The 56,654-nt window shown below is 72.1% G+C and carries 47 protein-coding genes, 2 pseudogenes and 1 riboswitch (1 of these 50 cut by a window edge); of the genes and pseudogenes, 26 read left to right on the top strand and 23 right to left on the bottom strand.

Features of this window, described 5'->3' with window-relative positions:
* From asnB to AB0L75_RS19390, 3 genes are all read left to right on the top strand, one after another.
* Window positions 1–1,787, top strand: partial view of an asparagine synthase (glutamine-hydrolyzing) gene (gene asnB / locus AB0L75_RS19400; RefSeq protein WP_365182293.1) — the 3' portion only. It extends 40 nt beyond the left edge of the window; the window shows 1,787 of its 1,827 coding nt (coding positions 41–1,827); its start codon lies off the left edge, out of view; its stop codon occupies window positions 1,785–1,787.
* 11 nt (window positions 1,788–1,798) lie between these two features.
* On the top strand, window positions 1,799–3,052 hold the full coding sequence (locus AB0L75_RS19395) for a cytochrome P450 (RefSeq protein WP_365182291.1): 1,254 nt from the start codon (window positions 1,799–1,801) through the stop codon (window positions 3,050–3,052).
* Window positions 3,053–3,120: 68 nt separating this feature from the next.
* Window positions 3,121–4,053 carry an isocyanide synthase family protein gene (locus AB0L75_RS19390; protein ID WP_365182289.1) on the top strand — a complete coding sequence of 311 codons (933 nt, stop codon included), beginning with the start codon at window positions 3,121–3,123 and terminating at the stop codon, window positions 4,051–4,053.
* An 8-nt stretch (window positions 4,054–4,061) separates the two neighbouring features.
* Here the strand turns inward: AB0L75_RS19390 and AB0L75_RS19385 are convergent, their stop codons facing one another.
* A complete protein-coding gene (locus AB0L75_RS19385) occupies window positions 4,062–5,012 on the bottom strand; it encodes a TIGR01777 family oxidoreductase (protein WP_365182287.1) in 951 nt (316 codons plus the stop codon).
* Window positions 5,013–5,090: 78 nt separating this feature from the next.
* Between AB0L75_RS19385 and AB0L75_RS19380 the strand changes: the two genes are divergently transcribed.
* Window positions 5,091–5,948: a class I SAM-dependent methyltransferase gene (locus AB0L75_RS19380; RefSeq protein ID WP_365182285.1), complete on the top strand. Its 858-nt coding sequence runs from the start codon at window positions 5,091–5,093 to the stop codon at window positions 5,946–5,948.
* Here AB0L75_RS19380 and AB0L75_RS19375 read toward each other — a convergent pair.
* On the bottom strand, window positions 5,905–8,439 hold the full coding sequence (locus tag AB0L75_RS19375; protein ID WP_365182284.1) for a beta-L-arabinofuranosidase domain-containing protein: 2,535 nt from the start codon (window positions 8,437–8,439) through the stop codon (window positions 5,905–5,907). The two genes, AB0L75_RS19380 and AB0L75_RS19375, sit on opposite strands and share 44 nt — an antisense overlap.
* Before the next feature lie 207 nt (window positions 8,440–8,646).
* Between AB0L75_RS19375 and AB0L75_RS19370 the strand changes: the two genes are divergently transcribed.
* The gene (locus tag AB0L75_RS19370) at window positions 8,647–9,390 is read left to right on the top strand and encodes a class I SAM-dependent methyltransferase (protein WP_365182282.1); all 744 of its coding nucleotides are present in this window, start codon (window positions 8,647–8,649) and stop codon (window positions 9,388–9,390) included.
* A 23-nt stretch (window positions 9,391–9,413) separates the two neighbouring features.
* Here AB0L75_RS19370 and AB0L75_RS19365 read toward each other — a convergent pair whose 3' ends face one another.
* Window positions 9,414–10,580, bottom strand: coding sequence for a helix-turn-helix domain-containing protein (locus AB0L75_RS19365; RefSeq protein ID WP_365182280.1), 1,167 nt, complete (start codon window positions 10,578–10,580; stop codon window positions 9,414–9,416).
* A gap of 159 nt (window positions 10,581–10,739) precedes the next feature.
* On the opposite strand from AB0L75_RS19365, the gene AB0L75_RS19360 reads away from it, so the two are divergent.
* Window positions 10,740–12,233: a long-chain fatty acid--CoA ligase gene (locus tag AB0L75_RS19360; RefSeq protein WP_365182278.1), complete on the top strand. Its 1,494-nt coding sequence runs from the start codon at window positions 10,740–10,742 to the stop codon at window positions 12,231–12,233.
* Window positions 12,234–12,303: 70 nt separating this feature from the next.
* A complete protein-coding gene (locus AB0L75_RS19355) occupies window positions 12,304–12,780 on the top strand; it encodes a DNA-binding protein (protein WP_365182276.1) in 477 nt (158 codons plus the stop codon).
* An 18-nt stretch (window positions 12,781–12,798) separates the two neighbouring features.
* Here AB0L75_RS19355 and AB0L75_RS19350 read toward each other — a convergent pair whose 3' ends face one another.
* Both AB0L75_RS19350 and AB0L75_RS19345 read right to left on the bottom strand, forming a co-directional pair.
* Window positions 12,799–15,996 carry an amidohydrolase family protein gene (locus AB0L75_RS19350; protein ID WP_365182274.1) on the bottom strand — a complete coding sequence of 1,066 codons (3,198 nt, stop codon included), beginning with the start codon at window positions 15,994–15,996 and terminating at the stop codon, window positions 12,799–12,801.
* 189 nt (window positions 15,997–16,185) lie between these two features.
* A complete protein-coding gene (locus tag AB0L75_RS19345) occupies window positions 16,186–17,520 on the bottom strand; it encodes a hypothetical protein (RefSeq protein ID WP_365182273.1) in 1,335 nt (444 codons plus the stop codon).
* 113 nt (window positions 17,521–17,633) lie between these two features.
* Between AB0L75_RS19345 and AB0L75_RS19340 the strand changes: the two genes are divergently transcribed.
* Window positions 17,634–18,866, top strand: a complete 1,233-nt coding sequence (locus AB0L75_RS19340; protein WP_365182271.1) for a molybdopterin-dependent oxidoreductase — start codon at window positions 17,634–17,636, stop codon at window positions 18,864–18,866.
* A 313-nt stretch (window positions 18,867–19,179) separates the two neighbouring features.
* On the opposite strand, the gene AB0L75_RS19335 is transcribed toward AB0L75_RS19340, so the two are convergent.
* The 3 genes from AB0L75_RS19335 to AB0L75_RS19325 are packed head-to-tail and all read right to left on the bottom strand — an operon-like array spanning window position 19,180 to window position 21,235.
* Complete coding sequence (locus AB0L75_RS19335; RefSeq protein ID WP_365182269.1) at window positions 19,180–19,932, bottom strand: class I SAM-dependent methyltransferase; 753 nt, start codon at window positions 19,930–19,932, stop codon at window positions 19,180–19,182.
* On the bottom strand, window positions 19,932–20,546 hold the full coding sequence (locus tag AB0L75_RS19330) for a DUF2064 domain-containing protein (protein ID WP_365182267.1): 615 nt from the start codon (window positions 20,544–20,546) through the stop codon (window positions 19,932–19,934). Before AB0L75_RS19330 ends, AB0L75_RS19335 begins: the two co-directional genes overlap by 1 nt.
* Window positions 20,543–21,235, bottom strand: coding sequence for a glycosyltransferase family 2 protein (locus tag AB0L75_RS19325; protein ID WP_365182266.1), 693 nt, complete (start codon window positions 21,233–21,235; stop codon window positions 20,543–20,545). The genes AB0L75_RS19330 and AB0L75_RS19325 overlap by 4 nt, the downstream gene beginning before the upstream one ends.
* Window positions 21,236–21,346: 111 nt before the next feature.
* Between AB0L75_RS19325 and AB0L75_RS19320 the strand changes: the two genes are divergently transcribed.
* Window positions 21,347–22,078 (top strand): response regulator transcription factor, encoded by a 732-nt coding sequence (locus AB0L75_RS19320; protein WP_365182265.1) that lies wholly within the window; start codon window positions 21,347–21,349, stop codon window positions 22,076–22,078.
* A 2-nt stretch (window positions 22,079–22,080) separates the two neighbouring features.
* Entirely contained in the window at window positions 22,081–23,193 is a 1,113-nt protein-coding gene (locus AB0L75_RS19315; RefSeq protein WP_365182263.1) for a HAMP domain-containing sensor histidine kinase, read from the top strand.
* A 76-nt stretch (window positions 23,194–23,269) separates the two neighbouring features.
* Here AB0L75_RS19315 and AB0L75_RS19310 read toward each other — a convergent pair whose 3' ends face one another.
* Window positions 23,270–24,271 (bottom strand): NAD-dependent epimerase/dehydratase family protein, encoded by a 1,002-nt coding sequence (locus AB0L75_RS19310; protein ID WP_365182261.1) that lies wholly within the window; start codon window positions 24,269–24,271, stop codon window positions 23,270–23,272.
* Window positions 24,272–24,616: 345 nt separating this feature from the next.
* On the opposite strand from AB0L75_RS19310, the gene AB0L75_RS19305 reads away from it, so the two are divergent.
* The gene (locus AB0L75_RS19305; RefSeq protein ID WP_365182260.1) at window positions 24,617–25,489 is read left to right on the top strand and encodes an SGNH/GDSL hydrolase family protein; all 873 of its coding nucleotides are present in this window, start codon (window positions 24,617–24,619) and stop codon (window positions 25,487–25,489) included.
* A gap of 21 nt (window positions 25,490–25,510) precedes the next feature.
* On the opposite strand, the gene AB0L75_RS19300 is transcribed toward AB0L75_RS19305, so the two are convergent.
* On the bottom strand, window positions 25,511–26,311 hold the full coding sequence (locus tag AB0L75_RS19300) for a glucose 1-dehydrogenase (RefSeq protein ID WP_365182258.1): 801 nt from the start codon (window positions 26,309–26,311) through the stop codon (window positions 25,511–25,513).
* A gap of 87 nt (window positions 26,312–26,398) precedes the next feature.
* Here AB0L75_RS19300 and AB0L75_RS19295 point away from each other — a divergent pair, with 87 nt between their 5' ends.
* On the top strand, window positions 26,399–27,265 hold the full coding sequence (locus AB0L75_RS19295; RefSeq protein ID WP_365182256.1) for a helix-turn-helix transcriptional regulator: 867 nt from the start codon (window positions 26,399–26,401) through the stop codon (window positions 27,263–27,265).
* Between the two features lie 22 nt (window positions 27,266–27,287).
* Here AB0L75_RS19295 and AB0L75_RS19290 read toward each other — a convergent pair whose 3' ends face one another.
* From AB0L75_RS19290 to AB0L75_RS19280, 3 genes and pseudogenes are all read right to left on the bottom strand, one after another.
* Entirely contained in the window at window positions 27,288–28,436 is a 1,149-nt protein-coding gene (locus AB0L75_RS19290) for a glycoside hydrolase family 19 protein (protein WP_365182255.1), read from the bottom strand.
* A pseudogene (locus tag AB0L75_RS19285) lies at window positions 28,391–28,786 on the bottom strand (septal ring lytic transglycosylase RlpA family protein); the annotation flags it as partial. The pseudogene AB0L75_RS19285 and the gene AB0L75_RS19290, both read right to left, overlap by 46 nt.
* A 69-nt stretch (window positions 28,787–28,855) precedes the next feature.
* A pseudogene (locus AB0L75_RS19280) lies at window positions 28,856–29,317 on the bottom strand (RICIN domain-containing protein); the annotation flags it as partial.
* Between the two features lie 178 nt (window positions 29,318–29,495).
* On the opposite strand from AB0L75_RS19280, the gene AB0L75_RS19275 reads away from it, so the two are divergent.
* The 4 genes from AB0L75_RS19275 (at window position 29,496) to AB0L75_RS19260 (ending at window position 33,585) form a co-directional block, all read left to right on the top strand.
* Entirely contained in the window at window positions 29,496–29,861 is a 366-nt protein-coding gene (locus AB0L75_RS19275; RefSeq protein ID WP_365182253.1) for a 5-carboxymethyl-2-hydroxymuconate delta isomerase, read from the top strand.
* 93 nt (window positions 29,862–29,954) lie between these two features.
* The gene (locus AB0L75_RS19270) at window positions 29,955–30,608 is read left to right on the top strand and encodes a maleylpyruvate isomerase N-terminal domain-containing protein (protein ID WP_365182251.1); all 654 of its coding nucleotides are present in this window, start codon (window positions 29,955–29,957) and stop codon (window positions 30,606–30,608) included.
* A 170-nt stretch (window positions 30,609–30,778) separates the two neighbouring features.
* The gene (locus AB0L75_RS19265; RefSeq protein WP_365182249.1) at window positions 30,779–32,944 is read left to right on the top strand and encodes an MMPL family transporter; all 2,166 of its coding nucleotides are present in this window, start codon (window positions 30,779–30,781) and stop codon (window positions 32,942–32,944) included.
* 182 nt (window positions 32,945–33,126) lie between these two features.
* Window positions 33,127–33,585: a PPOX class F420-dependent oxidoreductase gene (locus tag AB0L75_RS19260; RefSeq protein WP_365182248.1), complete on the top strand. Its 459-nt coding sequence runs from the start codon at window positions 33,127–33,129 to the stop codon at window positions 33,583–33,585.
* Window positions 33,586–33,623: 38 nt separating this feature from the next.
* On the opposite strand, the gene AB0L75_RS19255 is transcribed toward AB0L75_RS19260, so the two are convergent.
* A complete protein-coding gene (locus AB0L75_RS19255; RefSeq protein WP_365182246.1) occupies window positions 33,624–34,325 on the bottom strand; it encodes a LysE family translocator in 702 nt (233 codons plus the stop codon).
* A gap of 44 nt (window positions 34,326–34,369) precedes the next feature.
* Between AB0L75_RS19255 and AB0L75_RS19250 the strand changes: the two genes are divergently transcribed.
* Complete coding sequence (locus tag AB0L75_RS19250) at window positions 34,370–35,317, top strand: LysR family transcriptional regulator (protein ID WP_365182244.1); 948 nt, start codon at window positions 34,370–34,372, stop codon at window positions 35,315–35,317.
* 11 nt (window positions 35,318–35,328) lie between these two features.
* Here the strand turns inward: AB0L75_RS19250 and AB0L75_RS19245 are convergent, their stop codons facing one another.
* From AB0L75_RS19245 to AB0L75_RS19215, 7 genes are all read right to left on the bottom strand, one after another.
* The gene (locus AB0L75_RS19245) at window positions 35,329–36,516 is read right to left on the bottom strand and encodes a mannosyltransferase family protein (protein WP_365182242.1); all 1,188 of its coding nucleotides are present in this window, start codon (window positions 36,514–36,516) and stop codon (window positions 35,329–35,331) included.
* Between the two features lie 70 nt (window positions 36,517–36,586).
* Window positions 36,587–38,212, bottom strand: a complete 1,626-nt coding sequence (locus tag AB0L75_RS19240; RefSeq protein ID WP_365182240.1) for an amidohydrolase — start codon at window positions 38,210–38,212, stop codon at window positions 36,587–36,589.
* A gap of 374 nt (window positions 38,213–38,586) precedes the next feature.
* A complete protein-coding gene (locus AB0L75_RS19235; RefSeq protein ID WP_365182238.1) occupies window positions 38,587–39,315 on the bottom strand; it encodes an MBL fold metallo-hydrolase in 729 nt (242 codons plus the stop codon).
* 3 nt (window positions 39,316–39,318) lie between these two features.
* Window positions 39,319–39,837, bottom strand: a complete 519-nt coding sequence (locus tag AB0L75_RS19230; protein WP_365182236.1) for a 3-isopropylmalate dehydratase — start codon at window positions 39,835–39,837, stop codon at window positions 39,319–39,321.
* The gene (locus AB0L75_RS19225) at window positions 39,837–41,090 is read right to left on the bottom strand and encodes an aconitase/3-isopropylmalate dehydratase large subunit family protein (RefSeq protein ID WP_365182234.1); all 1,254 of its coding nucleotides are present in this window, start codon (window positions 41,088–41,090) and stop codon (window positions 39,837–39,839) included. Before AB0L75_RS19225 ends, AB0L75_RS19230 begins: the two co-directional genes overlap by 1 nt.
* Window positions 41,090–41,995, bottom strand: a complete 906-nt coding sequence (locus tag AB0L75_RS19220; protein ID WP_365182233.1) for an isocitrate lyase/PEP mutase family protein — start codon at window positions 41,993–41,995, stop codon at window positions 41,090–41,092. Before AB0L75_RS19220 ends, AB0L75_RS19225 begins: the two co-directional genes overlap by 1 nt.
* Before the next feature lie 40 nt (window positions 41,996–42,035).
* The gene (locus AB0L75_RS19215) at window positions 42,036–43,481 is read right to left on the bottom strand and encodes an MmgE/PrpD family protein (RefSeq protein WP_365182231.1); all 1,446 of its coding nucleotides are present in this window, start codon (window positions 43,479–43,481) and stop codon (window positions 42,036–42,038) included.
* A 113-nt stretch (window positions 43,482–43,594) separates the two neighbouring features.
* Between AB0L75_RS19215 and AB0L75_RS19210 the strand changes: the two genes are divergently transcribed.
* The gene (locus AB0L75_RS19210) at window positions 43,595–44,287 is read left to right on the top strand and encodes a GntR family transcriptional regulator (RefSeq protein WP_365182230.1); all 693 of its coding nucleotides are present in this window, start codon (window positions 43,595–43,597) and stop codon (window positions 44,285–44,287) included.
* A 75-nt stretch (window positions 44,288–44,362) separates the two neighbouring features.
* Here AB0L75_RS19210 and metE read toward each other — a convergent pair whose 3' ends face one another.
* On the bottom strand, window positions 44,363–46,672 hold the full coding sequence (metE, locus tag AB0L75_RS19205) for a 5-methyltetrahydropteroyltriglutamate--homocysteine S-methyltransferase (protein ID WP_365182228.1): 2,310 nt from the start codon (window positions 46,670–46,672) through the stop codon (window positions 44,363–44,365).
* A 154-nt stretch (window positions 46,673–46,826) separates the two neighbouring features.
* Window positions 46,827–47,054: riboswitch (cobalamin riboswitch) on the bottom strand.
* 258 nt (window positions 47,055–47,312) lie between these two features.
* Between metE and AB0L75_RS19200 the strand changes: the two genes are divergently transcribed.
* Together AB0L75_RS19200 and AB0L75_RS19195 are read left to right on the top strand one after the other, a co-directional pair.
* Entirely contained in the window at window positions 47,313–48,503 is a 1,191-nt protein-coding gene (locus tag AB0L75_RS19200; protein ID WP_365182226.1) for an acyl-CoA dehydrogenase family protein, read from the top strand.
* 231 nt (window positions 48,504–48,734) lie between these two features.
* Window positions 48,735–49,622 (top strand): ferredoxin, encoded by an 888-nt coding sequence (locus AB0L75_RS19195; RefSeq protein ID WP_365182224.1) that lies wholly within the window; start codon window positions 48,735–48,737, stop codon window positions 49,620–49,622.
* Between the two features lie 112 nt (window positions 49,623–49,734).
* Here AB0L75_RS19195 and AB0L75_RS19190 read toward each other — a convergent pair whose 3' ends face one another.
* Entirely contained in the window at window positions 49,735–50,742 is a 1,008-nt protein-coding gene (locus AB0L75_RS19190; RefSeq protein ID WP_365182222.1) for a helix-turn-helix domain-containing protein, read from the bottom strand.
* 102 nt (window positions 50,743–50,844) lie between these two features.
* On the opposite strand from AB0L75_RS19190, the gene AB0L75_RS19185 reads away from it, so the two are divergent.
* From AB0L75_RS19185 to AB0L75_RS19160, 6 genes are all read left to right on the top strand, one after another.
* Window positions 50,845–51,789: an NADP-dependent oxidoreductase gene (locus tag AB0L75_RS19185; protein WP_365182221.1), complete on the top strand. Its 945-nt coding sequence runs from the start codon at window positions 50,845–50,847 to the stop codon at window positions 51,787–51,789.
* Window positions 51,790–52,091: 302 nt separating this feature from the next.
* Window positions 52,092–53,480 (top strand): MFS transporter, encoded by a 1,389-nt coding sequence (locus tag AB0L75_RS19180; RefSeq protein ID WP_365182219.1) that lies wholly within the window; start codon window positions 52,092–52,094, stop codon window positions 53,478–53,480.
* Window positions 53,481–53,587: 107 nt separating this feature from the next.
* Window positions 53,588–54,337: a DUF4097 family beta strand repeat-containing protein gene (locus AB0L75_RS19175; protein WP_365182218.1), complete on the top strand. Its 750-nt coding sequence runs from the start codon at window positions 53,588–53,590 to the stop codon at window positions 54,335–54,337.
* Between the two features lie 131 nt (window positions 54,338–54,468).
* Window positions 54,469–54,744, top strand: coding sequence for a hypothetical protein (locus tag AB0L75_RS19170; RefSeq protein WP_365182216.1), 276 nt, complete (start codon window positions 54,469–54,471; stop codon window positions 54,742–54,744).
* A gap of 44 nt (window positions 54,745–54,788) precedes the next feature.
* Window positions 54,789–55,091 carry a putative quinol monooxygenase gene (locus AB0L75_RS19165; protein WP_365182215.1) on the top strand — a complete coding sequence of 101 codons (303 nt, stop codon included), beginning with the start codon at window positions 54,789–54,791 and terminating at the stop codon, window positions 55,089–55,091.
* A 384-nt stretch (window positions 55,092–55,475) separates the two neighbouring features.
* A partial coding sequence (locus tag AB0L75_RS19160; protein WP_365182214.1) for a hypothetical protein occupies window positions 55,476–56,654 on the top strand: 1,179 nt, incomplete at its 3' end.

The raw sequence follows: 56,654 nt of genomic DNA, 5'->3' as shown, positions 1-56,654 counted from the left end.
CCCGCGTCCAGGCCCCGGTCATCGAGGCCATGACCGCCACCCTCGCCCCCCGCGGTCCCGACGCCGGCGGCATCTGGCTCGGTGAGCGGGCCGCCATCGGGCACCGCCGGCTGGCCGTCATCGACCTCGAAGGAGGCACCCAGCCCATGCCGGACCGACCCGACGCACCGGCGCTCGTCCTGAGCCACAGCGGCGAGATCTACAACCACCACGAGCTGCGGACCGAACTGCGCGCCCGCGGGCACCACTTCCGCACCCGCAGCGACACCGAGGTGGTGCTGCGCGCCTACGCCGAATGGGGTGAAGCCGCCGCCGAGCACCTGGACGGCATGTTCGCCTTCGCCGTCTGGGACGAGCGTGCCCAGAAGCTGGTGCTGGCGCGGGACCGGCTGGGCGTCAAACCCCTCTTCTGGGCAAGGGTGGACGGCGGCCTCGCCTTCGCCTCGGAGCCCAAGGCCCTCTTCGCCCACCCGGAGATACGGCCGCGGGTGGACGCCGACGGGCTCCGGGAGGCGTACAGCCTGCTGTTCACCACCGGGCCGACGCTGTGGGCCGGGGTCCGGGAGGTGCAGCCCGGCGGACTCCTGGTCCTGGACCGCGACGGCATCCGCGAGCGCCGCTACTGGACCCTGCGGGCCGCACCCCACACCGACGACCTGGACACCACCGTCGAACGGGTCGGCGCCCTGGTCGGCGGCGCGGCCCGCGGTCAGCTGGAGGCGGACGTCCCGCTGTGCAGCCTGCTGTCCGGCGGGATCGACTCCACCGTGCTGACCGCGCTCCTCGCCGACGAACACCGCCTGCGCGAAGGCCCGGACGCGCGGATCCGCTCCTACGCCGTCGACTACAGCGACCAGGCCGAGCAGTTCACCGGCGACGTCCTGCGCACCGGCCACGACACGCCGTACGCCACCGAGGCCGGCGCCTTCATCGGCACCGACCACAGCACCGTCGTCCTCGATCCGCGCGCCCTGCTCGACCCCGAGCACCGCACGGCTGTCGTCGTGGCGCGGGACTCGCCCATCGGTGTGGGCGACATGGACACCTCGCTGTATCTGCTGTTCGGCGAGATCCGCCGGCACTCCACGGTGGCCCTGTCCGGCGAGGCGGCGGACGAGGTGTTCGGCGGCTACCCCTGGTTCCACCGGCCCGAGGCCCTCGCCGCCGACACCTTCCCCTGGCTGCTGGTGACCGGCGACGAGGCCGCCATGCCCCTCAACCCCGAACTCGACCTGCGGATCGGCGAGTTCCGCGCCGACACCTACCGCGACGCCCTCGCCGCCGTACCGCACCTCGACGACGAGACCCCCGCCGAGCACCGGCAGCGCGACATGCAGCATCTGTCCCTGACCCGCTGGCTGCGTCAACTCCTGCACCGCAAGGACAGGTTGAGCATGGCGCGCGGGCTGGAGGTACGGGTGCCGTACTGCGACCACCGGCTGGTCGAGTACGCCTTCAACGCGCCCTGGTCGCTGAAGAGCCACGACGGCCGGGAGAAGAGCCTGCTGCGCGCCATGGGCACCGGTCTCGCCCCCGCCTCGGTCCTGCACCGGCCCAAGAACCACTACCCGGCCACCCACCACCCCGACTACAACCGCGGCCTGCAGCAGCTGGCCCGGGACGTCCTGGCCGACCCGCAGGTACGCGCCCTGGCCGACGAGACCCGCATCAAACCCTGCCTCGACACCCCGCCCGACCGGCTCCCCTGGGGCCACCGGCTGCGCCTCGAACGCGTCGTCGACCTCGCCCTGTGGCTGGACCACCACCGACCCGAACTCGCCCTCTGAGGAGCCCGCACATGACGCGCCACGATCCAACCACCGCCACGGACGTCCAGGAACCCGTCCCCCTGATGGGCTGTCCCTACAAGGCCGACCCCTACCCCCTCTACGAGCGGATGCGCGAGGCCGGGCCGGTCCACCCCGTCCTCTTCCCGAGCGGCGTACAGGCCTGGCTCGTCACCGGATACGACGCCGCCCACGCCGCCCTGGGCGACGACCGCCTGGGCAAGAACCACGAGCGGGGCAACGCCCGCTGGCGTGCCCGCGCCTCGATCATGCCGGAGCCGCAGCATGCGCAGCTCCAGGTCCATCTGCTGCATCAGGACCCGCCGAAGCACACACGGATGCGGCGCCTCGTCACCGACGCCTTCACCCCGCGCAGGGTCGAGCAACTCCGCCCCATGATGGAGGAATCGGCCCACCGGCTCGTCGACGCCCTACCCGCCACCGGTCCCGCCGACCTCGTCGACGGCTTCGCGGCGCACTTCCCCTTCCAGGTGCTGGCCGAGGCGATCGGCCTGCCGCGGGAACTGGCCGTCCGCTTCGACCGCGACTGGGGCAAGGTGGTCCAGCCGGTCGGCCCGACCGACCCGGGCCGTCCACTCTACGAGGCCCGTCTGCACGGCCTGCAGAGCTACATCGCCGAGGTCGTCGCATACCGGCGCGCACACGGGGACGACGGCCTCCTCAGCCGCCTCGTCGCGGCCCGCGACCGGGGTGAACTGTCGCAGGAGGAGCTGGACTCGATGATCTTCCAGCTCCTGGTCGCCGGCCAGGAACCGGTCACCAACCAGATCACCACCGCCCTGATCGCCCTGTTCCGCAACCCGGCCCAGCTCAGCAGGCTCCGCGACGACCCCTCCCTGCTGCCCCGCGCCGTCGAGGAACTCCTTCGTCACGACAGCGCCTTCGAACTCACCACCTGGCGGTTCTTCGACAAGGACAGTGACCTGCACGGCACCCGGATCCCGGCCGGCGACTCCGTGATCGTCTCCCTGTGCGCCGCCAACCGCGACCCGCGCCGCTTCCCCGACCCCGACACCCTCGACCTCGACCGCACCCCCAACCCGCATCTCGCCTTCGGCCACGGCATCCACTTCTGCCCCGGCGCGGCCGTCGCCCGCGCCGAACTCCAGACCGCCCTCGGCATCCTCCTCGCCCGACTGCCGGGCCTGCACCTGGCCATCGCGGACGAGGAGATCGAGTGGATCCCGGCGGTCCTCGGCCGTGGCACCCACCACCTGCCGGTCGGCTACGACCGCCGCCTGTGACCCGGCCCCCGGCCGCCCCGCCCGCACACCGGCACGCCCCTTCCACCCTTCCCTCCCCGGAGACCCGTATGCCCTTGGCGACCGCGCCGGACACCCGCGTCACCAGCGTCAGCACCGCCGTCCTGAGCCTGCTCCTGCCCCACCACCGCACCACCGACCCGGCCCCCGCGCCCCCGGCGGCATTCCCGCACCAGCTGCGCCGCATCGCCGACTTCGTACGCCGCGACGCCCCGGTCGTGTTCACCCTCCCCGGCTTCCCCTGCAAGTCCCCCAACCCGGCCAAGGTGCTGGGCCACCTGCCCGACCAGGGTGAACGTCTCTCCCTCAGCTTCCTGGACCGGCTCTGCACGGACATCGGGCGGATCCATCCGCCGGGGGCCCGCATCGTCATCTGCTCCGACGGACATGTCTTCGGCGACGTCATCCACGTCCCCGACCCCCGCATCGACGCCTACGCCGACGAACTGCGCGGCCTCATAGCGGGCCTGGGCCTCACCGGACTGTCCGTGTTCGACCTGCGCGACGTGCTGGGCGACCTGCCGTACGACAGCAAACGCGCCCACATCCACCGGCACCACGCGCCCGGCGTCGACGCCCTGCGAGCCGAGGTGCACGCCGACGCCCACACCCGCGCCCTGTACCGGGGCGTCACACGTTTCCTCGTCGAGGACACCGCCGACTTCCCGGGCACCCGCTCCGCCCTCCAGCGCGCGTGCAGGCAGCGGGCGTACGGCGTCCTGCAGCGCAGCCGCGCCTGGGGCGCCCTGATCGCCGAACACCATCCGGCCGCCGTACGGCTGTCCATCCACCCCCAGCCGGTCGGCGCCGCGAAGTTCGGCATCCGCCTCCTGGACGCACCGGACGCCTGGACCACCCCCTGGCACTCGGCCGCCCTGCACCGAGCGGACGGGACCTGGACCCTGATGCCGCGTGCCCGGGCCGCCCGGCTCGGGCACCTGGTGATGTCCGACGGCAGACCGAGCCACTTCCGGCAGGGGTGAGCCGGTGATCAGGCCGCGCGGGCGGACCTGACGCGTCGTACCAGGTCCATGACGGCCGGCTGCCAGGCGCGATACCGGAAGTCGAAGCCGGCCTCGCGCAGCCGGCCCGGAACCACCCGGCGGCTCTTGAGCAGCAGCTCCGTGTCCGAGCGCAGCGCGAACGCGCCCAGTTCCGCCATCCACCGCGTCGCCGGCAGCCCCACGGGGATGCCCCGGGCCGTGCGCAGCGCGCGCATGAAGTCCCGCTGGGGGAGCGGGCCGGGGGAGGCGAGGTTCACCGGGCCGTCGATGTCGTCCCGGTCGATCAGGAACTCCATCGCGCGTACGAAGTCCTCCTCGTGGATCCAGGACACGTACTGCGCACCCCCGGCGACCGGCCCGCCCAGCCCCAGCCGGGCCAGGCCCAGCAGGACGTCGAAGACCCCGCCCCGGTCCGGGCTCATCACCATCGCCGCGCGCAGCGCCACCTTCCGCGTCGCCGGGGTCGCCGCCTCGGCCTGCGCCCGCTCCCAGTTCCTCGCGATGCCGACGCTGTAGGCCCAGTAGTCCGGAACCCCGGTCTCCGAGCCGCCGATCACCCCCGTCGCCTCGTCGTTGGCGGCGTCGAAGCGGTGGGCGTAGATCGTCGCCGTGCTCATCTGCAGCCACACCCGCGGTGGCCGCGCGGCGGCCGCGATCGCCTCCCCGACCACCCGTGCGGAGTCCACCCGCGAATCCATCATGGCCCGCAGGTTCTCGGCGGTGTAGCGGCAGGAGACGCTGCGACCGGCCAGGTTGATCACGACATCGCTGCCGTCGATCGTCTCGGCCCAGCGGCCGAGCGTGGCCCCGTCCCAGCCGACCTGCCGCGCTCGCACCGGATGCCGGGTCAGCACGGTGACCTCGTGACCGGCTGCCGTCAGCGCACGATCGAGAACAGTGCCGACCTGACCGGTTCCCCCGGGCAGTACTACCTTCATCGATCCCCCTCGGTTCGGTGGGCACAGCGTAGCCGGAGATTTGAACGCGTTCAAAATGCGAAAGGGCATGGATCCGCGATGAGCGACTGGGAAGGGGACGACAGCCTCTTCGAAGGCGCGGCCCCCTACTACGAGCAGGGCCGACTGCCCTATGCGCCGGGGCTGGTGGCGCTGCTGGCCGAGGTGCTGGCCGCCGACGGGCGCGGACGGCTGCTCGACGTGGGCTGCGGGCCGGGGACCGTCGCCATCCCGCTGGCGCCCCTGTTCCGTGAGGTGGTCGGCGTCGACCCGGACGTCGGCATGATCGCCGAAGCCGTGCGCCGGGCCACCGCCGCGGTGCCGGCCGGAAGGACGCGCTGGGTGCGGATGCGCGCCGAGGAACTCCCGGCCGGTCTGGGGCGGTTCGACGCGGCGGTGTTCGCCCAGTCCTTCCACTGGACGGACCGCGAGCGGGTGGCGCGGACCGTGCGCGGCATGCTGCGACCCGGCGGGGCACTGGTGCACCTGTCGGACCTCAAGGGCGAGCCACGCACGGTCGAAGGACTGCCGTACCCGGCCGTGCCCTACCGGGACGTCGAGGACCTGGTCAAGCGATACCTGGGGCCGGTCCGGCGTGCCGGCCGAGGTCTGCTGCCGCAGGGCACGCCCGGTGGCGAGGCGGCGGTACTGGCCGGCGCCGGTTTCCTGGGCCCCGAGCGGTATGTCGTGCCCGGTGGGCAGGAGCTGCGGCGCTCGGTGGACGACGTGGTGGCGTGGACCTTCTCGATGTCGTACTCGGCGCCGCACCTGTTCGGCCCGCGCCGCGAGGCCTTCGAGACGGATCTGCGCCGCCTGCTGGTCCGGGCCTCGGCCGGGGGCCTGTTCTCCGAACGGGCCCCCAGCACAGAGGTGTTCATCTGGCGGTCTGGGCCAGGGCCGCGACCTCGGACGCGGTGAGTGTCCTGCCGTGGACGCGGAAGTCGTCGACCGCCGCCTTCAGATAGGGGTCCGGGTACTGCGACCTGCCGATGTACGCGGCCCGGATGTGGTTGCCGAAGTACCGGGGTTCGACGGTGACCGCCGTGTTCCGGCCCACCTCGCGGCCGTCGACGTACAGCACGGCGGTGCCGGAGCCGTAGGTGACGGCCACATGGACCCAGCGGTCCGTCGGCAGCGGACCGGCGTCGATGCGCTGCTCGGCTCCTCCGCCGCCCGCGGTGATCGCGTAGCGCAGGGTGCCCGCGTCGCTCAGCGGTGTCAGGAACATGTTGGCGCTGACTCCGGTGCCGAAGTCGAAGATCCGGCTCCAGGAGGCCGGCTTCCCGGCCAGGTTGACCCAGGTCGCCACCGAGTAGGCGGAGGCCCCCGCCAGCAGGTCCGCGGCGAGTACGACATGGCCGTCCGTGCCGTCCAGGGCCACGGCTCCGCCGATGTGTCCTTGAGCCCAGGCGGCCCCGCCCGCGAGCGTCGCCGTCCTGCCGTTGCCGGTGGCGTCGGCGGCCGTGCCGCCGGAGGTCTCGTCGAAGCGATGCCAGGCGGCGAACTCCGGGGGCGGGGAGGGGGGTTGGCCGGTCAGCCAGTACACGTTGTAGTACTGGTGGTGGACGCGGGCGATGGGCAGCAGGGTGACCGTCCGCCCGTCGGCGGTCGCGGTGAGCCGCAGCGGATCGGCCGAGGCCTGCCGGATCGTCGCGGTGTCCAGGCGCGGCATCCAGCCACTGGCCGTGGCGCCGTACGCACCGGCCAGCACCACGGGACCGTGCAGTACGGCCTGTACGTCCGGGTCGTCGGGGGTCGCCGCCACGGTCGTCCGCATCGGCAGGGTGACCTCGACCCGGTCACCGGCCCGCCAGGCCCGGTCCAGGCTCAGCCAACTGCCCGCGGCCGGACGGTCCGGCAGCGTACGGCCGTTCAGCTTGACGCGTGCGCCCGAGGCCCAGCCGGGGATGCGGACCCGCAGCTCATGGCTGGCGCTGCCGGCCGTGACGGTGAGGACGGTCGAGGCGGAGTCGGGCAGCCGGGTGGACTGCCGCCAGGTGATGCCCTGCTCCTGCCAGCGCACCTCGGACGGGATGAACAGGTTGACCAGCAGCCGCCGTTCGTCGTGCGTGTAGATGGTGTCCGCGAACTTCGCCTGCGTCTCCATGCCGGTGCCATGGTCGCAGGAGAAGTTGTCGTAGTCCGTGGAGTAGGCGTTCGGGTCGGTGCCCATGAAGGACGGCTGCTGTTTGAAGGAGCCGGGGCCGAGGCCCGTGTAGTAGATGTTGAAGCCGTGCACGGAGTCGGGGTCCTGCTCGCCGAGCATCTGGTTGAACAGGGTGCGTTCGTAGTGGTCGAGCAGGTCCGTGCGGTCCGGATCCTCGAAGTGCAGCAGCCGGGTCAGCTTGAGCATGTTGTAGCTGTTGCAGTTCTCGCAGGTGCCGTTCGACAGCTGGCCGGCGACGACGTCCGGTTCGTGGAAGGCCTCGCCGTTGCTGTTGCCGCCGATGACGTACGAGTGGTGGTCGGTGACGATCTGCCAGAAGTTCGCGGCGATCGTGCGGTAGCGGTCGGGCAGGCCCTCCTGCCACAGCCGCAGCGCGCCGACCATCTTCGGGATCTGGGTGTTGGCGTGCAGCCCGGCCAGCCGGTCCTGTCCGGCGGCCAGCGGATCGAAGACCCTGGCGTGGGTGAAGCGCTCGGCGACCTTCAGCCATACGGCGTCGCCGGTGATCGCGTGCAGATCGGCGAGTACGTCGTTCATGCCGCCGAACTCGGTCTCCAGCACCCGCTGCATCTGCTCATAACTCAGCTTCCCGGTCCGGCTGTCGACCCAGCCGCCGATGCCCAGCACCACGTCCAGGGCCTGGTCGTTCCCGGCCAGCCGGTACTGGTCGACCAGCCCTGCCATGATCTTGTGCACGGTGTAGTACGGCGCCCATACCCCGGTCCCGGCCTCCAGCCGGTCGAAGAAGCTCTCCGGGAAGGCCGACAGATATCCCTTGCCGTATCCCGCCGACGGCGAGGCGGCCTGGCACGCGGCCAGGGCGGAGACGAGCAGGCGGCCCTTGTCGCGCAGCGCGGTGTCGCCCGTGGCCGCGTAGGTGAGGGCGAGACCGGAGAGCAGATGGCCGGTGGAGTGCCCCCGCAGCTCGACGGTCGGCGCCTCCCAGCCGCCGCAGGGCTGGGCGCTGCTGGGCAGGCCGACGTTGCGGCGGAAGGTGTGCAGCAGCCGGTCGATGTCGACGAAGTGCAGATAGGCGGTGTTGCGGCTCTGGTTGTCCCGGAACGGTCCGGCCAGCAGGGTGACCGCGGTGAGCGGGAACGGAGTCGCGCGGGCGGCCTGCCGGCGGGGTGAACCGGCGTGGCCGGGCGCGGCCTGGGCGGGGGAGCCGTCCGTCACGGTCAGGGCCGCCGCGGTCGCGCCGGCCACGGTGAGGAAGGACCGTCTGCCAAGGGGTGGGGTCACGAAATCCTCCGCATGTCGATGACTGGGGGAGGAGAGTCCCGGTCTCCCGCCCCACTGATCTTCGTTCGAAATATCGAAAGCTGTGCGACATGCTGTGCGGAGACCTACGGTAGAGGACTGGCTCCCGGTGTCAATGGCGCGTGGGGGGCTGGGGTGCCGGGGGATATCCGCTGGACAACTCCCTTGCGAGAGACCAGCGTTGATGCCATGCAGCAGGAGAACATCTGGGACGCCTCCGTCGCCCAGCGCTACGACACACCGGGCACCGGCATGTTCGCGCCCGAGGTACTGACGCCCGCGGTGGAACGCCTCGCCGAACTGACGGACGGCGGAGCGGCGCTGGAGTTCGCGATCGGCACCGGCCGCATCGCCGTCCCGCTGTCCGAGCGAGGAGTTCCCGTCACCGGTATCGAGCTGTCCGAGCCGATGGTGGAGCAACTGCGGACCAAGGCCGCCGAAGCCGCGATCCCCGTGGTCCTGGGCGACATGGCGACGGTCACCGCTCCGGGGACGTACAGCCTGGTCTACCTCGTCTACAACACGATCTCCAATCTCCTCACCCAGGCGGAGCAGGTCGAGTGCTTCCGCAACGCCGCCCGCCACCTCGCACCCGGCGGCCGGTTCGTCATCGAGCTGTGGGTGCCCGAACTGCGCACCCTGCCCCCGGGGACGACGGCCACCGTGTGGCACTCCGACGCCGAGTACATCGGACTGGACACCTACGACGTCCTCGACCAGCGTGTCGTATCGCACCACTTCCACTTCGACGGCACCGGGGAGGCCCGGCTGTACCGCAGCCCCCACCGCTACATCTGGCCCGCCGAACTCGACCTCATGGGCCGACTGGCCGGATTCGAGCGGGAGTCCAGGCACGCGGACTGGACGGGCGCCGAGTTCACCGCCGAGTCCCGTTCCCATGTCTCGGTGTACCGGCTTCCGCCGAAGCGGTAGCGGACGAGCGGCACCTCCGATGCTCAGGAAGGCAGCAGACGCAGGGCGTACAGGGCCGCGCCCAGGTCGGCGAGGGCGAGCGGGTCGGTGAGCGTGCGCCCGGTCAGCTCCTCGATGCGACGCAGCCGGTAGCGCACGGTGTTGGGGTGGACGAAGAGCCGTTCCGCTGCCTCGGCGGCCGCACCACCCGAGGTGAACCAGTGCCCGAGGGTCTGCAGCAGCCGGGCCCGCTCCGCCGCCGGCAGCGCGAGCAGGGGCCCGAGGGACACCTCGACCAGCCGGCTCGCCTCCGCCGGGGCCGCCGCGACCAGCATCGCCAGCGGGCTGTCGTCGAACCGGGTCACGCCCGGCCCGTCGCCGCGCAGTCCGGCCAGGGCCAGTCGCGCGAACCGCAGCGCCTGGGGGGTCTCCCGCAGCGAGTCGAACCGGGGACTGACGCCGACCCGGGCGCGCCGGCGGCGCAGCGCCCGCAGGCTCACCGTCTCCGCGTCCCGGTGCTGGAGCGAGACCAGCCCGATCTGCTGGTCCGGCAGCAGCCGCCACACCGACGACACCCCCGAGCGGCGCAGCGCCGCCTCGATGCCGGGCAGCGGCTCCTGGCCGGGGTCGGGCACCGACGCGGCCACGACCGCGTAGGGGCCCCGCTCCGGCAGACCGAGCTGCCGGGCCGCCTCCCAGGGCGTCGTACGATCCGCGAGGGCGCCCGTGAACAGGGCCTCGGCCAGGGCGGAGCGGCGGGCCTCGCGCTGCAGCGCCAGCTCCGCGCTCGCCTCGCGATAGGCGGCCGCCACCGCCTCCGCATACCGGCCGAACAGGGCCCAGATCTCCGAGGAACCGGCCACCAGCTCGGCGTCCGTCACCTCCGGATGCCTGCGCGCCTCGTCGACCATCTCCGACCACACCAGTTCGAAACCGACCCGATAGGCGTGCAGGGTGTCCGCGAGCGGAACGCCCTGCTCGGCGCGGAGCCGCCCGGTCTGCTGAGCGGCTCCCACGTCGGGCTCGGCGCCGTAGGCGAAACGCCCCAGCAGCAGATCGGCGTTGTCCTCGCAGGACTCCCTGAGCGACGCGAACGGGGTCAGCGACTCGTCCGCGTACGACTCGACCTCCGCACGGATGCGCTGGGCCATCCGCTCACCCAGTTCCGGAAGGCGCACACGCAAGGCCGCGCCCACATTCGACAGACCCATACCCGCAGCGTACGACGCTTTGTTTGTTCCCGGGGACAACTCCGAGGGGGGTGAACTGTGGGCACCGCCATGGACGCCCGCGACCCCGCACGCGAGCATGCCGTGAGCGCGTGCGGCGGGACCCGCGGGCGCGGCGAGAGCATGCTGCGAGGAGGCATCATGGCCAATCTGGCGGAATTCCTGGTGGAGACGGCACGACGGCAGCCGGGGAGCCCGGCGCTGCGCCTCGGCACGGCGACCACCACTTACGCCGAACTCGACCGGCTGAGCGCCCAGGCCGCCGCGCTGCTGCGCACCGAGGGCCTGCGCACCGGCGACCGGGTCGCCCTGATGCTCCCGAACGTGCCCGAGTTCGTCGTCCTGTACTACGCGGTCCTGCGCGCCGGCGGCATCGTGGTGCCGATGAACCCGCTGCTGAAGGAGCGCGAGACCGAGTACCACCTGCGGGACTCCGGCGCCGTCCTGCTCTTCGAGTGGCATCAGGCGCCCGGCGAGGGCGCCGCGGGCGCGGCCGCCGCCGGGGTCCGGCACCTGGCGGTCGAACCGGCCGCCTTCGCCGCCGAACTGGCCCGCCTGGAGCCGCAGTACGACGTGACGGCCGCCGCCGGTGACGACATCGCCGTGCTGCTCTACACCTCGGGCACCACCGGCCGTCCCAAGGGCGCCGCGCTCACCCACGCCGGGCTCCGCCACAACACCGAGGTCAACGTCACCGAGGTGCAGCGCCTGACCTCCGACGACGTGATCGTGGGCTGCCTGCCGCTGTTCCACATCTTCGGGCAGACCTGCACCATGAACGTCGCCGTCCGCAGCGGGGCGTCGCTCGTCCTCGTGCCCCGCTTCGAGCCGCAGACCGTGCTCGACGCCATCGCCCGCGACCGGGCCACCGTCTTCGAAGGCGTCCCCACCATGTACGCGGCGCTGCTCCAGCACCCCGGTGCCGCCGCGGCCGACGTGTCCAGCCTGCGTATGTGCATCTCGGGCGGGGCCTCGCTCCCGGTGGAGGTCCTGCACGGGTTCGAGCGGCGCTTCGGCTGCATGGTGCTGGAGGGCTTCGGCATGTCCGAGACCAGCCCGGTCGTCTCCTTCAACCACCCCGACCGCCCGCGCAAACCCGGGTCCGTCGGCACCCCCATCCGGGACGTCGAGGTCCGGCTGCTCGACGACGCCGGCCGGGACGTCGCACCGGGCGAGGTCGGTGAACTCGCGGTGCGCGGGCCCAACTTGATGAAGGAGTACTGGCACCGTCCCGAGGAGACCGCCGCCACCGTCCCCGACGGCTGGCTGCGCACCGGCGACATGGCACGCCGGGACGAGGACGGCTATCTGTACATCGTCGACCGGAAGAAGGACCTCATCATCCGCGGTGGCTACAACGTCTACCCGCGTGAGATCGAGGAGGTGCTGCACGAGCATCCCGCCGTCGCCCTCGCCGCCGTCCTCGGGGTGCCCGACGAGCGGCTCGGCGAGGAGGTGGCGGCAGCCGTCGTCCTGCGCCCGGGAGCCGAGGCGGACACCGAGGAGTTGCGGCAGTTCGTCCGGGACCGGGTCGCCGCCTACAAGTACCCGCGCCGGCTGTGGCTGACGGACGCACTGCCCATGGGCCCCAGCGGCAAGATCCTGAAGCGGGAGATCAGCGCGCCGCTGTCCTGAGAGGCAGGATAAACAGATCGTTCACAATAATCCGTTGACGCCATGTTGTGTGCGATCCCACACTGGTCTCATGTCATCGACCGCTGACCACACCGATCCCTTCACGCCCCCGCAGCCCGAGCAGGCGCGCGCCCAGCGGGTGTACGCCTCGCTGTTCCGGATCGCCGAGCGGCATGCCGCGACGGACGAGCAACGGCGCCGGCAGACGCATCCGTCGGTCCTCGCGCCGCACGAGGCCGTCCGGCTTGTGACGTTCCTGCTCAGCGGGGCCGCGCTGGCGGAGGACGGTGAACCGGAGGTGGACCACGCCGACATCACCGCCGCGCTGAGCCTCGTGCCGCTGATGCGGGCGGAGATGGACGAGCTGGAGGCCGGGCTGCTGCAGATGGCTCGGGGACGGGGCATGACCTGGCCCGACATCGCCTTCGGCCTCGGCCTCGGCACTCCACAGGCCGCACGCCAGCGCTACGAGCGACTCGCCAGCCGTACCGCTGTCGACGACGGGGACGCCGGGGCCGGGGCCGAGGCCGAGGCCGAGACCGGCTGAGGCCATCCCGGCCGCGTGCTATCCGCCCTCCGTGCCGAGGTGGCAGCACGAGCCCCGACGGAGGTGATCGGCCACGTCGAGCCATGTCATCCCGGGCGGAGGCTCATGCCCACCGGAACGGCCGAACCGGTCAGACCGGTCGGACCGGTCGGTTCCGTGGGCGGACGTCAAGTCGGCCTGCTCGTGCGGGATTCCCTCGCGCACCACGACCGGGATGTCGACGAGGGTGTCGAAGTCGGAGAACGGATCGCCGTCGACGATCGTCAGGTCGGCGATCCTGCCCTCCTCCACCGTGCCGAGATCCGCGTCCAGGCCGAAGAGGCGGGCCGGCACGGTGGTCGCGCTGTGCAGGACCTCGGCGGGTGTGAAGCCGTGGGCGTGCAGGGCGCGCAGCGCCAGATGCAGGGAGAGACCGACCGGGACCAGCGGCGCGTCGGTGCCGAGAGCGATGCGGGCACCCTGCGTCGTGAGGCGCCGGTAGTCGGCCATCTCGGTGGCCAGGGCCCGCTGTTGGGCGTCGGTGGGCGCGGTCTTGGCGTGGTCGCGGACGACGGCGACGTCCCAGGGCGGCATGAGGCGCGTCACGCGCGGATCGTCCGCCAGCCGGGGGTCGGCGGCGAGCAGGATCTGCGCGGTGAACGGCGTGATGATCAACGCGAAGGAGCCGTCGGAGTACTGCTCCACCAGATCCTGGCCGATGCGGCCGAGCGGGGTTGTGGCATGCCCGAACTCCAGGCGTTGGGTGGCCTGCAGATGAGTGGTCAGGCTCTGGCCCGCCGCCCGGCCGGGCGCGCACAGATGGCTGCCGCTGGGCACGCCGAGCGCCCGGGCGACCGCAGCGGCCTCGGCCATGACCTCGCCCGGGGCCCGCACATAGGTCTTCACGAAGTCGACGTCCAGGGCGGCGGCGCGCCGGAGCGTGCGCCGGACACCGTCGCGGGTGCGGTGGGCGCGGCCCATGCTGTACGCGGTGCGCGCACCGTCGATGAGTTCGGCGCAGGCGAGCTGCCGCGGGCTGAGCAGCTGCCCGGAGTCGGCCGCCTCACGGAGCCGGACCGCTTCGTACAGCGCACTGCCGAGACAGGCCGTCGTCGTGATGCCGTACGCGAGCGCGGTGAGGCTCTGCCGGGCGCCGTAGGTGGCCGGATAGGGGTGGGTGTGGCTGTCGAAGAGACCGGGGAGGACGGTGCGGTCCGAGGCGTCGAGGGTGCGGTGTCCGGGGCGGCGGGCGCGGTGCGGCTCGACGGCGGTGATCCGTTTGCCGGTGACGAGGATGTCGACGTCGTGCCGAGGCGGCGCGCCGGTTCCGTCCCACAGCTGTCCGGCGTGGATCCGCAGCGGCTCGGGGGAACCGCTCGTACCGCGCCCGGCGGTCAGGCGGAGCGGGAGTGTGTGCGTCCGTGCGGTGCTGAGGGAGACGCGGCGGAGGCGGCCGTCGGAGAGGTAGAGGAGGGTGCCGGAGTCGGCGGACCAGCTGGGGTGGTCGGCCGGTTCGTCGGTGAGCCGGCGTGCGGGACCGGCCGGGGTGCCGTCCGCCGTCACCGGCAGCAGCCACAGCGCCGACTCGGCCACCAGCGCCATCCAGCGGCCGTCGGGCGACCAGACGGGCCCGGAGGCGCCCCGGTCCGACAACGACTGGTGTTCGGCGGGCAGATGACGGCGTTCGTCCCCGGTGCGGGTGTCGATGACCCGGATGAGGTTGTATCCCTCGCGGAAACGCTGGTTGAGCCGGTTGCGGTCGCAGAAGGCGATGTACCGGCCGTCGGGCGACCAGGTGGGGGCGCCGGGCGGCCCGTCGGTGGCCAGCGGCTTGGCCAGCCGCTGCTCGGCGCCCGTGGCCAGGGTGCGCACCAGCAGGTTCCCGGTCACGTCCTGACAGGCCAGGCGGGTGCCGTCCGGCGACAGCGCGGGAAACAGCCGCCCGCCCTCGGCCAACGCCTCGTCGGCGCCGCCGTCCAGATGGTGACGGCGTACGGCCACCAGCCCGTCCTGGTCCGTGCAGTACAGCACGCTGCGCCCGTCCGGCGCCCACGCGGGCATCTGCAGCAGGTGGACGTCGGCCGCCTGGAGCAGCTTGCGCGGCGTGCCGCCGACCGGCAGCAGCCACAGGGCGTTCAGCGCCACGAGGGCCACACTGCGCCCGTCGGGGGACAGGACCGGCCGGTGCAGCCCGCGCACCGGAGCCGGCCGCTCCGGGTCGAGCGGACGCCGTGGCCGCGGCCCGGACGGATCGGGCACCGGCATCCGCGCGGTGAAGGGCACCTCCCGCACGGAGGAGCGGGCCAGCGAGCGGACGCGGATCCGCCCGTCACCGACGTACAGCAGCTCGTCCTCGCTCAGCCAGCACGGCGGAGCGGCCGCCAGGTCCTCGTCCGCCGTGACGATCTCGCCGTCGACCATCAGCCGCGCCGCGTCGGGCGGCACCCCGGGGGTGCTCGCGCCGGTCAGATGGAGATATGCGATGCGCCCCGAGGGCGACACGGACGGGCACACCAGCCGGCCCGAGGTCACCGTGCGCAACACCTCTGCCGGGCCTCCCGTGACCGGTACCCGGACCAGCGACAGTCCGCCGTCGTTGCCGCCGCCCGGGGTGTGGGCGGCGCGCACGCACACCAGCGACCGCCCGTCGGCCGACCAGGCCGGATCGAAGTCCTCGTGGTCCCCGCCGGTGACCCGGCGCGGCCGGCCGTAGGCCAGGTCCAGCACCCACAGCCCGTAGGAGGAACCGGCGGTGGCGTCGCCGCCGCGTTCGGAGGAGAAGGCCAGCCGGGTGCCGTCCGGTGACCAGGCGACGCCGCGGTCGTCCCAGGGCCCGTCCGTCACCTGCCGCAGTCCGCCGCCGTCCGGGCGCAGCGTCCACAGATGGAAGCCGCCCCCGCGATAGCCGCACACGGCCAGCGTCCTCCCGTCCGGGGACAGGGCGGGCCGGGTCGCCTCCAGCTCCCAGCCCGTCACCTGTACGGCCCTTCCGCCGTCATGGGGCACGCGCCACAGCACCCCCTGCACCTCGGCGATCAACGCGCCGTCCGCTCGGCAGCCGGTCACCGAACCCCCGGTCATACCGGTGTAGTTGAGGAACCGCCCGGCGTGGTCGGCCCGTGCACCGGATGCCTCCGGCACCCCCGCGGCGGCCGCCGCCCGTGCGGAGGCGCCGGCGACCAGCCCTGCCGCCGCCGTCCCGATGAACCGCCGCCGATCGACCCTGCCGAAGTCCATCCCCTGTCCCTTCCTCCCGTTTCCGTCCAGCGAAGTGGCAGAGGTACGTCCCGCACCAGTACGCGATTTCGGCCACACCCGCCCCGTCCCACGCCCAGCGCAACGCCCGCACCGACCGGTGGTCACGCGGAGTCACTCCGGCACGGGTGTACGGGAGTGCTGGGAGGGGTGCCGGACCGTGCCCCCGTCTCACCACCCCGTCAGCAGCAGATGGTTGAGGAGCAGGGCCAGGATCGCCTGGGCGGCGAGCCAGGCGCGCGGGCGGGGGAGCAGTGCGCAGGCCGGGAGGAGCCAGAGGGCGAAGGGCAGCCAGATGCGTTCCGTCTCCGCCTTGCTCATGCCGGACAGGTCGGCGACCAGCAGGGCGAGCAGTGCGGCGGTGACGAGGAGGGCCAGCCGTGTCTCCGCCGGGTGGGTGCGGTCCGGGCGGGGGAGCAGCACCGTGGTCGTCCGGCGCAGGCCCGCCGCCGTGGCCGGGCCGGTGATCAGGGCGGTGCAGGCCAGGTTGGCCCAGACCCAGTAGCCGTAGGGGCGGGTGCCGCCGACGCCCTGGTAGTAGCGCGTGACGAGCAGGTGGTAGGCCTGCCACCAGTCGAAGCCGGCGAGCGTGAACAGCACGGGGAACACGGCCAGTCCGGCGAGCAGGGAGAGGAGAAGCGCCGGGCGTTCGCGCAGTCCGGAGCGGCCCAGTGCGAGGACCGCCGCGGCGATCAGCGCGAACAGCGTGAGGCCGTAGGAGAGATAGCAGGTCAGTCCGGAGAGCAGGCCCGAGGCCACCGCGCAGACATGCGACCGGCGGGTCAGGGCCAGGGCGAACAGTGCCGGCGACCAGGCGGCGACGGCCGCGAAGTACCCGTCGGCGGACGTGCCCTGCCACACCGCGGCCGGGGCCAGCACCAGGAACGGCGCGGCCCGGCGGGCGAGCGTCTCGTCGGCCAGCGCGCGCAGCGCGACCAGCACGGCCACGCATCCCGTGGCACCCACGGTGATGCACCACATCCCGGCCCAGCCGCCGCCCCGGAGCCCGATCCGGTCCAGCAGGACGAAGGTGAGCGTGGCGGCCGGCGGATGCCCGGCGATATGGGCGGGCCAGGGATCGGGGGTGCCGCTGACGATGTGGTGCGTGAAGTCGCGCAGGGTGGCCGGGATGTCGTGGAAGCGGCCGATGACCCGGAGGTACTCGTTGCTGGTGGTCAGCCGGCCCGCGATGCCCCGGTGCCAGCCGTCGATCAGGGCGAGCGACAGGATCCAGGCAAGGGCGCTCGCCCAGGCCACCGCGAGCAGCCCGCGCCAGGGCAGCCGGGCCGCGACCGCGGGGCCGTACGCCACGGTGGCCGCCGCCACCGCCAGCGCCGCTGGGGTGCCGGGCCCGACATGCGGGTCCCAGTCGGCGAAGACCGGTGGCCAGTGGACGAACAGGGTGTGGCGGGTGTCCTGGATGTGCCGGCCGACGACAACGGCCGCCGTCACGAGCAGGGCGGCGGCGCCGGCGGCGTACAGGTCGCGGCGGAGAGATCGGGTCACACCGGAACGCTAGGCCGGAGGACCGGCAACCGGCCGCCGACCGGGCAGGACGTCAGCGTTTCGTCACCGGTCACGGACCCGTTTCCGGGGGTCTGTCGGCCTACGGTCGGGACATGCGCGACCATCCCCGGCTTCCCACCTCCCCAGGCTTCTGGCGCAGCCCGCTGCGCGGCCCCTGGCTCACCTCGGTGCTCGGCCTCGTCCTGCTCGTCGGCATCACCGTGCTGTTCGTGACCGGACTGGTGTCGTACGCCGCCTACAACCCGGGCCTGTCCCGGGTGAACGACCAGACACCGGACAAGGGCATCCTGGGCTTCTACCTGTTCGCCTGGCCCACCGACCCGGTGTGGCTGTACCGGCTCACCCAGGGCGTCCATGTGACGCTCGGCATCACCCTGATCCCCGTCCTGCTGGCCAAACTGTGGTCGGTGGTGCCGAGGCTCTTCACCCTGCCGCCGGCCCGCTCCGTGACCCACGCGCTGGAGCGGATCTCGCTGTTGCTGCTGGTCGGCGGCGGCCTGTTCGAGTTCACCACCGGGGTGCTCAACGTCCAGCTGGACTATGTCTTTCCCGGCTCGTTCTACCCGCTGCACTTCTACGGGGCATGGGTGTTCTTCGCCGCCTTCCTCGCCCACGCCGCGCTCAAGACACCGGCCGCGGTCCGCACCGTACGCAGGCGGCGGCACGAGGAGAGCGACCTGGTCTCCCCGCGTCCCGCGCCGCCCACCGTCTCCCGGCGCGGCGCGCTGGGACTGGTCGGCGGGGGTTCCCTGCTGCTGTTCCTGACCACGGTCGGACAGAGCCTCGGCGGACCCTTCCGGCGTACGGCCCTGCTCGCGCCGCACGGCACGGCCGATCCCGGCGGCGGCCCGAACGGCTTCCAGATCAACAAGACGGCCGCCTACGCCGGCATCACCGCGGCCGACACGCACGAGGACGCCTGGCGGCTCGTGGTCACCGGCCGCACCGGCACCGTCCGGCTCAGCCGCGCCCAGCTGCTCAGACTGCCGCAGCACAGCGCGTCGTTGCCCATCGCCTGCGTGGAGGGCTGGTCTACCGCCGACCAGTGGTGGCGCGGGGTGCGGCTGCGCGACCTCGCGGCGCTCGTCGGCTACGACGGCGATCCGCCGGACGTGTTCGTGGAGTCCCTGCAACGGCACGGCGCCTTCCGCCGCGCGGCCCTGCGCGCCAACCAGGTGGCCGACGGGCGCTCCCTGCTCGCCCTCTCCGTCAACGGCGAGGAACTGTCCCCCGACCACGGCCACCCGGCGCGGATCATCGTGCCAGCGGCACCCGGTGTGCTCAACACCAAGTGGGTGGCCCGACTGACCTTCGGAGACCTGTGATGCCGCGTCGTCCCCCGCTGGGCAGCCCCCTCCAACTGCTGCTGCTCGTCTGCTCGTTCGCGCTCGCCGCGTACGCCGGGATCCGGCTGCTCGCCGGCGACTGGCTCGGGGTGGCGCTGTGGATCGTGGGCGCCGCGCTGCTGCACGACCTCGTCCTGCTGCCGCTGTACACGGTGGCCGACCGGGCGGTCGTACGCGGACTCGGGGCGGCCGGACGGCGTGGCTGGACGCTCTACGTACGCGTCCCGGCGACGCTGTCCGGGCTGCTCCTGCTCGTCTGGTTCCCGCTGATCAGCGGGATGGTGGCCGGGCCCTACCGGTCGGCCACCGGCCTCTCGCCGGACGGCTTCCTCACCCGCTGGCTGCTGATCACCGCCGTACTCTTCGGCGGTTCGGCGTTGCTGCTGGGCCTGCGGGTGCGCAGGGCCACGAAGCGACGGCCGTCCGCGCCCCACTGAGCGACGGGCCGCCAGCCGGCCCTGCGCGCGTACCGCAGCAGGGCCGGGGTGCCGAGGCGCGCCCAGGGGAAGGGGGCACCGGCGGCCCGCGCGGCACCGAACGTGTCGACGACCTGGACCCGGGCGCGTTCGTCGACGTGTCCCGGCAGGGTCTCGGCGATCAGCAGACCGCCCGGGCGCAGCAGCGCGGCCACCCGCTGCAGCAGGGCGGACGGCTCTCCGCCGATGCCGATGTTGCCGTCCATCAGCAGCACGGTGTCCCACCGGCCCTCGCCGGGCAACCGCTCGAAGACCGAGCGCCGCAGCGCCTGCCCGCCGAGCCCGACGGTGTGGTCGACGGCGGCCTCGCTGACGTCGATGCCGAGCACGGTACGGCCGCGGGCGGCGAGTTCCGCGACGAGCCGGCCGGGACCGCAGCCGACGTCCAGGACGGCGCCCTCGCAGCGGTCCAGCACCGCCCGGTCCACGGCGTCCGCGCTGCCGCACCAGCGCTCCACCTCCAGCGGCAGCAGCCAGCCGTCGGCGCGGCGCAGGAACAGCGGGCCGCGGCCGGTGCGCAGCGCGGCCGCGTAGGGGTCCGCGGCCGCCCAGGCGACAGAGCCGCCCATCACCGGGTGACCGGTGTGCAGCGGGCCAGCCGGGCGGCGAACCGCCCGTGCGGGGCCAGCGCGGCGACCGCGCGCGCGTCGGCGGCGGTGTCGACGTCCCGCAGCCGGGGCAGCTCGCGCACCCGCAGCCCGGCGGCCAGCAGCCGCTCCCGCTGCACCGCCCCGGTCTGCGGCGTCGACATGGGCACCCCGCGCAGCAGCGCCGGGTCGGGCTCGGCCAGACCCAGGGCCCAGAAGCCGCCGTCCTCGGCCGGACCGAAGTACGCGTCGCAGCCCGCGAAGTCCACGGCGAGCAGCTCCGGTGTCACCTGCGGGGTGTCCATGCCGATGAGCAGGGCCGGGCCGGTGCAGTGCGCGAAGGCGTCCGCCAGCCGCTCGTCCAGCCCGCCCGCGCACTGCGGCAGCACCTCGAAGCCGGGCGGCAGCCAGGGTCCCGGCGCCCCGTCGAGGACGAGGACCCGCCGGGTCGCGGGAGCCGCCGCCACGGCGTGCAGGGTGTCGACGAGCGCCGCCTCCGCGAGCCGGGCCGCCTCTCGCGGGGTGAAGGGCGGGGTGAGCCGGGTCTTGACGCGTCCCGGGAGCGGTTCCTTGGCGATGACAAGAAGCGCGGTCATCGTACGAGCCCCCCGTCGGCCGGGGTCTCGGCGAGCACGCGGCTCATGTCCCGCACCGCCTGCCAGGTGCCGCGCCAGGTGCCCGTCACCTTGGAGGCGCCGGTGCGAGGCCGGTAGGGCACGTCGTGCTCGGCGATACGCCAGCCGGCGTCGGCCGCGCGGACGACCATCTGCAGGGGATAGCCGCTGCGCCGGTCGGTGAGACCGAGCGCGAGCAGCGGCTCACGTCGGGCGGCGCGCAGCGGACCCAGATCGTGCAGGCGCAGCCCGGTACGGCGGCGCAGCATCCGGGCCAGCGCGAGATTGCCCGCGCGGGCGTGCGCGGGCCAGGCACCCCGGCCCTCGGGGCGCCGCCGGCCGAGCACCAGGTCGGCCGCGCCCTCCCGGATCTCCCGCACGAAGGGCACCAGCAGCGCGGGGTCCAGGGAGGCGTCGCAGTCGCAGAAGCACACGACGTCGCTCGTGGCCGCGGTCAGCCCGGCGTGGCAGGCGGCGCCGAAGCCGCGCCGCGGCTCGTGCACCACCGTCGCGCCGAGCGCGCGGGCGAGGTCGGCGGAGCCGTCGGTGGAACCGTTGTCGACGACGAGGGCGCGCCAGCCCGCCGGGATCCGGCCGAGCACCCAGGGCAGGGCCTCGGCCTCGTCCAGGCAGGGCAGCACCACGTCGACGTCCGTGGAAGTGGTCGTCACGGTTTCAGCCTACGAACGCCAATCGGGCATATCGGACTCGCGGTCCTTACGAAACGCGGACGCCCGGCCCAGGGCGCGCCACCGCCGGACCTGCGGTGCGACGCTTGGGGCATGCAATCGCCGTACGAGCCCCACGAGACCGAAACCGCAGGCGGGGCGGCCCGGATCCTGGTCGTCGACGACGATCCGACCGTCGCCGAGGTCGTCACCGGATATCTGCACCGCGCCGGCTATCTGGTCGACCGCGCCGACGACGGCCCGACCGCCCTCACTCGCGCCGCCGCGCACCGGCCCGACCTCGTGGTGCTCGACCTGATGCTGCCCGGCATGGACGGCCTGGAGGTGTGCCGGCGGATGCGGGACCGCGGGCCCGTGCCGGTCATCATGCTCACCGCCCGCGGCGACGAGGACGACCGCATCCTGGGCCTGGAGGTCGGCGCCGACGACTACGTCACCAAGCCCTTCAGCCCCCGCGAACTGGTCCTGCGCGTGGAGTCGGTACTGCGCCGCAGCCGCCCCGCGGCCACGGGGCACCGGCTCGCCGCGGCCGGACTCTCGATGGACCCCGACGCCCGCAGGGCGACCAAGAACGGCAGCGAACTCGCCCTCACTCTCAGGGAGTTCGACCTGCTCGCCTTCTTCCTGCGGCACCCCGGCCGGGCCTACAGCCGCGAGGACCTGATGCGCGAGGTCTGGGGCTGGGACTTCGGCGACCTGTCCACCGTCACCGTCCATGTCCGCCGGCTGCGCGGCAAGGTCGAGGACGACCCGGCACGGCCCCGCCTGATCCAGACGGTCTGGGGCGTGGGCTATCGCTTCGAGCCCGGAGAGGCGGTGCTCTGACCATGCGTGACACCCTTCTCATCGCCCTCTACGCCTTCGCGGGCGCCGCCGCCGCGGGCGTCGCGGGAGCGGGTGTGCTGCGGCTGATCCGGCGACGCTCGCTCACCGCCTCCCTAGCCGTCGTCGCGGCCGTCGGCGTCGTCGCCATGCTCGCCGGCACGCTGGCCGTCGCCTGGGCGATGTTTCTGTCCTCGCACGACCTGAGTGTGGTCACCACCGTCGTCGCCATGGCTGCCGTGGTCTCCCTGGCCACCGCACTGGTGCTCGGCCGCTGGGTCGTGGCCCGCAGCCGCGCCCTCGCCGACGCCGCCCGCTCCTTCGGTGACGCCGGTTCCTTCGCCGCCCCGCACGGCCCCGCCACCGCCGAACTGGACGCCCTCAGCCGCGAGTTGGCCGCGACCAGCGCCCGGCTCGCCGAGTCCCGCGAGCGGGAGCGGGCGCTGGAGAAGTCCCGGCGCGAACTGGTCGCCTGGATCTCGCACGATCTGCGCACCCCGCTGGCCGGACTGCGCGCCATGTCCGAGGCGCTGGAGGACGGGGTGGCCGCCGATCCCGACCGCTACCTCAAGCAGATGCGCACCGAGGTCGAACGGCTCAACGACATGGTCGGCGACCTCTTCGAACTCTCCCGTATCCACGCGGGCACGCTCCCGCTGAGTCCTGTCCGGATCTCCCTGTACGACCTGGTCGGCGACGCGCTGGCGGGCGCCGACCCGCTCGCCAGGGAAAACGGCGTACGCCTCGTGGGCGACCACGTCGAACCCGTGCCGGTCGAGGTCGACGGCAAGGAGATGACCCGGGTGCTGGGCAACCTCCTGGTCAACGCCATCCGCCGGACCCCGCCCGACGGCACGGTCGCCATCGCCGCCGAACGCACCGAGGACGGAGTGGTCCTGTCCGTCACCGACGGCTGCGGCGGCATTCCCGAGGAGGATCTGCCGCGCGTCTTCGACACCGGCTGGCGCGGCACCGACGCCCGCACGCCACCGGCGGGCGCGGGCCTCGGCCTGGCCATCGTCCGGGGCATCGTGGAGGCCCACCAGGGCCGGGCCAGCGTGCGCAACATCCCCGGAGGCTGCCGCTTCGAGGTGACTCTGCCAGTTCCGACGTCGTAAGTCGCAGGCATCGTTCCCGTTTTCGCTGTGACTCCTCCCTGCGTGAGCCCCCAAGCAGCCGCGTTCCGGCCCTGCTTCAGCCCTCGCCCGGTTCCGCCCACGCGAACTCCCGCATCCCCTCGGCGAACCCGACCCGCGGCTGCCACCCCAGCGCGGAGCGCAGGCGGGAGGAGTCCGCGGTGATGTGCCGTACGTCGCCCAGCCGGTACTCCCCGGTGACCACGGGTTCCGGTCCGCCGTACGCGGCCGCCAGCGCCCGTGCCAGTTCGCCGACGGTACGCGGCTCACCGCTGCCGGTGTTGTACGCGGTGAGGACACCCGGGGCGGCCGGCGCCTCCAGCGCCGCCACGTTGGCCGCCGCCACGTCCCGGACATGGACGAAGTCCCGCCGCTGCCGTCCGTCCTCGAACACCCGCGGGGCCTCGCCGCGGGCCAGGGCCGAGCGGAAGAAGGACGCGACCCCGGCGTACGGGGTGTCGCGCGGCATCCGGGGGCCGTACACGTTGTGGTAGCGCAAGGACACCGCCGCCCCACCCGTGCTGCGGGCCCAGGCGGCGGCCAGGTGCTCCTGCGCCAGCTTGGTCGCGGCGTACACGTTGCGCGGATCGGCCGGCGCGTCCTCGTCGACGAGCCCGGGGCTCAGCTGTGCGCCGCAGTGCGGGCACACGGGCTCGAACCGTCCCGCGTCGAGGTCGGCGACGCTGCGCGGACCGGGGCGTACGACCCCGTGCCGCGGGCACGCGTAACGTCCCTCGCCGTACACCACCATCGACCCCGCGAGCACCAGGCGCCGTACCCCCGCCTCCGCCATGGCCGCGACCAGCACCGCCGTGCCGAGGTCGTTGCGCGAGACGTACTCCGCCGCGTCGGCGACACCGTCGCCGAGTCCGACCATCGCCGCCTGATGGCACACGGCGTCCACCCCGGCCAACGCCCGCGCGACCGAGACCGGATCGCGCACGTCCCCGCCGGTGTCGGCGCGGACGTCGTACACGAGTGGCTCATGCCCGCTCGCCCGCAGCGCCTCGACGACATGGGACCCGATGAAACCGGCACCGCCGGTGACCAGTACACGCATACGGCCACGCTAGACGCGCACGGCACCGTGACCGGGGCACGCGACCGTCGCGTCATGACTTCGTAAGGGCGGGACGCACGGGACCGCGGATGCATGAGCGTTTCAAGAATTTCCGTCAACAACGTTGACTCCGCGGTGCGGCGCCCTCACATTACCTATCAGTAGAACCCAGCGGTAATCCCGCGAACAGGCACTTCGCGGCCGTCGCCCTGCGTGCGCCCACGTATCCACGCCCCGGCGGCCGGCACTTCCCCACGCTCTGAGCCGCATTCTCGCGCACCGGCACGCGGGCGGGCACCGCCATGCCCGCCCGCTCGGTGTCCCCATCCCGAGAAGAGGGAGCACATGCCCATGTCCGCACTGCGCCGTGCCGTCGCAGCGACCTTCGCGCTGGCCGGCGCGCTGACCCTAGGCCTCACCGCCACACCCGCCCAGGCCGCCACCACCCTGAACTACGCCGCCCTCGGGGACAGTTACAGCGCCGCCTCCGGCGTCCTGCCCATCGACGCGAGCAATCTGATCTGCCTGCGCTCCACGGCCAACTACCCCCACGTCATCGCCGCCGGCACCGGCGCCCGGCTGACCGACGTCACCTGCGGCGCCGCCCAGACCAAGGACTTCACCGAGTCGCAGTACCCCGGAGTCGCCCCGCAGACGGACGCGGTCACCGCGGACACCGACCTGGTGACGCTGACCATCGGCGGCAACGACAACGGCACCTTCATCAACGCCATGCTCGCCTGCGGGACCGCGGGCATCTTCAGCGGAGGCAACGGCAGCCCCTGCAAGGACATCTACGGCAGCACCTTCGACGACGCCATCGACGCGAACACCTACCCCGCGCTGAAGAGCGCGCTGCGCAGCGTCCGGGCCAAGGCACCGGACGCCCGTGTCGCGGTCCTCGGCTACCCGTGGATCACCCCCGCCAAGGCCGACCCGTCCTGCTTCGCCCAACTCCCGGTCGCCTCCGGTGACGTGCCGTACCTGCACGCCCTGCAGGCCCATCTCAACGCCGTCGTCCAGCGCGCCGCCGAGGAGACCGGGGCCACGTACGTGGACTTCTCCCAGGTGTCCGAGGGCCACGACGCCTGCCGGCCCATCGGGACCCGGTGGATCGAGCCGCTTCTGTTCGGTACGAACATCGTGCCGGTCCACCCCAACGCGCTCGGTGAACAGCACATGGCCGAACAGACCCTGAACGTCCTCGGCCTCGACTGACCGGTCCCGACGACCCCGAGGTCACGCCCGTGCGCCGCCGTCGACCTGCAGCACCGCGCCCGTCACGAAGGAGGCGCGGTCGCTCAGCAGCCAGGCGGCGGCCTCGGCGATCTCCTCGGGGCCGGCCGCGCGGCGCAGCGGGGTCACGGCCGTCAACCGCTCCTGGAGACCGGGGGACCGCTCCTCCCACGCCCGGATCATCTCCGTCAGCGTGTTGCCGGGGGCGATCGCATTGACCCGGATGCCTTCGGGGCCGTAGGTCACGGCCGCCGACTCCGTCAGGCTGTTCACCGCCCGCTTCATCGCACCGTACGCCGGCAGCTCGGGGTTGCCCCGCAGACTGCCGACGGACGAGTTGTTGACGAGGGCACCCGTCCCCGCGGTGGCCCGGATGGCGGCGACCTCGGCGGCCATGGCCAGCCAGACGCCCTTCAGGTTCACCGTGTAGACCTCGTCGAACTCGCCCTCCGGCAGCTCGTCCATGGGGCCGGGCCGCTGGAACGTCGCACCGTTGTTGAAGGCGATGTCGAGACGGCCGTAAAGGCTGACGGTACGGTCCACGGCGGCGCGCACGCTCGCCGCGTCGGCCAGATCGCACACGGCGTAGTCCGCGGTGCCGCCCGCCGCGCGGATCTCCTCGGTCACCGCCTTCAGCTGCGCCTCCGTGCGAGCCGCGAGGAGCACCTGGGCCCCTTCCCGGGCGAACAGCCGCGCCGCGGCGGCGCCGATCCCGCGGCCGGCACCGCTGACGAAGGCAACCTTCCCGGCCAGCAGGCCAGAGGCGAGCGATGCGGGAGCTTCGATGGGCTGTGTGTTCTCCATGGCAGCGAGCCTGCGCCCGTGAGCAGGGCGTATCCAGGCACCGGCAGTACCTGGATCAGTCGCGCGGCATCCGCGCACACTGGAGGCGTGGACAGAGCGGAACTGGCGACCTTTCTGCGCAGCAGGCGCGAGCGGATCGGCCCCGCCGACGTGGGCCTGCCCGCCGGGCCGCGCCGGCGCACACCGGGGCTGCGCCGCGAGGAGGTGGCGCGACTGGCGTATATCTCCACCGAGTACTACACCCGGCTGGAACAGGCCCGTGGCCCGCGCCCGTCGCACGAGGTGCTGACCGGGCTGGCCCGCGCCCTGCGGCTGACGGACGCCGAACGCGGCCACCTCCACCTCCTGGCCGGCGCCCCGCCGTGCCCACCGCCCGGCCCCTCGCGCGAGGTGCCGCAGAGCATTCTCGACCTGGTGCACCGGCTGCCGCGGTCCGCCGCCTTCGTGACCTCCGCCCTGCTGGAGGTCCTCGCCTGGAACGAGCTGGCGGCCGCCCTCATGGAGGACTTCTCGGCCCTGTCCCGACGCGACCGCAACCTGGCCCGCCGTGCCTTCCTCGGGCCGCGTCCCGCGGGGCGGCGACTGTACGGCGTGTCCGACGCCGACGCGTTCGCCCGCCACGCCGCCCGGCGCCTGCGCTCCACCGCCGCCCGCTACCCCGACGACCCCGAGGTCAGCGCGCTGATCCGCGAACTCCGCACCGGCAGCGAGGAGTTCACCCGGCTGTGGGACTCCCACGACGTGGCCGCGGAACCCACCCTGCGCAAGACGTTCCAGCACCCGCTGGTCGGGCCGGTCACCGTCGACTGCGACGCCCTCGACGTCACCGGCCGCGACCAGCAGGTCGTCATCTACACCGCCGTCCCCGGCTCGCCCTCCGAGGAAGCGCTCCGGCTGCTGTCGGTCATCGGCACCCAGCGCATGGACGCGCCCCACGGACCGAGCGCGCCCTGATCACAGTCACTCGGAGACGTGGTCAGCAGTACAGGTTGCTGCCGGGCGGGACGCCGAGGATCTGGGTGAAGCGCTGGTAGGCGTCGACGCGGCTCTGGACCTGGGCCGGGTTCTTGCCGTCGCATTCCAGGGAGCCGTTGATGGACCGGATGGTCTGGCCGAAGCCGGCGCCGTCGACTATGGCGTTGTGCGGGGTCATGGTGCCGGGTCCGGACTGGGTGTTCCAGTACCACAGGCCGGTCTTCCAGGCGATGGCCGGGTCGTTCTCGACCTGCCAGGGGTTGTCCAGGAGGTCGATGCCGAGGGCGTCACCCGCGGCCTTGTAGTTGAAGTTCCAGGACAGCTGGAGGGGGCCGCGTCCGTAGTAGGCGGCCTGTCCCGCCGGGCAGCCGTACGGCTGGCTCCGGTCGCAGTAGGTCGGGTAGTTGGCGGTGTTCTGCTCGACGACGTACACCAGCCCGCCGGTCTCATGGCTGACGTTGGCGAGGAAGGCGGCGGCCTCCTGCTTCCTGACCGTGTCGCTTCCGGTGTCCGCGAAGCCGGGGTAGGCGCTCAGGGCCTGGACGAGCCCGCTGTAGGTGTAGAAGGAGTTCCGGTTCGGGAACATCTGGTTGAACTGGCTTTCGGAGACGGCGAATCCGGAAGGGGTGCCGCTCCCGCCGCCGGCCGGAGCGTTCCACTTCTGGTGCGCGCCGCCCGTACAGGTCCAGATCTGCAGCCGCGTGCTGTTGGCGCTGTTGTTGTCCCGCACGTCGAGACACTTGTTCGCGGCCGGGTTGACGATGTCGTGGGCCGCGGTGACCACCCACTGCTGGTTGGCGCCGCCGCCGCAGTCCCACAGCTGGACCGCCGCGCCGTCGGCGGTGCCGCGGTCGACGACGTCCAGGCACTTGCCGAGCGCCCGCAGGGTTCCGTCGCCGGGGTTCGACCAGTTCTGGGCGTTGGTTCCGTTGCAGTCGTAAAGCTGTACGGCTGTGCCGTTGGCGGTGCCGGCTCCGGCCACGTCGACGCACTTGCCGGCCAGTCCGGTGATCCGGCCGTCCGCGGCCTGGGCGGGTGCGGCGGTGAACAGCGCGGCGAGCGGGGCGGCGACGACCCCGGCCGCCAGGAGGCGTGCGAGATGTCTCAAGCGTATGTGTCCGTAGGGGAGTTGGGTGAGGCGGAGGTGCATCGACGGGTTCTCCTGTCCTGGTCGAGTGGACGGGTCGCGGAGTCGGCCGGGGCGGCCGCCCGGGGTCGGTCGGGGACGGTCTGTGTGAGGACGGTCTGTGTGACGACGATGTGGCCGGCGTCGGGATCGAGGCTTCCGCCAAGCCGGCTGAAGGCGCCGTCGGTCAGGTCCAGGCACTTGGGTTGCTGCGGAGTGGAGGCGAACGTGCCCCGGTCGTTGACGCGGACCACCAGCGACCTGCCGTTGGCGGTGTTGGTGACCTGTACCAGGGTGCCGAAGGGCAGTTGGGGCCGGCGGCTGAGCGAGGTCGCCGCGGTGTCGGCGTCGTTGTCGAACAGCTCGCCGCTGGCCGTGCGGGCACCGGGCGGCTGGGGGCCGTAGTGGGTCGCCCAGCACTGGTCGGTCGCCGGCGCGGCCGTGGGCGCGGTCCACTTCTGGCCGACTCCGCCGCCGCAGCTCCAGATCCGGATCCTGGTGCCGTTGGCGGGGTTGCCGTCGGTGACGTCCAGGCACTTGTTCGCCTGCCGGTTGACGATGTCGTGGGCGGCGGTGACGGTCCATTTCTGGTTCGCGCCGCCGGTACAGCTCCACAGCTGCACCTTGGCTCCGTCGGCGGTCGAACCGCCCGTCACGTCCAGGCACTTGCCCAGGGCGCGGATGGTGCCGTCGGCGCCGACCGTCCACTGCTGGGCGCCGGTGCCGTTGCAGTCGTAGAGCTGGACGGGCGTGCCGTCGGCGGAGTGGGCGCCGGCGACGTCGAGGCACTTGCCGGCGAGCCCGGTGACGGCGCCCGTGGCGGCCTGGGCGGGGGCGGCGGTGAGCAGGCATGCGGAGAGACCGAGTGCGCCTGCGAGGACGGCAGCGGAGAGGGACCTGGCCATGGACAGGGTGGCCCTTTCGGTGGGGTGGCTGTCGGCTGAAGTTAGAGGTCCAGACCAATTCCGTCAAGTAGTGAAGTAAGCCATGAGGAAAGGGGGTTGGGGCCCGCTGCCCAGCAGTCGCGACATGAGGGAAAATAGTTGCCGGGAGAAACCACGGGGAACGCGCGAAAGGCCCGCCATGCCGCACCTCACCATCGACTACTCCTCCCGCCTGGCCGGAGCCTTCGATGTCCGTGCTCTTGTGAAGGAAATGCACCCGCTTGTGGTCGAGGAGTCCGGTTCGTCGGGCGTGTGCAAGACATTGGTGCGCCAGGCGGATACGTACGTCGGCGACACGCCGAACGAGGAGACCGTTTTCGTCCACGTGGAAGTCGGCCTCATGCCCGGCCGCTCCGAGGCGCACAAGGCGCGGCTCTCCGACAGCGTTCTGGCCCTGCTCGCCAAGCACGTGCCACTGGGTGACGGTGCGGAGGGTCAGGCGGTCATCTCCGTGGAGGTGCGCGACCTTGCCGCTTCCTACCGGCTCTCACCGTCCGTGCGCTGAACCGCCCGGCCGGGTCCGGTCACCGCGCCACGGGGGCGCGACCCGCACCGAATTCGGTTGTCCGTCGCGCCGCCCCCGCACTACCTTGCCGCAGTGGATCTTTTCTTACGCTCGTGGACGGCGCTGCGCACCGCGGTCGCCGAACTCCCGGACGAGTACTTCGAACGACCGTCCGGCTGTGCCGGCTGGCTGGTCCGGGACCTGGTGTGCCACCTGGTGATCGATGCCCAGGACGTCCTGATCACCCTGGTCACGCCCGCCGATACCGAACCGACCGTGGACGCGGTCACCTACTGGAAGCTGGTCGAGCCCCCGACCGGCGAGGATCCGCTCGATGCGCTGATCCCCAGGCTGGCCGCCGCCTACGGCGAGCCGCGGTGGCTGAAGTTCCACCTGGACGACGTCGGTTCGGCGGCGGGCCGCGCCGCGGAGCTGGCCGACCCGGCCGTCCGCGTCAGCACCCGCGACGAGGTGCTGACCGTCGGTGACTACCTGTCCGCGTACGTGGTCGAGTGGACCCTGCATCACCTCGATCTGATCGCCCGTCTGCCGGCGGCCGCCGAGCCGCCCGCCGAGACCCTCGCGGCGGCGCGCGCGTCACTGGAGGAGATCGCCGGCACCGCTTTCCCCGCCGCGCTCTCCGACAAGGACGCGTTGCTGATCGGCACCGGGCGCCGTACGCCGACGGACGCGGAGCGGGCCGTGCTGGGCGAACTCGCCGCCAGAATCCCGTTCGTTCTCGGCTGAACGGCCCGTCCCCGCTCATCTGATGAGATGATCTTCGTATTCGGTCACTACCATGTGACCTCAAGACAACCATTCGACACGGTCCGTTAGTTACGTGCCGTTCGGGGTCGCCGATGCCAGGGACCGCTCCCCGGGCTGCGGTGATCTTCCTGTCCAGGAGGACCTTCCGCATGTTCCGACGTATTGGCAACACAGTCGTCCGACATCCTGTGTGGACGATCGTGGCTTGGCTGATCGCCGCGGTGGCGATCGTTGCCACCGCACCGAGTCTGCCCTCGAACAGCGACGAGAGCAGCTTCCTACCCAAGAGTTATGAATCCATCAAAGCGGCGGAGCTCCAACAGAAGGCGTTCCCCAGCGCCTTCACCCCGTCCGCGATCGCGCTGTACCAGCGCACCGACGGCGGCACGCTGACCGCCGCCGACAAGCAGGACGTCGCCCGGATCACCACCGAACTGGGCAACAAGCACATCGACCAGGTGCAGAAGGTCGTCCCCGGCCTGCCGTCCAAGGACGGCAGGTATGACCTGACCCTGGTGCAGATGGACAGCAAGAACGCCGGTCAGCCCAAACAGGCGGACGCGGCCAAGGTGTTGCGCGACGACGTCAAGCAACTGGCCAAGGGCACGCATCTCGATGTGAAGCTCGGCGGTTCCGCCGCCCAGGCCCTCGACCAGCAGGACTCGTCCAAGCGCGGACAGGCACTGATCGGTATCGGCACCTTCGTGATCATCTTGGTGACGCTGCTGATCATCTTCCGGGCACCGATCCTGGCCGTACTTCCCCTGGTGCTGATCGGCCTGGTGTCGGCCATCGCCAACGGCCTGATCGCCTACGCCACCAAGCTGTTCGACCTCCAGGCCAACAGCTCGATCTCGTCGATCCTGATCGTCGTGCTCTTCGGCGTGGGCACGGACTACTTCCTGTTCCTGATGTTCCGCTACCGCGAACGCCTGCGCTCCGGTGACGAACCCAAGCAGGCCATGATCAACGCGGTCGACCGGGTCGGTGAGGCCATCGCCTCGGCGGCCGGCGCGGTCATCATCGCGTTCCTCGCCCTGGTGCTGTCCACCCTCGGCTTCCTCAAGCAGATGGGCCCGGCGCTCGCCATCGCGGTCGGCGTCACCCTCGTCGCGGGTCTGACCCTGATCCCGGCCGTGGTCTCGCTCATCGGACCGAAGGTCTTCTGGCCTTCCAAGTCCTGGCAGAAGGAGCCGGAGAACGCCCGGTTCGCCGCGCTCGGCCGCGGTGTGCAGCGCCGCCCGGCGCTCACCGCCGCGGTGTCCGGCCTCATCCTGGTCGCGCTGTCGCTCGGCACCCTCAGCTTCCATGCCACGTTCGACCTGGCATCGGGCTCCATGCCGAAGACCAAGGAGTCCATGGTCGTACAGGACCAGATGCAGAAGGCGTACTCTGCGGGCGCCGCGGCACCCACCGACGTCTACCTGTCCAGCACCGACGGCAAGCCGCTGGACAAGGCCGGCTTCGACACGTACGCGCAGAAGCTCGGGGCCGTGGACGGGGTCGCCAGTGCCCGGATGACCCAGCTGAACAAGGACGGCACCACCGCGGACTTCACCGTCACGCTCAAGTACGAGGCGTCCACGGACAAGGCGATCGACACCGTCGGCACGGTGCGCGACGTCGCCCACTCCAACGCCCCTGACGGCACCAAGGCGGTCGTCGGCGGTATGTCCTCGATCTTCAAGGACATCAACACCGCGGTGAACCACGACTACCGGACGGTCTTCCCGGTGGCCGCCCTCCTCATCATGGTCATCCTGGGCCTGCTGCTGCGCAGCGTGGTCGCCCCCTGGTACCTGATGGCCTCCGTGGGCCTCGGGTTCGGCGCCACCCTCGGTGCCACCGTCTGGATCTTCCAGAAGGGCCAGGGGCACTCGGGTCTGATGTTCATGCTCCCGGTGATCATGTATCTGTTCGTGGTCGCCATCGGCACCGACTACAACATCCTCATGATCGCCCGGCTCCGCGAGGAGGCCCGCGAGGGCCGCGAGCCGCGCGAGGCGGCCGGCATGGCGCTGCGGCACGCCGGACCGACCGTCGCCGCGGCCGGCTTCATCCTGGCGGCGACCTTCGCCACGATGATGCTGGCGGGCAACTCGCTGCTCACGGAGATGGGTTTCGCGGTGTCCTTCGGCATCGCCGTCGCCGCCTTCGTCATGGCGATGTTCTTCACGCCGAGCCTCACCGCCCTGATCGGCCACGCCGCGTGGTGGCCGGGGCACGGCGACCGGACCGAGGTGACGACGGCCGGGGCGGGCACCGCAGCGAGCGGTTCCGCGCCGACCTACGATTCCGCGGGGCGCCGCAACTAGCGCCAGCATGACAGGGAGCGGGGGAGCCCTGCCGGCCGGAAACGGCCCGGCAGGACTCCCCCGTTCGCACACACCGCGTCGACCACCCGCATCGTCCGGGAGACCGGGCCCGTCCGCCCGACCGGAGCCATGACGGGGAGGCGGCCCGGAATAGTGTCCCGTCGACGGGAATTGATCACGGCATGACTCAAGGACCCGCGCCCCGCTCCCTGTCCGACGCAGCGCTCTCGGACCTGCTCACCAAGCAGCAGTTCGGCACGCTCGCCACCGTGAAGCAGAGCGGCCACCCGCACCTGACCACCATGCTCTACACCTGGGACCCCGAGACCCGCATCGTGCGGCTGTCCACGACCGCCGACCGCGTGAAGGGAAAGCACCTGCGGCGCGATCCGCGGGCCGCGCTGCACGTACAGGGCGGCGACGTATGGTCGTTCGCCGTCGCCGAAGGGTCCGCCGAGGTCTCCGACATCACGACGGTGCCCGGAGACGCGGTCGGGCGGGAACTGCTCGCGATGATCCCGCCGGCCGCGAAACCGGAGGACGAGGACGCCTTCCTCGCCCAGCAGGTCGCCGAGCGCCGGATCGTCATCCGGCTGCACGTGGAACGCCTCTACGGCACCGCCCTGGACATCAACGGCTAGCTCCAGGACCGTCCTCACCGACCCCCACGGGGGCCGCGTCAGACGCCCGCCGCCACCGCCACGCCCAGCACGAGCAGGACCACGCCGGTGGCCAGCCCCAGCCCGCGGCCGACCGCCGGCCTGGTCACGAGCGCTCGACCCCGGTGGACGAGCCAGGTGAACAGCAGGTACCAGCAGGCGTTCACCAGGGCCCAGACCCCGCCCAGCGCGGCACTGGACAGGAACACCGGCCCCGTCCCCGTGACGAACTGCGGCAGGACCGACACCGCGAACACCCCGGCCTTGGGATTGCCGAGACAGGTACCGAGCCCCATCGTCCAGCCACTGCGGAAGCCGGCCCGGTCCGCGCCGGGAGCCGGGGCGGCAGCCGGTCCCGCCTCCCCGGCGCTCGGTGCCGACCGGCGCACGGCCATCAGCGTCCGTACGCCGAGCGCGACCAGCACGATCCCGCCCGCGATCCGTATCGCCGCGTAGGCGCGGGGGCTGGCCAGCAGCACCGCCGACAGACCGCCCGCCGCGGCCACGGACCACAGCAGCAGCCCCGTCGCGTTGCCGACGATGGTGCCCCGGGCCGCACGCAGGCCGCCGGCCAGCACCTGGCGGATCATCACGGCCTGACCGGCCCCCGGGAGCATGGCGAGCAGCCACGTGGTGATCAGGAACGCGGGCAGACGGGTGGGCATTGGGCGGCCTTCCGGGACGGTCGGACGGGGCCGCTCCAGCTTGTCTGACCAGGTCATTTAAGAGAAGTTAAGGGACTTCGGTGCAGCGTTAAGATGACTGCATGCCCGTGGACCCCGGCCGGCTTCGGCTGCTCGCCCTGATCGAGGAGTACGGCTCACTCACGGCGGCCGCCCACGCCCTGCGGCTCACACCGGCCGCCGTGACCCAGCAGGTCGCCAGGGCCGAGCGCGAGTGGCAGGTGCCCCTCGTCCTGCGAGGGCCGCGCGGAGCGCTGCTCACCGAGGCCGGTGCGCTGCTCGCCGCGCACGGGCGGACCGTGACCGCGACGGCCGAACAGGCGGCCGCGGACATGCGGATACTCCTCGGCCAGCTGTCCCTGCGGCTGCGGATCGGCGCCTTCCAGGCCGCCGCCCTGCACCTGGTGCCACCGGCGCTGACGGCGCTGCGCCACCGCCATCCCGACGCCGACGTGTCCGTGGTCGACCTGGTGTCGGAGCGTGGACTGGGCGAGATCGCCGCCGGCCGGCTGGACCTGGCCGTCGTCGCCTCCTGGAGCCGCCCCTTGCCCCCGCTGCCCTCGCACATCGTCGGACACCGGCTGCTGCACGACCCCATGGTCGTGGTGCTCCCCGACGACCATCCGCTCGCCGCCGCCACACCGCCGGGCAGCCCGCTGCGGCTGGGGCAGCTGCGCGATGACGCGTGGGTCGCGATCGTGGCGGGCCACGCCGCGCGCGAACAACTCGACCGGGCCGCCCGCGAGGAGGGCTTCAAGCCCCATGTGCGGTTCGAGACCGAGTCCTTCGACGTCGCCCAGGCCCTCGTCGGCGCGGGCAGCGGCGTGGCCCTGGTCTCCCGCCTGGCCCTCACCGGCATCCCCGGCACCACGCACCGCGAGCTGGACCGGCCGCCGCTGCACCGAGAGATCCACGCGGTGACTCAGTCCGACACGACGCTCACCCCGCTGGTCGAGGTGTTCCTCGGCCTGCTGCGCGATGTGGCCCGCGAACGCACCGCCACCTGGGACGAACAGCCCGGGGACGGCTGACGACGCGGGCCTCACAGAGGCTTGGTCGCGAGGGTCGCCAGGTAGGTGCCGTAGAGCAGGGACACGGTGGTGAGGCCGCCGCACAGCAGGCGGGCTCGGAACGACGGGCCCGTGCGCCATGCCTGTACGAGGGCCCGGGCCGGCGGGATGAGCAGGGGGAACGCGGGGAGGAGGAAGCGCGGCCTGGAGGAGAAGGGGCCGGACACCGCGACCACCGACAGGAGCAGGACACCCGCGAAGACCACCAGCGGCAGCGGGGCGCGGTCCAGGCACAGCAGGCAGAACGACACGATGCCCGCCGCGACGACGACCACGGCCATCGGGTAGGTCGCCCCGTCGCCCTGCCGGGGCATCGACTCCAGGAGACGCAGCGGCCCGGCCGCGAGATCCAGGCGTGAGTTCCAGGCACTCTGCACGTCGAGGTAGCCATGGAACAGGTCACCGGTCCGCCGTCCCACCCACAGCACATAGCCCGCCCAGCCCAGCGGGCTGAGCAGTGTCCCGGCGAGGAGTGCCGGGGACACGCGGGCACGCCGCCGTACGACCTCGTACACGGCCGCGGCGGCGACGGCCGCGGCGGCGGCGATGCCGTTCGGCCGGGCGAGGCCGGCCAGCATCGCCAGCGAGCCCGCGGCCAGCCAGCGGCGGCGCAGCACGGCGTACAGGGACCACACGGCACACGCGGTGAACAGCGGTTCGGTGTAGGCCAGAGTGAGGACGACCGATTGCGGCAGTACCGCCCACAGGGCCACGAGAGCGGTGGCCACCCGCCGCCCGTACAGGTGATGGCCGAGCGTGTAGATCCCGTACGCGGCGATCACCGCACAACTCCAGGCGATCAGCAGCCCGGCCTGCCCCGCGCTGACGGGAAGTAAGAGCCTGAGCGCCCGGATGAGCCCCGGATACAGCGGAAAGAACGCCCAGTCGGTCTGGACCGCGCCCGCGGCGGTGATGCGCAGCCGGCTGCCGTACCCGTGCTCGGCGATGTGCAGATACCAGACCGAGTCCCACGCATGGGCCAGGCTCTTCCCGAACGGGCGGCCGGCGATCGCGTCGACCACCATGACCAAGGCGACCCCGGCGAGACGCACGGCCGCGAAGACGGCGAGCGCCGTGAGAACGCCCGGGGGACCCTCCACCCGACCGCGTCCGGTCTCGCGGGGGCCGTCGGACCGGCGCAGCGGGGAGGACAGGCTCACCCTCCGACCATGAGCGGCCACCCCCACGAGCGCAATCCGAAACACCCCCGAGCGCTGCGGCCCGCGTGGGTCAGGCGGTGGCTTCCGGGCCGTGGACGAGGCGGCCGCCGAGGACGGTGTGGGTGGGGTTGAGGTCGCGCAGGGCGTCGCTCGGGCAGCGGGCGGGATCTTGGGGCCAGACGGTGAGGTCGGCGAGGCGGCCGGGGGTGAGGGTGCCGCGCAGGTGTTCCTCGCCCAGCAGACGCGCGGCCCGGGTGGTGTGCAGGGCCACGGCCTCGTCGTGGGTGATGGAGTGCTCGGGGCCCTGGACGCCGATCACGGTCTGCCGGGTGGTCATGCCCCAGACCGAGCGCATGGCGCCGAACTGCCCGACGGGGTAGTCGGAGCCGGCGGCGACCAGCGCGCCCCGGTCCAGCCACCCCCGGGCCGGGAACAGCGCGGCGACACGCTCCGGCCCCCAGAACTCCCGCTCGACGTCGGCGGTGTCGTGCAGCAGCGGCTGCTGGATGGTGACGGGGATGCCCAGCGCGACGGCGCGGGCCTGCTGCTCGGGACCGGCCAGACCGCCGTGTTCCATGACGAGAGTGCCCGCCGGCAGGCCGGGATGGTTGCGCAGCACCCGCTCGTAGACATCGAGGAGGAGGCGTACGGCACGGTCGCCGTAGGCGTGGGTGCCCACCCGCCAACCCCGCCGGACCACGGCTTCCACGGCCTCGGCCAGCGCGTCGGGCTCCCACATCAGGGTGCCGGAGAAGGCGTGGTCGCAGGCGTAGGGCTCCTCCGTGGCCCCGGCCTCCAGCCCGCCGTCGAGCCCGAACTTCACCCCCCACACGCGCAGCCCCGGATCGGCGTCGCCGTAGCGCCAGTCCTCCATGGCGTCGAGCAGGTCCTCCACCTGGGCGGTGCTGTTCAGACCGAGCGCGGAGACCAGTGCGCGCACCCTGGTGCCCAGCGCGCCGGCCTCGCGGGCCGCCAGCAGGACGGCGTAGTCGTCGGGGGAGACGGCGCAGTCGCGCACGGTGCCGATCCCCGTGGCGGCGTACCGGCCGCTGGCCAGCCGGAGCCCTTCGATGCGCTGAGCCCGGCTCTGCTCCGGGACGAGCCGCTCCACCAGGCCCAGGGCGTTGTCGATGAGCCGGCCGTTGAGCCGGCCGTCGGCGTCCCGGCCGATCACGCCACCGGCCGGTACGGGTGTGTCCTCCGTGATGCCCGCCAGGCGCAGGGCGTAGCTGTTGACGACGTCGTTGTGGCCGCCGCGCCTGACGAGGACCGGATGCCGGTCGGTTGCCTGGTCGAGTTCGGCGGCGGTCGGCATACGGCGCTCCGCCAGGTGGAGTTCCTGCCAGTTGGCGGTCGTCCGGATCCACTGGCCCTCGGGCGTCGTCGCGGCCCGCTGCCGGATCAGGTCCAGGAACCCGGCGATGGTGCGGGCCTGGTGGACCGGTACGTCATGGGCGCTGTGACCGGCGAAGATCAGATGGGTGTGCGTGTCGTCGAACGCGGGCAGAACCGTGGCGCCGGGCAGATCGAGCACCCGCGTGCGTGTACTCACCCACGCGTCGAGGCCCTTCGGATCGGCTGACAGGGCGACGATGCGGTCGCCCCGCACCGCCAGAGCCCGCTGCGGCCCCTGGCCGGGCACCAGCGTGTGCACCGCGGCCGCCCGGATCAGCAGATCGGCACCGTGATCAGTCATGGTCGTCTCCTACTTCGGCTCGACGCTCTCCTGGTCCGACCCGACCGTTGTACGGGCCCTCAGCGGATTCCCCTGCATTCGGCAGCCGTTTGCGCAGGAAACATGTCACAGAGCAGGTCTGAGATGCAGATCATGCGACAGGTCGGTCGTTCCCGGCGTTGAGCCGGACACTGCCCGCCCGAGGAGGTGAGACCCATGAACGCACCTCGCGGGGCGCGCCGTGCCGGATCATCGCCGCTGCAGATCACCATCCCGATCGAGTGCGTTTCGTACGGCACCTCGGCCGCCGGTCCGTCACATCACCGGCCAGAGCACGTGCTTGCCCGCCGCGACGCGGTGTGGTCGAAGGCGTCGGCGAGATGGGCATGGGACCGTCAGCCAGAGCGCTCTGGAAGAGGCCCGGGCGAACCGTCCGGCAACGTGTGGAGGAAACGGCGGAGGGCATCGGTGTCGGCTCCCGCCAGCGGCGTGCCGTGGGCGAAACCGATCGTCCTGAGGTCGTGGGGGAGCCTGGCGAGACTCTCGATCCGCAGCGCCGGATCAGCGGCGAGGGCGGCCGGACCCAGGGCCAGGTCACCGCGGTGGAAGACCGCATCGCCCATGAGGGCGGTGCGGGTGGGCTCGTGGAGCAGGACGATGTGCCCGGGGGAATGACCGGGCGTGTGGATGACCCGCAGGCCGTTCGAGCCGTCCACTACCTCGCCGTCGGTGACCGTCCCGTCGGCCGGGCAAGGGGCCCAGTGCAGCTTGGGCAGGCGGTCGAGCAGCCGCCCCGCGCGGCCGGAGCGGCCCTCGGGCGGGACGCGGCCCGCTTCCAGCCAGGGCCGGTCCGCGTCGTGGATGAGGATCCGCGCGCCCGTACGGCGTCGTAGTCCGGCCGCGCCCTGGACGTGGTCGGGGTGGGCGTGGGTGAGGATGACGCGACGGATGTCCGACGGCTTGCGGCCCAGTTCCGCCACCGCGTTCAGCAGGGCCGAGGGGGCTTTGGCCCAGCCGACGTCGACGAGTGTGAAGCCGTCGTCGCCGTCGACGAGGAAGGCGTTGTCCTGTGGGGTCGTCGCGATCCGGGTGATGCCCGGCGCGATCTGCTGATGTGTCGTCATCTCTCAGTTCCCGGATCCGTTCGGGACGGGGACATAGCCTTCGCGGGCGAGTCTGGGCAGGATGCCGCCCGCGGCGAGGATGTCCAGGACCAGCGGGGGGAGCGCTCCGCCCCGGAGGCGGACACCGGACCCCGTGTTCTCGGCCCAGCCCTCGGCGAAGTCCAGGCGCAGGGTGTCCCCGTCGGCGAATGCGCCCGTCACCCCGGGCACCGTCAGCGCGGGCAGTCCGTGGTTGACGCAGTTGCGCAGGAACAGCGAGTTGAACTCCTCGGCCACCAGCGCGGCCACGCCCAGTTCACGGAAGAGGGCGGCGACCGGGCGGGAGGAGCCGAGGCCGAAGTTCCGTCCGGCGACGAGGATGTCGCCGGGGGAGACCTCGTCGGTCCAGCCGGGGCGCAGCTCGTAGAAGATGTGCCGTGCGGCTTCGGGGACCGGCAGCTTCATGGCGAACGCCGGGTACATGGCGTCGGTGGTGACCGAGTCGCCGACCACCCAGACCCTTCCGGTGACGACCGTGTCCATCAGCGAAGCTCCTCTCGCGGGTCGGTGACATGGCCGGTCAGGGCCGAAGCGGCGACCGTGGCGGGCGAGGCCATGTAGATCTCCGCTTCGGGACTGCCCATGCGGCCGGTGAAGTTGCGGGTGGAGGAGGTCAGGCAGACCTCGCCGGGGGCGAGCAGGCCCATGTGGTAGCCGAAGCAGGCCCCGCAGGTGGAGTTGGTGATCACGGCGCCGGCGTCCGCGAGATCCTGCAGATACCCGGCGCGCAGCGCCTCCTGGTAGACCTGCTGCGAGGCCGGGGTGACCAGCAGCCGTACACCGGCAGCGACCTTGCGGCCGCGTACGACGTCGGCGGCGATGCGCAGGTCCTCTAGCTGTCCGTTGGCACAGGAGCCGATGAAGCACTGGTCGACCGGCCGGTGTTCGATCCGGGAGACCGGCAGTGCGTTCCGGCTGACGGTGCCGGGCCGGGCGACATACGGCTCCAGCGCGGACAGGTCCACGGTGCGTACGGCGGCGTAGGCGGCGTCCGGGTCGGGGTCGGCCTGTGCGTAGGTGTCCGGGGCGGCGCCGTGCCCGGCGAGGAAGTCGCGGGCCAGGTCGTCGATGGGGAACGTGGAGAAGTCGGCGGAGATCTCGGCGCCCTGGGTGGCGATGGTGCGCCGGTCGTTCATGGGGATCGAGGCCAGGCCTGGGCCGCCGTACTCCAGGTTGTGGTTGGTCGCGTCGCCGTAGGTGCCGGCGATGTACAGGAAGACGTCCTTGCCGGACACGGCGGCGGGCTTGGTGCCGACGAACTCGTAGCGCAGGGTGGGCGCGGCCTGGAACCAGGTCTTGCCGGTGCACAGGATCGCGTACACCTCGGCCGGGCCGAGGCCCCGGGCGGCCGTGTTGTAGGCGCCGCCCGCGCAGGTGTGGGAGTCGGTGCAGGCCAGGATCTCGCCCGGCCGGGCCAGGCCGTTCTCGGCGATGACCTGGTGGCAGATGCCGTGCCGGCCGACGTCGTAGAACTTCTCTATGCCGAAGGCGCGGGCGAACGCGCGGGCGTGGGTGCCGCCGATCGCGTCGTGGACGTGCGGGGCGGGCACGGCGTGGTCCATGACGACCGCGACCTTGTCCGGGTCGTTGATCTTCAGCGGCTGGACCCAGCCGGTGGCGAACTGAAGGTCGATCATGACGGTCATGTCGACGTCGCAGACCACCGTGTCACCGACGCCCACCTGATCAAGGCCCGCCTTGCGGGCGAGGATCTTCTCCAGCATGGTCATGCCCATCAGACACCGTCCTCGGTGTGGTCGTGGCGTTCGCCGATCGCGGACCATTCGCGCAGGCCGGCGAGTTCGAACAGGCCCTGCGGTCCCGGAGCGACCTCGGGCAGGGTGCCGCCGAGACGCCGCAGGGCCTCCAGCCCGTGCAGGGCGTAGGGGGCGAGCAGGGCGCCGGGGTGGATGGCGATGCGGTAGCCGAGCGCCGCGAGGCGCTCGGGCGCCGTGTCGGGGGTGAGGCCGCCCTGGACCATGTTGACCAGGAGCGGGGCGTCGACGGAGGCGGCGATCTTCTCGATCTCCTGGGTGCTCCGCGGTGCCTCGACGAAGACGACGTCGGCGCCCGCCGCGGCGTACCGGCCCGCCCGGTCGATGGCCTCGTCCAGACCCAGCGGTGCCCGGGCGTCGGTCCTCGCGATGACCACGAGGTCGTCGGTGCGGGCCTGGAGCGCGGCGTCGAGCCTGTCGGTGAACTCCCGTACCCCGACAAGCTCTTTGCCGGGCAGATGGCCGCACCTCTTGGGGAACGCCTGGTCCTCCAGGTGCAGGGCGGCGACCCCGGCCCGCTCGTACTCGCGGACGGTGCGGGCCACGTTCAGTGGGGCGCCGTAGCCGGTGTCGGCGTCCGCGATCAGGGGGATGCCGTCCAGGGCGGCGGCCACGATCCGGGCGCGGTCGGTCATCTCGGTCTGGGTGAGCAGTCCGATGTCGGGCAGGCCGAATCCGGCGACGGACACGCCTGCGCCGGTCAGATAGGCCGCGTCGAAGCCCGTGCGTGCCACGAGCTGGGCGGAGAGCCCGTCGAAGACGCCCGGGGCGGTGATCAGGCCGGGTCGGGCGAGCAGCGAGCGCAGCCGGCCGCCGGGTGTGCCGGGCGCGGTCGCGAGCGAACTGCCCTGTGCGGGTGCGGACATGGGGACCTTCCTTCCGTGTGCGGTGTGCGGTGTGCGGTGGTCAGTCGAGGGCGCCGCGGACGGGTGCGGCCAGCAGGTCCACCAGGCGGTCGAGGTCGGGTTGTGTCTCCAGGCCGAGGACGATCCGCTCGATCTCGGCGGCGCGGCCGGCGTCCATGACGCGTGCGGTCAGCGCCCGGTACTTCTCGCGGATCTCGTCGTCGGCGAGCGGATCGTCGGGTCCGCCGTGCGGCTGGTTCAGGGCGCGGGTGAAGACCGTGCCGCCGCGCAGGGTCACGGTCAGGCGGGTGTTGTAGCCGGGCCGGTCCCAGCCGGGATCCTGCTGTTCGTCGACCCGGGCCACTTCGGTCCGGCCGATCAGCTGCCAGACGTCGTCGGCATCGAGGCGGGCGGGCGTGAACTGTTCCGGCCGTACATGGCCGTCCAGGAGGGCGACTGCGGTGGCGTAGGCGAGGTTCATCTGGGCGCCGATGGTGGTCAGCGGTCGCTCGGGGGGCCACCAGCCGTGGTGGTGGATGGCGTCCGGCACCTCGATGCGGATGGCCTCGATGTCGTCGGGGGCCGGCCGGTGCCGGGCGGAGAGGGCGAGCGCGGCGTCGATGGCGGGGTGCAGACCGCCCATCGCCGCATGCAGCTTCACGGCGATCCGCTCGGTGTTCCATGTCTTGCCCAGGCCGTCGGTGAGCTGGGCGGCGTCGGGGTGGTGGCCCTCGCCGAAGGTGGAGAGGAAGCCGCCGTAGGGGCGCTCGAAGACCCGCTTGATGCCGGTGTATCCGGCCTGGGCGAGCCCTGCGGCGTAGAAGCCGTTGCGGGCGGCGAGCCCGTGGTGCATCCGCTTGGACATCGCCTCGTACTGCGCCGCCATCAAGCCGGCCGACTGGGTGCCCGCGAGGCCGAGCGCGTCCTCGAAGGCGGCCGCGTCCAGGCCGCGCAGGGCTCCCGCGGCGGCGGCCGCGGCATGTGTGCCGAAGACCGATCCGGAGTGCCAGCCGCGCGAGAGCATCTCGGGGCCGTGCAGCGCGAGGCCGACCCGGGTGCCGGTCTCGCACCCCAGGACGGTGGCCCGCAGGAACTCCGCCCCGCTGACAGAGGGGTTCAGGGTGGCGGTGGACAGCAGGGCGGGCAGCACCAGCGAGGCGCAGTGCAGCGGGGCGGCCGGAAAGTAGTCGTCCAGCTCGAAGCCCTGGATGAAGGTGCCGTTGAGGACGGCGGCCGCGGGAGCGCTGGTGGTGCGTCCCCAGCCGAGCAGGGGGACGTCCCCGGCGCCCTCCATGGCGAGGACGGCCCGCACGGCCGTACGCGACCAGGGCAGCTGCGCGCCGACGACCGCGCAGGCCAGGCCGTCGAGGACGAGATGCGCGGCCCGTCGCCGCACGGGCGCGGGGATCTGTTCCAGCGTGGTCGTGGCCAGCCAGGTGGCGAGCCGCCCGGTGGGTCCGGCGGGATCGGTGGGCGGGCGGGTGGTCGTAGGCGTCGGTGCGGACACCGCGCTCACCTCCAACGTCGTACGGCTCGGAGCAGGGCCGGAGCGGTCTCAGCGTCGCTCATATTAGAATTTATAACATCTAGTTTTGTCGAGTGCGCCGGTAGCATGACGCCATGGCTCTGAAGCGCACCTCTCTTCCCCGCACCGCCGAGGCCGTGGCCCTGGCGGAACTGCGGGACGCGATCGTCCGCGGGGATCTGGCTCCCGGCACCCAGATCCGGCAGACGGCCGCGGCGGAAGAGCTGGGACTGAGCGTCATCCCGGTCCGGGAGGCCCTGAAGACCCTGGCCGGAGAGGGGATCGTCACCTACGTCCCGCAACGCGGGTACACCGTCACGGAACTGACCCCGCGCAGCGTCGACGGCATCTTCCGGATCAGGGAACTGCTGGAGAGCGAGGCCGAGGCGAACGCGGCGGCCCGGCTACGGCCCGAGGACATCACGGCGATGCGCGCCGCCGTGGACGCCCAGCGCGCCGCCACGGCCGCCGCCGACGCGCCGGGCGTGATCGCCGCCAACCGGAGCTTCCACTTCGCCCTGCTCGACCGGTGCGACAACGACTGGCTGCTGCGCTTCGTCAGGCAGCTGTGGGAAGCGCTGGAGCCGCACCGCGCCCTGTCCTACCGACGCGCCGCGGCCGCCGGTGAATCCGCGCGGGCCGAGGCGATCCTCGCCGAGCACGACCGCATCGTCACCGCCTTCGAGAACGGCGGGACCCCACGCGCGCTGCGGCTGCTGGCCGAGCATCGCACAGAGGGCCGCGCCGACTTCCACCGGCTGCTCGGTCCCGCCGAGCACACGGACTGACCCTCGCGGCGCGGCCCGGTCCGGGAGTGAGCCGGGCTCGCTCCCGGACCGGGCCGGACGGGTGGTGCGCTACCGCTACAGCTCGGCTCGTACGGTGCGGGCGGCCGCGACCAGGTTCTCCAGCGAGGCGCGGGTCTCCGGCCAGCCGCGGGTCTTCAGGCCGCAGTCGGGGTTGACCCACAGCCGTTCGGCGGGGATCGCCCGCAGACCGGTGCGCAGGAGCGCGGCCGCCTCCTGTGGGCTGGGGACACGCGGGGAGTGGATGTCGTAGACACCGGGCCCAGCCTCGCGCGGATAGCCGTGGGCGGCCAGTTCCCGGGCGACCTGCATATGGGAGCGGGCGGCCTCCAGGCTGATGACATCGGCGTCGAGATCGTCGATGGCCCGGACGATGTCACCGAACTCGGCGTAGCACATGTGGGTGTGGATCTGGGTGTCCGGGCGGACGCCACCGGTGGTCAGCCGGAACGCCTCGGTGGCCCAGGCGAGATAGCCCGGGCGGTCGGCGGCGCGCAGCGGCAGCGTCTCGCGCAGCGCGGGCTCGTCGACCTGGATCACCGAAGTCCCCGCCGCCTCCAGGTCGTTCACCTCGTCGCGCAGGGCGAGGGCGACCTGCCGGGCGGTCTCGGCGAGGGGCTGGTCGTCGCGGACGAAGGACCAGGCGAGCATCGTGACGGGGCCGGTGAGCATGCCCTTGACCGGGCGGTCCGTGAGCGACTGGGCGTACGTCGTCCAGCGCACGGTCATCGGCGCCGGCCGCGCGATGTCACCGGCGAGGATCGGCGGGCGGACGTACCGGGTGCCGTAGGACTGGACCCAGCCGTGCAGGGTGGTGAGGAAGCCGGTGAGCTGCTCCGCGAAGTACTGGACCATGTCGTTGCGTTCGGCTTCACCATGCACCAGGACATCCAGTCCGGCCTTCTCCTGGAAGGAGATCACCTCCCGGATCTCCGCCGCGATGCGCTCCTCGTAGCCGCCCGTGCCGATGCGCCCGGCGCGCAAGTCGGCGCGCGCGGCGCGCACTTCGGCGGTCTGCGGAAACGAACCGATGGTGGTCGTCGGCAGCAGCGGCAGACCGAGACGGGCGCGCTGGGCCGACGCCCGCTCGGCGTACGGCTGGCAGCGGCGCGCGTCCGCCCCGGTGACGGCGGCGGCCCGGGCCCGCACGGCCGGATCGTGGGTGAGGGGGGAGCGGGCGCGGGAGGCCAGGTCGGCGCGGTTCGCGGCCAGTTCGGCGCTGATCGTGTCGATGCCGTGGGTGAGCCCCTTGGCAAGGGTGACCACCTCGGCGGTCTTCTGCCGCGCGAAGGCGAGCCAGCGCAGGATCTGCGGCTCGATGTCGCGTTCCAGGGCGGCGTCGAGCGGCACGTGCAGCAGGGAGCAGGACGCCGACACATCGACCCGGTCCGCGAGGCCGAGCAGGGTACCGAGCGTGGCGAGGGACTGCCGCAGGTCGTCGGCCCAGATGTTGCGGCCGTCGACGACGCCGGCGACCAGGCGCTTGCCGGGCAGCCCGCCGACGGCGGCGAGGGCGTCCACATGGGCGGCGCCCGCACCGGTGAAGTCCAGGGCCAGGCCCTCGACCGGAGCCTTGGCCAGCATCGGCAGAGCCTCGCCGAGCCGGTCGAAGTAGGAGGCCACCAGCAGCTTGGGCCGGTCGGCGCGGGCTCCGAGGTCGCGGTAGGCGCGGGCGGCGGCGTTCAGCTCGGCCGGGGTACGGTCCTGCACGAGCGCGGGCTCGTCCAGCTGGACCCACTCGGCGCCGGCGGCGCGCAGGTCGGCGAGGATCTCGCCGTACACCGGCAGCAGCCGGTCCAGCAGGGTGAGCGGGTCGAAGTCACCGGCCACGCCGGGCGCGGGTTTGGCCAGCAGCAGATAGGTGACGGGCCCGACGAGGACGGGCCGGGCGGTCAGGCCCTCGGCTAGGGCCTCCCGCAACTCGGCGACCTGCTTGCCGGAGTCGGCCGTGAACACCGTGTCCGGTCCCAACTCGGGTACCAGATAGTGGTAGTTGGTGTCGAACCACTTGGTCATCTCCAGCGGCGCGACATCCTGCGTGCCGCGCGCCATGGCGAAGTACTCGGCGAGCGGATCCGCGGCGACCGCCGCCCGGTGGCGTGCCGGGATCGCGCCGAGCATGACGGTGGTGTCGAGCACATGGTCGTAGTACGAGAAGTCGCCCGTCGGCACCTCGTCGACGCCGGCGTCCGCCAGTTGCCGCCAGGTGCCGCGGCGCAGGCCGGCGGCGGTGGACCTCAGCGCGTCGGCGCTGACGCGGCCCTTCCAGTAACCCTCGATGGCCTTCTTCAGCTGCCGGTCGCGACCCTGGCGGGGGTAGCCGTACACGGTGGCCCGTGCTGCCGCGGCTGCGGACTTGCTGGTCACGGAGATCTCCTTCGCGAGATGAATCCCTGAGATCCCGGAGACGGGACGAGAGCGCGAAGGGGTGACGGACCGGACGGCAACGGCCCACGGCCGTCCGCTCGGTTGGCTACGCCGACCCGCCCTCGAGGTCACCGGGATGTCCGCGCACGAGTCGTCCCGCACACGGGCAGTTGGCAGGTCTTCGGACTCACGGGCACGCCCATGCCTTGTACCAAGGCGAGGACACCTACTGGCCGTCGCTTCCCAGGCCCTCTCGGCCCAGTGCGTATGACGGCGGTCGTTCCCGCTCACCGCTGCGGGGCAGTCCCGGATTCCCACCGGGTTCCCTCTTACGACGCCTGCCGCCTGGCTGACGGGGCGAACCAGCTGCAGGAGCCACCCTAAGGGGCCGCCGCGGGGCGCGGTGCGGCACTTCCGGCATTCGGACGGTGAGTTGGGACACGCGGCCGTACCGCGCCCCGCGCACCCGCGGGGAGCACGGCCTCGCGGCGCCCCGCGTGGTGCGGGAAGCGACGGCGCGGCCGACCGACAGGCCGATTGAAGCCGGTCGGGTGATTGGCAGGCCGGTCCCGGCTTGGGAGCGGCCCGTCAGGGGCTTCGCCGGAGAGACTGCGGCCATCCCAGTGGAGGTGGCGAAGATATGCTCAGCGACAGCACAGCGACGATCCTGGCCGAGAGGTCGAGCGCGGCGGCGGTCGTCGCCGCGGCTCCGCGCGTGGCGCAGATCGCGGCGCGGTGCAGCGAGGAGACGGAGGCCGCCCGGCGGCTTGCGCCCGAGGTGGTCGAGGCGGTGCGGGAGGCCGGGTTCGCCCGGCACTTCGTGCCCGCGGCCTTCGGCGGTACGGAAGGCCGTTTCGTCGACATGACCTCGGCCGTGACCCTGGTCGGCGAGGGCTGCGCCTCGGCGGCCTGGGCCGCCTCGCTGTCCGCGTACGCCGCCCGGTACGGGGCGTTCCTGCCCCTGGAGGGACAGGCGGTGCTCTGGGCCGACGGGCCGGACGCTCTGATGGCCGGCGCGCTCATGCCGGCCGGGAAGGCGGAGCGCGTCTCGGGTGGCTGGCGGCTCAGCGGTGAGTGGAAGTACATCAGCGGGGTGCGGTTCGCCGACTGGGTCTTCGCCTGCTCCGCCGTACCCGGCAAGGCGGGCCCCGACGGGCGGGGCGAGGTGCGGTTCTTCGCGGTGCCGCGGGCGGACATCACCGTGAAGGACACCTGGTTCACACTGGGCATGCGCGGAACCGGCAGCGACACCATGGTCCTCGACGACGCCTTCGTACCGGAGGCACTGACCCTGTCGCGGTTCGACATCAACGCGGGCCGGGCGACGGCCTCCGAGGCGCGGTGCCACACGGTCCCCGTGAACGCCGTCAACGCCCTGCCGCTCGCCGTCCCTGTGGTGGGCGCCGCGCGGGGTACGGTGCGCGCCGCGGCGGAGCAGAGCATCCGCCGGACCGACCGGCGCGGTGCCCCGCTGCGTGAGAAGCCGTCGGTGCAGATCGACCTGGCCCGCTCGGCAGCCGAGGTGGACGCTGCCGAACTCCTCGTCCAGCGGGCCGCACGGGTCGCCGACGGCATCGAGCGGACCGAGGACGGCGAGGCTGCGGTCCGCGGGCCACGGGACTTCGCGCAGGCCGTCGAACTGTCCGTGTCGGCCGTCGAACGGCTGTTCCGCGGCACGGGGACGACGGGCCATTTCGAGTCCGACCCCGTGCAGCGGTTCTGGCGGGACGTCAACACCGCCGCGTCTCACGTGATCTTCTCCTTCGAGACCGCCGGAGCGGCCTACGGCGCCTGGGCACTGGGCGCCGAGGGCCCGGATCCGAGGCGGTGACCTCGCCGAGGCGGTAGGGCGCCGCGACAGGGCCACAGGATCCGGCCGGCCGGTACGGACCTCGAGCACTACTGGCAACGGATGTCGTTTTCAAACTCTGGGACTGGCCGCTCTGAGCAGTGCGCTGCCGCAAACACAAGATCCGGGCCCCCTTCCCTTATCCGCGAGGCGTGGACTACCTCTGGAGACCGAGAAGCCCGATGTCGGACGCGCTGCGGGGAGGAACGGGCCATGAGTGACGAACGGTTACAGGACGGCTGGTATGTGGATGAGCGATGCACAAACTGCGATGTCGCACGGCAGCTCGCGCCCGGCCTGATCGCTGAGGTGGAAGGCCGCTCGGCCGTCCTGCGCCAGCCCCGCGACCGGGCCGAGCAGGAGCTGCTCCACGCCGCCGCGCATGCCTGCCCCACCCGCTCGATCCGTCCCCCCGGCGGACGGCTGGACGCGGGACAGGACCCCTTCCCGATGGTCCTGGACGACACCGTGCACCTGTGCGGACACAACTCCACGCACACCGCCGGCGCCAACTCCTACCTGTTACGCCGCCCCGACGGCACCGCGATGATGGTGGACACCCCGCGCTGGAGCGACGCGCTGGCCGCCCGCTTCGAGAAGCCGGGCGCCGTCACCGATGTCCTGCTCACTCACCGCGACCATGCCGCGCACGGCCGGCGCTACGCCGACCGCTTCGGTGCCCGGCTGTGGATCCACGAGGGCGACCTCGATACCGCCCCGGACGCCGACCATGTCCTTCGGGGCACCGACCCCGCCGAGATCGCCGAAGGAGTGATCGCCTACCCCCTGCCCGGCCACACACTGGGCAGCGTGCTCTACGTCGCCGACGAGCGGTACTGCTTCAGCGGCGACAGCTTCTACTGGTCGCGAACGGCACAGGACATCGTGGTGGCCGAGACCGTCACCTGGTACTCCATCACCGAGTTGGCCGACTCGCTGGCACGGACCGTCGACCGGCTGCGCTTCGAGTGGCTGCTGCCGGGCCACGGCGACCGCCAGCGCCTCCCCGCCGACGACATGGCCCGGCGACTGCGGCGGCTCGCGGCACACACCCGCGAACTCCGGCCCCGGCCCATCGACTTCACCGCGGTGCGCTGGTAGCGGCCTGGTCCAGGCTGTCGGCCGGGGTCGGCCGGGCCAGGGCGATGGCGGCGCCGATGCGCGGTCAGCCAGAGGGCAGGCCGAGGCGGCGTGGGCGGGATGTCGCCCCGCATCAGCCTGTGGCGCTCAGCGGCTGACGGCCGGTCCGGTCGTGGTTCCGGCCCTGGAAGGTACGCCGGTACACGGCGGGTGAGACGCCGATTGCGGCGGCCAGGTGCTGGCGCAGCGAGGAGGCGCTGCCGAACCCGGCGTGCTCGGCGACCCGGTCCACCGGCAGATCGCTGGACTCCAGCAGCCTGCGGGCGAGTTCGAGCCGCTGGGAGGTGAGCCACTGGCCGGGGGTCTGGCCGGTCTCGGCGCGGAAACGACGGCTGAAGGTGCGCACGCTCATGCCCGCCTGGGTGGCCAACTGGGCGAGCTTGATGGGCTGGTGGAGCTGCCGGAGGGCCCACTCGCGGGCCCCGGCGGTGTCGCTGCCGGTCACATCGGGGACGGGCCGGGCAATGTACTGGGCCTGTCCGCCGTCACGCCATGGCGGAACGACACATAGGCGGGCGACCTGATTGGCGATCTCGCTGCCGTGGTCGTGGCGGATCAGGTGCAGGCAGAGGTCCATCCCGGCGGCGGCGCCGGCCGAGGTGAGCACGTCGCCGTCGTCCACGTAGAGCACGTCGGGATCGAGCGGGGTGCGCGGGTACAGCTCGCGGAAGCGCTCGGCGTGAATCCAGTGCGTGGTGGCGGGCCGGCCGTCGAGCAGCCCGGCGGCAGCGAGGACGAAGGAGGCCGTGCAGATCGACACCACGCGGGTACCGGGCCGGAGTTGGGCCAGCGCGGCGGCGACCGGCTTGGGAAGCGGGTCGCTGCCGCCGATCGGATCGTCGATGGCCGCCACGATCAGGGTGTCGGCGGTGGCGATCACGCTCGCGTCGTGCTCGACGGCGATCGAGAAGTCCTCGCTGGTGCGCACCGTCCGACCGTCCGGGGTGCAGGTGAGCACCTCGTAGAGCCGGTCGCCGTGCGGGCCGTAGGCGAGGCCGAAGGCCTTGGCGGGGATGCCGAGTTCGTAAGGGAAGACGCCGGGGAGGGCGAGGACGACGACGCGGTGCATGGCCTGCTGCATGGCCGGATTCTCTCACTCATTGGCAATCTGGCCACTCGTTTTCGGTTGCCGGGTGGCAGCAGGCTGTTGATCAACCGCGAACGAGTTGGGGAGTGAATCCGGATGGCGGAGAAGATGGTGGCCGTGGCCTTCGAAGAGCCGGGCGGGCCGGAGGTCCTGAAGGTCGTGGAACGGGAGCGGCCGATACCCGGTCCGGCGGAGATCCTGGTCCGGGTGCGCGCGGCCGGCGTCAACCCGGTGGACTGGAAGACCCGGACGGCCGGTGTCCTGTTCGTCCCCGGTGACGGCATCGTGGGGTGGGACGTCTCGGGTGTGGTGGAGGCCGTCGGCCTCGGCGTGACGCTCTTCCGGCCGGGCGACGAGGTGTACGGCATGCCGGGCTTCCCGCGGATGGTCGGCGGCTATGCGCAGTACGTGGCCGCTCCGGCACGCCACTTCGCCCCCAAGCCGGCCGGACTCGACCATGTGCAGGCGGCGGCCCTGCCGCTGGCCGCGCTCACGGCCTGGCAGGCCCTGATGGACATGGCGGACCTGCAGGAGGGGCAGCGAGTCCTGGTGCACGCCGCGGCAGGTGGGGTGGGGCACCTGGCGGTGCAGATCGCCAAGGCGTACGGCGCGTACGTCATCGGCACGGCCAGCGCGGGCAAGCACGAGTTCGTGCGGGAGCTGGGTGCGGACGAGGTGATCGACTACACAGCGGTCGACTTCGCCTCGGTGGTCTCCGATGTGGATGTGGTGATCGACCCGATCGTCGGGGACTACCAGGAGCGCTCGCTGTCGGTGCTGCGGAACGGCGGCACGTTGATCACCCTCCCGGCCCGCGAGACCGAGGCGCTCGCCTCGGCCGCGGCCGCGCGCTCCATCCGCTCGGGCTTCATGCTGGTCGAGCCCGACCGGCGAGCGCTGTTGGCCATCACGGAGTTGGTCGAGACCGGCAAGCTGAAGGTCCACGTCGACGCCGTCTTCCCGCTGGCGGACGCCGCCAAGGCCCACGAACTCGGTGAAACCGGGAGGGCCACGGGAAAGCTGGTGCTCACCATCGACTGATGGAACGTCATCGTGTGGTGATCCCAGGGTGCTCGGAGTGCATTGCCGCGGTCAACGAGATCGTGCGCGGGCCGGCTTCCGAATACGAGTAGCTGGCCAGTAGCTGGCTGGTTCCCTGGGACGCACCACATCGGCGTAATCCTCGCCCGGTCCTGACCGCCGCCTAGCGAAACGCGCTGGCCGAGCTTCCCGGGTTCACGCATTGCCGAACCCAGACGATAAAGAGGTATCTCATCGTGGCAAGTAGTCAGCAATCAGCTATCCCGCCGATAGTGGCCGAGAAAGCTGACGCTATCCCGTGGATGACGATATCCATCGTCTTGTCCGCCCTGTTCATGGCCGTCCTTGACTCGTTCATCGTCGTGGTCGCCGACCCCTCGATCGTGGCGGACCTGCATGCATCCACCGGCGATGTCCAGTGGGTTCTGGCGGGTTATCAGCTGAGTTACGCGGTCTTCATCATTACCGCTACTCGCCTGGCTGACCTGTACGGCCGCAAGCGGATTTTCCTTCTCGGGGTGGCCCTGTTCACTCTGTCATCATTCGCTTGCGCGCTGTCACCGGACGCGGGCAGCCTCATCGCCGCGCGTGTCATCCAGGGCCTAGGAGCCGCCCTGATGGTTCCCCAGGTGTTCGCGTACGTCACGGTGCTGGTGCCGGCGCCGAGGCGGCACAACGTATACGGCGTGCTCGGCATCGTCATGGGTATGGCCACCATCGGCGGACAGCTCATCGGCGGACTGCTGATCGGCGCCGACCTGTTCGACTCCGGCTGGCGTCTGGTGTTCTGGGTGAACGTGCCGATCGGAATCGTCCTGTTCCTGCTCGCCGTGCGGTACGTGCCAAAGACAGGCTCAGCCGCCACCCGCAAGCTGGACATCCCCGGCGTCCTGGTGCTCAGCGCGGCCCTCTTCCTCCTGGTGCTCCCGCTGATCCAGGGGCAGCAGGCAGGCTGGCCAGGGTGGGTCTGGGCCTGCTTCGCGGGCAGCGCGGTCGCGTTCGGCTTGTTCGTCGCGGTCGAGCGGGGCCTGGAACGGCGGGGCGGGGATCCACTGGTACCGCTGACGCTTTTCAGGCAGCGCTCGTTCTCGCTCGGGATCATTCTCGTCCTCGCCCTGTACGCGCTGATCTACTCGTACTACCTGGCCTTGTCGGTGACGATGCAGCAAGGCCTCAACATGTCGGCGCTCGGCGCGGGCCTGGTCTACGCGCCGGCAGCCACCGCATTCTTCGTGTTCAGCATGGTGGCGAGCCGGACCATCCCGAAATACGGACGACGTGTCCTCGAGATCGGGGCGGTCATCCTGGCGAGCGGTTACCTGGCGACCGGCCTCTTGCTGGTGTCCGGCCCGCGGATCACTCCGCTGCTCGTGATCCCCACGCTCATTCTGCAGAGCGTCGGTGGCGGACTGGTCATCACGCCGGCGCTCAACACGGTGCTCAGCCGTGTCAAGCCGGAGTCGGCCGGCGTCGCGTCAGGGGTATTGTCCACGGCCCAGCAGTGTGGCGGAGCGCTGGGCGTTGCCGTTGTCGGAGCCGTCTTCTTCGGCTCCTTCCATCCCTCGACAGTCGGCAGGGTTGCCGCCGCAGGTCACGCCTTCTCCGCCGCGTCCTTCGGGGTGTTCGTCATCGCTGTCATCGCGGGCATTGTCGTCTTCCTTCTGCCGAAGGCGCCGGCGGCTCAGGCCTGACACCATGGGCTATGAGCTGCTCACTCCATTACGCGACCACGTGAGACGCCGGAGTGCCACGACCACCCTGCCGGCAAATCGCAGGCACATGTGGGGGGGGTAGCCCCATGTCGGGGCTCACCGAGGGTTTCCAGCGGCTCCGCTTTCTCGCGGCTGCGTCCGTGACCGCGATCGCGGCAGGAGTGCTCGGTGCTTGCGATGCGCTTGACGACAAGACCTTCGAGGATGACCACACCGTCTCGGACAAGATCACTTCGGTACGACTCGACAACGAGGACGGCGGGGTCGAGGTACGCGGCGCCGAGGGCGCCACGACCGTGTCGGTCCACCGCAAGGTCGACTACCAGGACGACAAGCCGGAATCGCCGACCTACCGTGTCGAGAACGGCGTCCTGGTGCTCGCCGGCTGCGGTCACGACTGCTCGGTGAACTACACGGTCGACATGCCGGCGAGCGTGCCGGTGACCGGCTCGACGACGAACGGAGAGGTGGACCTGTCCGCCGTGGGCGAGGTGAAGGTGTCCACCAGTAACGGGGACGTGACCGTGGACGGCGCCACTGGTCCGGTCAACCTGCGCACCTCGAACGGCCAGGTCGATGCGAAGGGTCTGAAGGGCGGCGGGGTGAGCGCTGAGACGTCCAACGGGCCGGTCTCCATCAGCCCGGCGATGGCCCAGGACGCGTGGGTGAAGACCTCCAGCGGCAACGTCACCGTCACGGCGCCGACCGGTCCCTATCAGGTATCCACCGACATCAGGAACGGCAGCCGTCACATCTCCGTACCCACCGACCCGTCCGCCAAGTACGCCTTGGACCTGAGCACATCCAGTGGAGACATCACGGTGAAGGCCGCATGATGGCCTGCCGTCAGGCTTGTTCCGGCTAGGCCGTTCCGGTCTCGAACGGCGGCGCCCCGAGCTTGTCCGCCACCGCTGCTCGGCCACCGACAGGCCGAGCCTGCGCCTCGAACTGGGCTGCCGACCTGGGCATGTCGGATGTGCGGGCGCCGCAGGTGGAGGAACGCCCCCTGCCGCCTGCCCGATCCCGGGGCAGCGCTGTAGGTGGCTGGGTCCTCACCATCGCGCTGAACGTGGCGGCGCCGATCTTCACCTACAACGCCCTGCGTGATCAGGGGTGGAGTGAGTTTGCCGCGCTGCTGGCAAGCGGTGCCTGGCCGCTGCTCGACAGTGCCGTGCACCTCGCGTGGCGGCGCCGCCTCGATGAGTTCGCCATCGTGACCCACCGAGATCGTCTCACCCCGTGACCAGCGGTTGCGGGATACCCCTTGGGTAGACTTCGCTGCAGCGCATGTCACAGCCGATACAACTCGTCATCCTCATCACTGCGCTTCCGGGCCGCGGCCAGGAACAGATCGCTGCGTTCGAGCGTCTGGCGCCGATCGTGCGCGCCGAGCCGGGATGCCTGCAATACGACATGCACCAGGTGAGCGACGAGCCCGACCGCTTCGTTCTCATCGAGCGATGGTCGTCGAAGGACGCACTGGCCGCGCACGATGCCACCCCACACATGATCGAAGCCGATGCGGCCAGTCCGGCGTTCCGAGCAGGTCCCGCAGAAGTCATCCAGCTCGTCGCTCAACCCCTGGCCTGACCTCATCACGTACCACCCTGCCCGGAGCCGTTCCTCCTAGGCACCGAATGCGGGCACAACCGTCCCCGCTTGGGCCACCGCGGAGTGTGTCGATCGCTTCCGCCGGGGAGACCGGGAGGGCCGACGAGGGCCGGCTCCGGCTGTTCGATATTTCGTCGGCAGGCCGGTGGCCATATTTGATCGGTGGATGCGAAGGGCGGCTGCGTGCCCGGCACCCGTCAACCGCCCTGCTCGCTGCTCTTGCGCCGCCCATGCCAAGGCTCTATAACGTCTCCTGCAGGTATCGGCGGGGATGGCCGGAAATGGCAGGTGCCGCCGACCAGGGGGGATCCTCGGCTCCGCCGCGATCGGCATCAGTGCCCGCAGACCGACGGAGACCGAACCATGACCGACGACGCATATCGTGCTGCCCTGACCCGCCTGGCCGTCGACCCGGCCTTCCGCGCCGAACTCGACGGCGACACCGGCGAGGTGGCGCGAAGACTCGGCCTGTCGCCCGCCCAGGTCGCCGAACTCCGCTCCCTCCGCGTCGAGTCCGGCACCGACGGGGGACCGGCCGCACTCGACCCACGGCTGTCCAAGTCGTCCCTGTTCTTCGGAAGCGCGGCGCATGCGCTGACGCATCACGACATCACGGCTGACCACGCCGTCCCGGCCGACCGCCAGGCCGCGGTGACGCACGAGGCCTACACGACCCACGCCGTCCCGGCGGAGCAGGTCTCCGGCGACCACGATGCTGGTGCCCCGGCCTCCGCCGACCAGGGCTACGACCTGTCGGGTCCCGCCGAGGGCCAGGAAGGCGCCGGCGGCCTGGACACGGCCGCCACCGGCGCCCACAGCCTCCTCGGCGGCCCCCTGCTGGACGGATCCCCGGCCGCAGTGGTCGGCGAGCCGGACCAGGTCGGCAACTTCGGTGACTTCGGAGGGTTCGGCGAGTATGGAAGCGAGGGCCCGGGCTCGGACCTCGGCGGATTCGGGGACCATGTCGGCGGTGGCGCCGAGGGGGGCTTCGGCGGCTTCGGCGCCGGGGGCGACGGCGGGTTCGGCGGCACCGAAGGGGGCTTCGGCGGCTTCGATGGCGGTTCCGACGGCGGATTCGGCGATGGCGGTCTTGGCACCGGCGGCTTCGGCGACGGTGGGTTCGGCGACGGCGGTTTCGGCGACCTCGGGGGCCACGGCGGCTTCGGCCATGCCGGCGGGGAGGGCGGCGGGGACGCCGGTCACTTCGGTCACGGCGGAATCTACGACCGTGACGGCGGGGACGGCGGCGGTGGCGGCGAAGGCGGCGGTGGTGAGGGCGGTGGTGACCCGGAGAACACCAATCGCCCCAGTGGCGGTGGTGGTCATGGTGGTGGTGAGGGTGGCGGCGGCGGTGAAGGCGGCGGCGACCCCGAGAACAGCAACCGTCCCAGTGGTGGCGGTGGTCATGGTGGTGGTGAGGGTGGCGGCGGCGGTGGTGAGGGTGGCGGTGACCCGGAGAACACCAATCGCCCCAGTGGCGGTGGTGGTCATGGTGGTGGTGAGGGTGGCGGCGGCGGTGAAGGCGGCGGCGACCCCGAGAAC

The organism is Streptomyces sp. NPDC052101 (genome assembly GCF_040680235.1).
Taxonomy (GTDB): Bacteria; Actinomycetota; Actinomycetes; order Streptomycetales; family Streptomycetaceae; genus Streptomyces.
The sequence above is the reverse complement of the archived record's forward strand: the minus strand, read 5'-3'. Positions and strand labels throughout refer to the sequence as shown.

Coding starts and splice junctions, on each gene's coding strand:
- AB0L75_RS19395 (WP_365182291.1), top strand. CDS start 1,799: ATGACGCGCCACGATCCAACCACCGCCACGGACGTCCAGGAACCCGTC.
- AB0L75_RS19390 (WP_365182289.1), top strand. CDS start 3,121: ATGCCCTTGGCGACCGCGCCGGACACCCGCGTCACCAGCGTCAGCACC.
- AB0L75_RS19385 (WP_365182287.1), bottom strand. CDS start 5,012: ATGAAGGTAGTACTGCCCGGGGGAACCGGTCAGGTCGGCACTGTTCTC.
- AB0L75_RS19380 (WP_365182285.1), top strand. CDS start 5,091: ATGAGCGACTGGGAAGGGGACGACAGCCTCTTCGAAGGCGCGGCCCCC.
- AB0L75_RS19370 (WP_365182282.1), top strand. CDS start 8,647: ATGCAGCAGGAGAACATCTGGGACGCCTCCGTCGCCCAGCGCTACGAC.
- AB0L75_RS19365 (WP_365182280.1), bottom strand. CDS start 10,580: ATGGGTCTGTCGAATGTGGGCGCGGCCTTGCGTGTGCGCCTTCCGGAA.
- AB0L75_RS19360 (WP_365182278.1), top strand. CDS start 10,740: ATGGCCAATCTGGCGGAATTCCTGGTGGAGACGGCACGACGGCAGCCG.
- AB0L75_RS19355 (WP_365182276.1), top strand. CDS start 12,304: ATGTCATCGACCGCTGACCACACCGATCCCTTCACGCCCCCGCAGCCC.
- AB0L75_RS19350 (WP_365182274.1), bottom strand. CDS start 15,996: ATGGACTTCGGCAGGGTCGATCGGCGGCGGTTCATCGGGACGGCGGCG.
- AB0L75_RS19340 (WP_365182271.1), top strand. CDS start 17,634: ATGCGCGACCATCCCCGGCTTCCCACCTCCCCAGGCTTCTGGCGCAGC.
- AB0L75_RS19335 (WP_365182269.1), bottom strand. CDS start 19,932: ATGGGCGGCTCTGTCGCCTGGGCGGCCGCGGACCCCTACGCGGCCGCG.
- AB0L75_RS19330 (WP_365182267.1), bottom strand. CDS start 20,546: ATGACCGCGCTTCTTGTCATCGCCAAGGAACCGCTCCCGGGACGCGTC.
- AB0L75_RS19320 (WP_365182265.1), top strand. CDS start 21,347: ATGCAATCGCCGTACGAGCCCCACGAGACCGAAACCGCAGGCGGGGCG.
- AB0L75_RS19315 (WP_365182263.1), top strand. CDS start 22,081: ATGCGTGACACCCTTCTCATCGCCCTCTACGCCTTCGCGGGCGCCGCC.
- AB0L75_RS19310 (WP_365182261.1), bottom strand. CDS start 24,271: ATGCGTGTACTGGTCACCGGCGGTGCCGGTTTCATCGGGTCCCATGTC.
- AB0L75_RS19305 (WP_365182260.1), top strand. CDS start 24,617: ATGCCCATGTCCGCACTGCGCCGTGCCGTCGCAGCGACCTTCGCGCTG.
- AB0L75_RS19300 (WP_365182258.1), bottom strand. CDS start 26,311: ATGGAGAACACACAGCCCATCGAAGCTCCCGCATCGCTCGCCTCTGGC.
- AB0L75_RS19290 (WP_365182255.1), bottom strand. CDS start 28,436: ATGCACCTCCGCCTCACCCAACTCCCCTACGGACACATACGCTTGAGA.
- AB0L75_RS19275 (WP_365182253.1), top strand. CDS start 29,496: ATGCCGCACCTCACCATCGACTACTCCTCCCGCCTGGCCGGAGCCTTC.
- AB0L75_RS19265 (WP_365182249.1), top strand. CDS start 30,779: ATGTTCCGACGTATTGGCAACACAGTCGTCCGACATCCTGTGTGGACG.
- AB0L75_RS19260 (WP_365182248.1), top strand. CDS start 33,127: ATGACTCAAGGACCCGCGCCCCGCTCCCTGTCCGACGCAGCGCTCTCG.
- AB0L75_RS19255 (WP_365182246.1), bottom strand. CDS start 34,325: ATGACCTGGTCAGACAAGCTGGAGCGGCCCCGTCCGACCGTCCCGGAA.
- AB0L75_RS19250 (WP_365182244.1), top strand. CDS start 34,370: ATGCCCGTGGACCCCGGCCGGCTTCGGCTGCTCGCCCTGATCGAGGAG.
- AB0L75_RS19240 (WP_365182240.1), bottom strand. CDS start 38,212: ATGACTGATCACGGTGCCGATCTGCTGATCCGGGCGGCCGCGGTGCAC.
- AB0L75_RS19235 (WP_365182238.1), bottom strand. CDS start 39,315: ATGACGACACATCAGCAGATCGCGCCGGGCATCACCCGGATCGCGACG.
- AB0L75_RS19230 (WP_365182236.1), bottom strand. CDS start 39,837: ATGGACACGGTCGTCACCGGAAGGGTCTGGGTGGTCGGCGACTCGGTC.
- AB0L75_RS19225 (WP_365182234.1), bottom strand. CDS start 41,090: ATGGGCATGACCATGCTGGAGAAGATCCTCGCCCGCAAGGCGGGCCTT.
- AB0L75_RS19220 (WP_365182233.1), bottom strand. CDS start 41,995: ATGTCCGCACCCGCACAGGGCAGTTCGCTCGCGACCGCGCCCGGCACA.
- AB0L75_RS19210 (WP_365182230.1), top strand. CDS start 43,595: ATGGCTCTGAAGCGCACCTCTCTTCCCCGCACCGCCGAGGCCGTGGCC.
- AB0L75_RS19200 (WP_365182226.1), top strand. CDS start 47,313: ATGCTCAGCGACAGCACAGCGACGATCCTGGCCGAGAGGTCGAGCGCG.
- AB0L75_RS19195 (WP_365182224.1), top strand. CDS start 48,735: ATGAGTGACGAACGGTTACAGGACGGCTGGTATGTGGATGAGCGATGC.
- AB0L75_RS19190 (WP_365182222.1), bottom strand. CDS start 50,742: ATGCAGCAGGCCATGCACCGCGTCGTCGTCCTCGCCCTCCCCGGCGTC.
- AB0L75_RS19185 (WP_365182221.1), top strand. CDS start 50,845: ATGGCGGAGAAGATGGTGGCCGTGGCCTTCGAAGAGCCGGGCGGGCCG.
- AB0L75_RS19180 (WP_365182219.1), top strand. CDS start 52,092: ATGACGATATCCATCGTCTTGTCCGCCCTGTTCATGGCCGTCCTTGAC.
- AB0L75_RS19175 (WP_365182218.1), top strand. CDS start 53,588: ATGTCGGGGCTCACCGAGGGTTTCCAGCGGCTCCGCTTTCTCGCGGCT.
- AB0L75_RS19170 (WP_365182216.1), top strand. CDS start 54,469: ATGTCGGATGTGCGGGCGCCGCAGGTGGAGGAACGCCCCCTGCCGCCT.
- AB0L75_RS19165 (WP_365182215.1), top strand. CDS start 54,789: ATGTCACAGCCGATACAACTCGTCATCCTCATCACTGCGCTTCCGGGC.